Origin of the sequence: Streptomyces sp. NPDC060035, from assembly GCF_042736635.1 — a bacterium.
In the GTDB taxonomy this organism is placed as follows: domain Bacteria; phylum Actinomycetota; class Actinomycetes; order Streptomycetales; family Streptomycetaceae; genus Streptomyces.
In genome coordinates this window covers 1-56,137 of the sequence record NZ_JBHWVO010000005.1, presented here as the reverse complement: position 1 = coordinate 56,137, position 56,137 = coordinate 1, and the positions used below count along the sequence as shown (strand labels likewise).

At 69.3% G+C, this 56,137-nt stretch carries 53 protein-coding genes, 1 tRNA gene and 2 pseudogenes (1 of these 56 cut by a window edge); 28 read left to right on the top strand and 28 right to left on the bottom strand.

All coding sequences use genetic code 11. The features are described from left to right. Positions 1 to 375: the 5' portion of a pyruvate dehydrogenase (acetyl-transferring) E1 component subunit alpha gene (gene pdhA, locus ACFWBQ_RS09440; protein ID WP_385485867.1), read on the bottom strand. It extends 774 nt beyond the left edge of the window; 375 of the gene's 1,149 nt are visible here — the first part of the coding sequence; it begins with the start codon at positions 373 to 375; its stop codon lies beyond the left edge, outside the window. A 347-nt stretch (positions 376 to 722) separates the two neighbouring features. Here pdhA (ACFWBQ_RS09440) and ACFWBQ_RS09435 point away from each other — a divergent pair, with 347 nt between their 5' ends. The 3 genes from ACFWBQ_RS09435 to ACFWBQ_RS09425 all read left to right on the top strand — a co-directional run bounded on the left by ACFWBQ_RS09435 (position 723) and on the right by ACFWBQ_RS09425 (position 3,037). Beyond that, complete coding sequence (locus ACFWBQ_RS09435; protein ID WP_385485865.1) at positions 723 to 1,382, top strand: response regulator; 660 nt, start codon at positions 723 to 725, stop codon at positions 1,380 to 1,382. Positions 1,383 to 1,527: 145 nt separating this feature from the next. Then, positions 1,528 to 1,980 (top strand): pyridoxamine 5'-phosphate oxidase family protein, encoded by a 453-nt coding sequence (locus ACFWBQ_RS09430; RefSeq protein WP_385485863.1) that lies wholly within the window; start codon positions 1,528 to 1,530, stop codon positions 1,978 to 1,980. Between the two features lie 58 nt (positions 1,981 to 2,038). Further along, a complete protein-coding gene (locus ACFWBQ_RS09425; RefSeq protein ID WP_385486471.1) occupies positions 2,039 to 3,037 on the top strand; it encodes a phosphotransferase in 999 nt (332 codons plus the stop codon). Between the two features lie 14 nt (positions 3,038 to 3,051). Here ACFWBQ_RS09425 and ACFWBQ_RS09420 read toward each other — a convergent pair whose 3' ends face one another. Then, the gene (locus ACFWBQ_RS09420) at positions 3,052 to 4,623 is read right to left on the bottom strand and encodes a protein kinase (RefSeq protein WP_385485861.1); all 1,572 of its coding nucleotides are present in this window, start codon (positions 4,621 to 4,623) and stop codon (positions 3,052 to 3,054) included. 293 nt (positions 4,624 to 4,916) lie between these two features. On the opposite strand from ACFWBQ_RS09420, the gene ACFWBQ_RS09415 reads away from it, so the two are divergent. The 6 genes from ACFWBQ_RS09415 to ACFWBQ_RS09390 all read left to right on the top strand — a co-directional run bounded on the left by ACFWBQ_RS09415 (position 4,917) and on the right by ACFWBQ_RS09390 (position 12,346). Then, on the top strand, positions 4,917 to 6,554 hold the full coding sequence (locus tag ACFWBQ_RS09415; RefSeq protein ID WP_385485859.1) for a protein kinase: 1,638 nt from the start codon (positions 4,917 to 4,919) through the stop codon (positions 6,552 to 6,554). Positions 6,555 to 6,997: 443 nt separating this feature from the next. After that, positions 6,998 to 7,291: a hypothetical protein gene (locus tag ACFWBQ_RS09410; protein WP_385485857.1), complete on the top strand. Its 294-nt coding sequence runs from the start codon at positions 6,998 to 7,000 to the stop codon at positions 7,289 to 7,291. Between the two features lie 49 nt (positions 7,292 to 7,340). Then, a complete protein-coding gene (locus ACFWBQ_RS09405; protein WP_385485855.1) occupies positions 7,341 to 7,973 on the top strand; it encodes a PadR family transcriptional regulator in 633 nt (210 codons plus the stop codon). A gap of 103 nt (positions 7,974 to 8,076) precedes the next feature. Beyond that, the gene (locus tag ACFWBQ_RS09400; RefSeq protein ID WP_385485853.1) at positions 8,077 to 8,841 is read left to right on the top strand and encodes an ABC transporter ATP-binding protein; all 765 of its coding nucleotides are present in this window, start codon (positions 8,077 to 8,079) and stop codon (positions 8,839 to 8,841) included. Further along, positions 8,838 to 11,696: an FtsX-like permease family protein gene (locus ACFWBQ_RS09395; RefSeq protein WP_385485851.1), complete on the top strand. Its 2,859-nt coding sequence runs from the start codon at positions 8,838 to 8,840 to the stop codon at positions 11,694 to 11,696. Before ACFWBQ_RS09400 ends, ACFWBQ_RS09395 begins: the two co-directional genes overlap by 4 nt. 101 nt (positions 11,697 to 11,797) lie before the next feature. Continuing rightward, positions 11,798 to 12,346 (top strand): bacterial proteasome activator family protein, encoded by a 549-nt coding sequence (locus tag ACFWBQ_RS09390; protein WP_385485849.1) that lies wholly within the window; start codon positions 11,798 to 11,800, stop codon positions 12,344 to 12,346. A gap of 171 nt (positions 12,347 to 12,517) precedes the next feature. On the opposite strand, the gene ACFWBQ_RS09385 is transcribed toward ACFWBQ_RS09390, so the two are convergent. From ACFWBQ_RS09385 to pdhA (ACFWBQ_RS09355), 7 genes are all read right to left on the bottom strand, one after another. Continuing rightward, a complete protein-coding gene (locus ACFWBQ_RS09385) occupies positions 12,518 to 13,504 on the bottom strand; it encodes an NAD(P)H-quinone oxidoreductase (protein ID WP_385485847.1) in 987 nt (328 codons plus the stop codon). Positions 13,505 to 13,667: 163 nt separating this feature from the next. Then, the gene (locus ACFWBQ_RS09380; RefSeq protein ID WP_385485845.1) at positions 13,668 to 14,810 is read right to left on the bottom strand and encodes a potassium channel family protein; all 1,143 of its coding nucleotides are present in this window, start codon (positions 14,808 to 14,810) and stop codon (positions 13,668 to 13,670) included. Then, positions 14,768 to 16,291 carry a molybdopterin molybdotransferase MoeA gene (locus ACFWBQ_RS09375; RefSeq protein ID WP_385485843.1) on the bottom strand — a complete coding sequence of 508 codons (1,524 nt, stop codon included), beginning with the start codon at positions 16,289 to 16,291 and terminating at the stop codon, positions 14,768 to 14,770. The genes ACFWBQ_RS09380 and ACFWBQ_RS09375 overlap by 43 nt, the downstream gene beginning before the upstream one ends. A gap of 176 nt (positions 16,292 to 16,467) precedes the next feature. Then, positions 16,468 to 17,343, bottom strand: a complete 876-nt coding sequence (locus ACFWBQ_RS09370) for an NTP transferase domain-containing protein (protein ID WP_385485841.1) — start codon at positions 17,341 to 17,343, stop codon at positions 16,468 to 16,470. A gap of 58 nt (positions 17,344 to 17,401) precedes the next feature. Continuing rightward, positions 17,402 to 18,751: a dihydrolipoamide acetyltransferase family protein gene (locus ACFWBQ_RS09365; RefSeq protein WP_385485839.1), complete on the bottom strand. Its 1,350-nt coding sequence runs from the start codon at positions 18,749 to 18,751 to the stop codon at positions 17,402 to 17,404. After that, positions 18,751 to 19,782 (bottom strand): alpha-ketoacid dehydrogenase subunit beta, encoded by a 1,032-nt coding sequence (locus tag ACFWBQ_RS09360; protein WP_385485837.1) that lies wholly within the window; start codon positions 19,780 to 19,782, stop codon positions 18,751 to 18,753. The genes ACFWBQ_RS09365 and ACFWBQ_RS09360 overlap by 1 nt, the downstream gene beginning before the upstream one ends. Further along, positions 19,779 to 20,933: a pyruvate dehydrogenase (acetyl-transferring) E1 component subunit alpha gene (pdhA, locus tag ACFWBQ_RS09355; protein WP_385485835.1), complete on the bottom strand. Its 1,155-nt coding sequence runs from the start codon at positions 20,931 to 20,933 to the stop codon at positions 19,779 to 19,781. Before pdhA (ACFWBQ_RS09355) ends, ACFWBQ_RS09360 begins: the two co-directional genes overlap by 4 nt. Positions 20,934 to 21,144: 211 nt before the next feature. On the opposite strand from pdhA (ACFWBQ_RS09355), the gene ACFWBQ_RS09350 reads away from it, so the two are divergent. Beyond that, the gene (locus ACFWBQ_RS09350) at positions 21,145 to 21,666 is read left to right on the top strand and encodes an Lrp/AsnC family transcriptional regulator (protein WP_385485833.1); all 522 of its coding nucleotides are present in this window, start codon (positions 21,145 to 21,147) and stop codon (positions 21,664 to 21,666) included. Positions 21,667 to 21,718: 52 nt separating this feature from the next. Here the strand turns inward: ACFWBQ_RS09350 and ACFWBQ_RS09345 are convergent, their stop codons facing one another. Continuing rightward, positions 21,719 to 22,312, bottom strand: a complete 594-nt coding sequence (locus ACFWBQ_RS09345) for a TetR/AcrR family transcriptional regulator (RefSeq protein ID WP_385485831.1) — start codon at positions 22,310 to 22,312, stop codon at positions 21,719 to 21,721. A gap of 123 nt (positions 22,313 to 22,435) precedes the next feature. Between ACFWBQ_RS09345 and paaN the strand changes: the two genes are divergently transcribed. Beyond that, on the top strand, positions 22,436 to 24,136 hold the full coding sequence (gene paaN, locus ACFWBQ_RS09340) for a phenylacetic acid degradation protein PaaN (RefSeq protein ID WP_385485829.1): 1,701 nt from the start codon (positions 22,436 to 22,438) through the stop codon (positions 24,134 to 24,136). A gap of 131 nt (positions 24,137 to 24,267) precedes the next feature. On the opposite strand, the gene ACFWBQ_RS09335 is transcribed toward paaN, so the two are convergent. From ACFWBQ_RS09335 to ACFWBQ_RS09325, 3 genes are read right to left on the bottom strand one after another with little or no spacing between them, the layout of a single operon-like run. After that, positions 24,268 to 24,978 (bottom strand): TrmH family RNA methyltransferase, encoded by a 711-nt coding sequence (locus ACFWBQ_RS09335; protein ID WP_385485827.1) that lies wholly within the window; start codon positions 24,976 to 24,978, stop codon positions 24,268 to 24,270. Further along, positions 24,975 to 26,324, bottom strand: a complete 1,350-nt coding sequence (locus ACFWBQ_RS09330; RefSeq protein ID WP_385485825.1) for an HTTM domain-containing protein — start codon at positions 26,322 to 26,324, stop codon at positions 24,975 to 24,977. The genes ACFWBQ_RS09335 and ACFWBQ_RS09330 overlap by 4 nt, the downstream gene beginning before the upstream one ends. Next, the gene (locus ACFWBQ_RS09325) at positions 26,243 to 27,208 is read right to left on the bottom strand and encodes a DUF5819 family protein (RefSeq protein ID WP_385485823.1); all 966 of its coding nucleotides are present in this window, start codon (positions 27,206 to 27,208) and stop codon (positions 26,243 to 26,245) included. Before ACFWBQ_RS09325 ends, ACFWBQ_RS09330 begins: the two co-directional genes overlap by 82 nt. 115 nt (positions 27,209 to 27,323) lie before the next feature. Between ACFWBQ_RS09325 and paaA the strand changes: the two genes are divergently transcribed. Genes paaA through ACFWBQ_RS09300 form a run of 5 tightly spaced genes read left to right on the top strand, consistent with a single transcriptional unit; the run spans position 27,324 to position 30,890 of the window. After that, positions 27,324 to 28,352, top strand: a complete 1,029-nt coding sequence (gene paaA, locus ACFWBQ_RS09320; RefSeq protein WP_385485821.1) for a 1,2-phenylacetyl-CoA epoxidase subunit PaaA — start codon at positions 27,324 to 27,326, stop codon at positions 28,350 to 28,352. Further along, positions 28,349 to 28,639 (top strand): 1,2-phenylacetyl-CoA epoxidase subunit PaaB, encoded by a 291-nt coding sequence (paaB, locus tag ACFWBQ_RS09315; RefSeq protein WP_385485819.1) that lies wholly within the window; start codon positions 28,349 to 28,351, stop codon positions 28,637 to 28,639. The genes paaA and paaB overlap by 4 nt, the downstream gene beginning before the upstream one ends. Continuing rightward, a complete protein-coding gene (paaC, locus tag ACFWBQ_RS09310) occupies positions 28,636 to 29,337 on the top strand; it encodes a 1,2-phenylacetyl-CoA epoxidase subunit PaaC (protein WP_385485817.1) in 702 nt (233 codons plus the stop codon). The genes paaB and paaC overlap by 4 nt, the downstream gene beginning before the upstream one ends. Beyond that, positions 29,331 to 29,828: a 1,2-phenylacetyl-CoA epoxidase subunit PaaD gene (gene paaD, locus ACFWBQ_RS09305; protein WP_385485815.1), complete on the top strand. Its 498-nt coding sequence runs from the start codon at positions 29,331 to 29,333 to the stop codon at positions 29,826 to 29,828. The genes paaC and paaD overlap by 7 nt, the downstream gene beginning before the upstream one ends. Next, complete coding sequence (locus ACFWBQ_RS09300) at positions 29,829 to 30,890, top strand: 2Fe-2S iron-sulfur cluster-binding protein (protein ID WP_385485813.1); 1,062 nt, start codon at positions 29,829 to 29,831, stop codon at positions 30,888 to 30,890. Between the two features lie 187 nt (positions 30,891 to 31,077). On the opposite strand, the gene ACFWBQ_RS09295 is transcribed toward ACFWBQ_RS09300, so the two are convergent. The 4 genes from ACFWBQ_RS09295 to ACFWBQ_RS09280 all read right to left on the bottom strand — a co-directional run bounded on the left by ACFWBQ_RS09295 (position 31,078) and on the right by ACFWBQ_RS09280 (position 35,228). Continuing rightward, positions 31,078 to 31,422, bottom strand: coding sequence for a rhodanese-like domain-containing protein (locus ACFWBQ_RS09295; RefSeq protein WP_385485811.1), 345 nt, complete (start codon positions 31,420 to 31,422; stop codon positions 31,078 to 31,080). 46 nt (positions 31,423 to 31,468) lie between these two features. Beyond that, a complete protein-coding gene (locus ACFWBQ_RS09290; protein WP_385485809.1) occupies positions 31,469 to 32,494 on the bottom strand; it encodes a J domain-containing protein in 1,026 nt (341 codons plus the stop codon). Positions 32,495 to 32,552: 58 nt separating this feature from the next. Next, positions 32,553 to 34,013, bottom strand: coding sequence for a DUF2252 domain-containing protein (locus ACFWBQ_RS09285; RefSeq protein ID WP_385485807.1), 1,461 nt, complete (start codon positions 34,011 to 34,013; stop codon positions 32,553 to 32,555). Between the two features lie 144 nt (positions 34,014 to 34,157). Beyond that, entirely contained in the window at positions 34,158 to 35,228 is a 1,071-nt protein-coding gene (locus ACFWBQ_RS09280; protein WP_385485805.1) for a hypothetical protein, read from the bottom strand. Positions 35,229 to 35,306: 78 nt separating this feature from the next. On the opposite strand from ACFWBQ_RS09280, the gene ACFWBQ_RS09275 reads away from it, so the two are divergent. The 3 genes and pseudogenes from ACFWBQ_RS09275 (at position 35,307) to ACFWBQ_RS09265 (ending at position 36,919) form a co-directional block, all read left to right on the top strand. Beyond that, positions 35,307 to 35,756 carry a MarR family winged helix-turn-helix transcriptional regulator gene (locus ACFWBQ_RS09275; RefSeq protein ID WP_385485803.1) on the top strand — a complete coding sequence of 150 codons (450 nt, stop codon included), beginning with the start codon at positions 35,307 to 35,309 and terminating at the stop codon, positions 35,754 to 35,756. Positions 35,757 to 35,835: 79 nt separating this feature from the next. Then, positions 35,836 to 35,967 (top strand): annotated as a pseudogene (locus tag ACFWBQ_RS09270) (FMN-dependent NADH-azoreductase); the annotation flags it as partial. A 280-nt stretch (positions 35,968 to 36,247) separates the two neighbouring features. Beyond that, on the top strand, positions 36,248 to 36,919 hold the full coding sequence (locus tag ACFWBQ_RS09265; protein WP_385486469.1) for a response regulator: 672 nt from the start codon (positions 36,248 to 36,250) through the stop codon (positions 36,917 to 36,919). Between the two features lie 36 nt (positions 36,920 to 36,955). Here ACFWBQ_RS09265 and ACFWBQ_RS09260 read toward each other — a convergent pair whose 3' ends face one another. The 4 genes and pseudogenes from ACFWBQ_RS09260 to ACFWBQ_RS09245 form a co-directional block, all read right to left on the bottom strand. After that, positions 36,956 to 37,759: a phosphatase PAP2 family protein gene (locus tag ACFWBQ_RS09260; RefSeq protein WP_385486467.1), complete on the bottom strand. Its 804-nt coding sequence runs from the start codon at positions 37,757 to 37,759 to the stop codon at positions 36,956 to 36,958. Positions 37,760 to 37,977: 218 nt separating this feature from the next. Further along, positions 37,978 to 38,256 (bottom strand): hypothetical protein, encoded by a 279-nt coding sequence (locus ACFWBQ_RS09255; protein ID WP_385486506.1) that lies wholly within the window; start codon positions 38,254 to 38,256, stop codon positions 37,978 to 37,980. Positions 38,257 to 38,287: 31 nt separating this feature from the next. Further along, positions 38,288 to 38,512, bottom strand: a pseudogene (locus ACFWBQ_RS09250) (histidine kinase); the annotation flags it as partial. Positions 38,513 to 39,144: 632 nt separating this feature from the next. Beyond that, positions 39,145 to 39,227, bottom strand: a tRNA-Leu gene (locus ACFWBQ_RS09245). Between the two features lie 314 nt (positions 39,228 to 39,541). On the opposite strand from ACFWBQ_RS09245, the gene ACFWBQ_RS09240 reads away from it, so the two are divergent. The 7 genes from ACFWBQ_RS09240 (at position 39,542) to ACFWBQ_RS09210 (ending at position 48,819) form a co-directional block, all read left to right on the top strand. Next, a complete protein-coding gene (locus ACFWBQ_RS09240; protein ID WP_385485801.1) occupies positions 39,542 to 40,402 on the top strand; it encodes an FhaA domain-containing protein in 861 nt (286 codons plus the stop codon). A gap of 10 nt (positions 40,403 to 40,412) precedes the next feature. Next, positions 40,413 to 40,925: an FHA domain-containing protein gene (locus ACFWBQ_RS09235; RefSeq protein ID WP_385485799.1), complete on the top strand. Its 513-nt coding sequence runs from the start codon at positions 40,413 to 40,415 to the stop codon at positions 40,923 to 40,925. 129 nt (positions 40,926 to 41,054) lie between these two features. Beyond that, positions 41,055 to 42,551, top strand: a complete 1,497-nt coding sequence (locus ACFWBQ_RS09230; protein ID WP_385485797.1) for a Stp1/IreP family PP2C-type Ser/Thr phosphatase — start codon at positions 41,055 to 41,057, stop codon at positions 42,549 to 42,551. 23 nt (positions 42,552 to 42,574) lie between these two features. Next, positions 42,575 to 43,984 (top strand): FtsW/RodA/SpoVE family cell cycle protein, encoded by a 1,410-nt coding sequence (locus ACFWBQ_RS09225; protein WP_385485795.1) that lies wholly within the window; start codon positions 42,575 to 42,577, stop codon positions 43,982 to 43,984. Continuing rightward, positions 43,981 to 45,435: a peptidoglycan D,D-transpeptidase FtsI family protein gene (locus ACFWBQ_RS09220; RefSeq protein WP_385485793.1), complete on the top strand. Its 1,455-nt coding sequence runs from the start codon at positions 43,981 to 43,983 to the stop codon at positions 45,433 to 45,435. The genes ACFWBQ_RS09225 and ACFWBQ_RS09220 overlap by 4 nt, the downstream gene beginning before the upstream one ends. A gap of 170 nt (positions 45,436 to 45,605) precedes the next feature. After that, on the top strand, positions 45,606 to 47,579 hold the full coding sequence (pknB, locus tag ACFWBQ_RS09215; protein WP_385485791.1) for a Stk1 family PASTA domain-containing Ser/Thr kinase: 1,974 nt from the start codon (positions 45,606 to 45,608) through the stop codon (positions 47,577 to 47,579). A 199-nt stretch (positions 47,580 to 47,778) separates the two neighbouring features. Then, complete coding sequence (locus ACFWBQ_RS09210; RefSeq protein ID WP_385485789.1) at positions 47,779 to 48,819, top strand: restriction endonuclease; 1,041 nt, start codon at positions 47,779 to 47,781, stop codon at positions 48,817 to 48,819. 97 nt (positions 48,820 to 48,916) lie between these two features. On the opposite strand, the gene ACFWBQ_RS09205 is transcribed toward ACFWBQ_RS09210, so the two are convergent. The 5 genes from ACFWBQ_RS09205 to ACFWBQ_RS09185 form a co-directional block, all read right to left on the bottom strand. Beyond that, a complete protein-coding gene (locus ACFWBQ_RS09205) occupies positions 48,917 to 49,645 on the bottom strand; it encodes a class E sortase (RefSeq protein ID WP_385485787.1) in 729 nt (242 codons plus the stop codon). Positions 49,646 to 49,671: 26 nt separating this feature from the next. Continuing rightward, positions 49,672 to 50,985, bottom strand: coding sequence for a class E sortase (locus tag ACFWBQ_RS09200; protein ID WP_385485785.1), 1,314 nt, complete (start codon positions 50,983 to 50,985; stop codon positions 49,672 to 49,674). Continuing rightward, positions 50,982 to 51,620 (bottom strand): aminodeoxychorismate/anthranilate synthase component II, encoded by a 639-nt coding sequence (locus ACFWBQ_RS09195; protein ID WP_385485783.1) that lies wholly within the window; start codon positions 51,618 to 51,620, stop codon positions 50,982 to 50,984. The genes ACFWBQ_RS09200 and ACFWBQ_RS09195 overlap by 4 nt, the downstream gene beginning before the upstream one ends. After that, on the bottom strand, positions 51,617 to 51,805 hold the full coding sequence (locus ACFWBQ_RS09190; RefSeq protein WP_385485781.1) for a hypothetical protein: 189 nt from the start codon (positions 51,803 to 51,805) through the stop codon (positions 51,617 to 51,619). The genes ACFWBQ_RS09195 and ACFWBQ_RS09190 overlap by 4 nt, the downstream gene beginning before the upstream one ends. Before the next feature lie 143 nt (positions 51,806 to 51,948). Further along, complete coding sequence (locus ACFWBQ_RS09185) at positions 51,949 to 52,674, bottom strand: DUF881 domain-containing protein (RefSeq protein ID WP_385485779.1); 726 nt, start codon at positions 52,672 to 52,674, stop codon at positions 51,949 to 51,951. A gap of 178 nt (positions 52,675 to 52,852) precedes the next feature. Here ACFWBQ_RS09185 and crgA point away from each other — a divergent pair, with 178 nt between their 5' ends. Continuing rightward, a complete protein-coding gene (crgA, locus tag ACFWBQ_RS09180; protein WP_385485777.1) occupies positions 52,853 to 53,107 on the top strand; it encodes a cell division protein CrgA in 255 nt (84 codons plus the stop codon). A 243-nt stretch (positions 53,108 to 53,350) separates the two neighbouring features. Here the strand turns inward: crgA and ACFWBQ_RS09175 are convergent, their stop codons facing one another. After that, positions 53,351 to 54,259, bottom strand: coding sequence for a rhomboid family intramembrane serine protease (locus tag ACFWBQ_RS09175; protein ID WP_385485775.1), 909 nt, complete (start codon positions 54,257 to 54,259; stop codon positions 53,351 to 53,353). Positions 54,260 to 54,478: 219 nt separating this feature from the next. Next, positions 54,479 to 55,006, bottom strand: a complete 528-nt coding sequence (locus ACFWBQ_RS09170) for a peptidylprolyl isomerase (RefSeq protein ID WP_385485773.1) — start codon at positions 55,004 to 55,006, stop codon at positions 54,479 to 54,481. Between the two features lie 348 nt (positions 55,007 to 55,354). Between ACFWBQ_RS09170 and ACFWBQ_RS09165 the strand changes: the two genes are divergently transcribed. Continuing rightward, positions 55,355 to 56,080, top strand: coding sequence for a DUF5324 family protein (locus tag ACFWBQ_RS09165; RefSeq protein WP_385485771.1), 726 nt, complete (start codon positions 55,355 to 55,357; stop codon positions 56,078 to 56,080). Positions 56,081 to 56,137: the final 57 nt, after the last annotated feature.

Genomic DNA, 56,137 nt, shown 5'->3' with positions numbered 1-56,137 from the left:
CGGGTCGACCCCCCGGCACCAGGCGACACCGTGCTCCCGGTAGGTCGGGAAGACGTAGTCGTCGTCGCGCAGCGCCCGGCCGGAGCCGATCTGCGCGGCCTCCTGGCCCAGCAGCGAGGCCCACAGGCCCAGCTCGCCCTGGCGCTGCAGTGCGGTCGCCTCGGCGTCGAAGCGGCGGGTCAGAACCATGTCGCGGTACAGACCGCGCAGTTCCTCGGCGCTCAGGTCGATCTCGAAGTCCGGGTGCTCGACGCGCTCGCCCTCGGGCGTCAGCAGCTGTACCAGCTGGGGCTCGGAACTCTGTGGCGTCTTCGCGGCGCTGGTCCGCTTGCTGGCGCGTCGCGGTTTGCGCGCGGCAGTGCTTTCCACGGTCACGTGCGTGCTCCTCCGTCGGTCCGGCCCCCGGGATGGCCGGGAAGCCAGTGCGGCTCGCCTGTGTCCGGACCCGTGCACGGGGTGGGTGCCGCTCGGCCGGGAACAGGCGTGACAGGTGCCCCGGCGAGCGCCCTGTTGTAGGCACGTTACCCAGTGCACCGCATAACTGCGAAACACCTTGTGACCTGCGATTTTGCTTGGATTTCCAAGTAAATCGAAAAAATCGCGAAGTCTTGCTGGTCACAGCACTGGTAACAGCCTTGCAGGCCGCCGGAACAACGGCACGTTATCCCGGCCGACACCGCCAGGGAAGGGCAGACAGGAAAGGAATGTGTGAGACTTCGATTGTGCCTGAAGACGGAAAAATCACGGTATTTCTGCTCGATGATCACGAGGTGGTCCGGCGCGGAGTTCATGAGCTGCTCTCCGTCGAGGAGGACATCGAGGTCGTCGGAGAGGCGTCCACGGCCGCTGACGCACTCGTACGCATCCCGGCAACACGGCCGGATGTCGCCGTCCTGGACGTGCGGCTGCCGGACGGCAGCGGGGTGGAGGTCTGCCGCGAGGTCCGCTCGAAGGACGAGTCGATCAAATGCCTGATGCTCACCTCGTACGCCGACGACGAGGCCCTCTTCGACGCGATCATGGCCGGCGCCTCCGGATATGTGCTGAAGGCGATCCGCGGCAATGAACTGCTGAGTGCCGTACGGGACGTGGCGGCCGGAAAATCGCTGCTGGACCCGGCGGCCACCGCGCGGGTGCTGGAGCGGCTGCGCGAAGGGAAGAACGGCAAGGGCGACGACCGGCTCTCCGGCCTGACCGACCAGGAGCGCAGGATTCTCGACCTGATCGGCGAGGGGCTGACGAACCGGGTCATCGGCGAGCGGCTGCATCTGGCGGAGAAGACCATCAAGAACTACGTCTCCAGCCTGCTCGCCAAGCTGGGTATGGAGCGGCGCTCGCAGGCCGCGGCGTACGTGGCCCGGCTCCAGGCCGAGAAGCGCTGAGCGGCCCGGCTCCGGGCCGGGAAGCGCGTAGCGGCCCGGCTCCCAGGCCGGGAAGCGCGGAGCGGCCCGGCCGGGACTTTGGTCCCGGAATGCCTGGGGCGGCCGACTCTTACCCGGCCCCTACAGGTGCCGGACAGTGGGACGCATGCTCTCTTCCCGTCCCTCCGACGAACTCCGCGCCATCGCATTGCTCGGCAGCGTCCGCTACGGCCGGCTGGCCGCAAGTATGCGTGCCCTGCCCTTCCTGGCCGTGGCCCGTCACCTGGTGATCGAGGGCCGTATCGTCCTGCGGATGCACAGGGGGCTCGGCTATCACGAGTCCTGCGACGGGAGCGTCATCGCCTACGGGGCGGACAACTACAGCTCCCGCACGGACCTCACGTCCGACGAGGAGGACCTGTGGTCGGTACAGTTCACCGGCCCCGCCGAAATCGTGCACCCGGCCCCCGGCCAGCGGGAACTCTTCGGTGCCGGCCCCGCAGAGGTGAATGGCGAAACCTTTGATCCGGTGTACCTCCGGCTCGATCCGCACGTCGTGCGTATGCACACTGTGAGCATCGACGCAAGTCAGCGAAATCAGCCACTCAGCGTCACCTAACATGTGGCGAGTGCTGCGCTCATCTGTGACCCTCCCGCCTGTTCCGCCGGTCGGCGAGGTGCTGCGCCGCTATCCGGGCGCCGGTGAACCGCTCGCCTGCGAACCGCTCACCAAGGGCCTGCTCAACCACGGCTACCGCATCTCCACCACCCGCGGTGCGTACTTCCTCAAGCACCACCTCGACAAGCATCACCTCGACGACGCCAGCGGCGACCACGCCACCATCGTCCGGCAGCACCGCGCGACCCAGCAGCTCCACTCCCTGGGTGTACCGGTCGCCCCGCCCCTCGCGGACACGGAGGGTGACACCGTCACGGTGATCGACGGTCAGCACTATGCCCTGCACCCCTGGGTGGACGGTCTCCACCGGAACGGCGCCCAGCTGACGACCGCCCAGTCGCAACGGCTCGGGGCGCTCCTCGGAGCCGTACACACGCATCTGGAGCAGGTCATGGAGGCGGACCCGCCGCCTCCCCTACGGGGGCAGAGCCCCGATCCCGCCGACACGTTCGCGCTGATCGACGACCTGCTGGCGGCCGCGCGCGGCATGGGCCCCCGGGACGCCTTCGACGAACTCGCCGTGCACCGCCTCGTCGAACGCCGCGCTCTGCTGGAACAGCACGCGCACCGCCGCCCGCCCACCCCGACGGGGCCGGCCAGGGGATGGGTGCACGGCGACTTCCATCCGCTGAATCTGCTCTACCGGGGTGCCGACCCCGTCGCGATCGTGGACTGGGACCGGCTGGGCGTCCAGCCGCGCGCCGAGGAGGCCGTGCGGGCCGCGGCGATCTTCTTCGTCCGGCCGGACGGGGAGCTGGACCTGGAGAAGGTACGGGAGTACGCACGCGCCTACCGGCGGTCGGCCGGTGCCGGAGCGGCCGAGCTGGCGGCGGCGGTGCACCGCGTGTGGTGGGAGCGGCTGAACGACTTCTGGATACTGCGCTGGCGCTACCGCCTGCACGACCGCAGGGCCGACCCGCAGTTTCCTGCGGTGTCGGCCCTGGCGGTGTGGTGGACGCGGGAGTACGAGGCGGTGTGCGAGGCCTTCACGGGGTGAGGCCCCGCGGGTGGCTACGGGGTGGTGCCTGTGGTGGTCTCGCCCGCGGCGCCCTGGTCCGTGCCTCCGTCGTCACCGCCACCGCCCGGAGTGCCCGGATCCGTCGCGGGATCGGTCGGCTCGGTGGTCGCTCCGCCGTCCCCGCCCTCATTGGTGTTGCCGTCGGACGTGCCGGTGTTCGTGCCCGGCGACGACGTGGGCTCGGACGGCGTCTCCGTGGGCTTGGTCGGCTCCTGGGACGGGGTCCACGTCGGCTCTTTGGTGTTCCACGTCCGGCCGCCCGAGGAGTCGCTCGGTTCCTCGGTCTCCTCCGTCTGATCGTCCGTCGGGTCCGGGGATGCCTCCGACGCGGACGGGGAAACCGAGGTGGACGGGATGGTCGGTGTCTTCTTGTGATTCGCGTCGTTCGCCGCGTTGACGGCGAACGCGACACCCGCGCCGATCGCGATCAGAGCCAGCAGCACGAACAGCCACATCTTGCCGCGACCGCCACCTGCGGGATGGCCGCCGGCGTACGCCCCGTCATCGGGGTTCCTGGGCGGCAGGATCGGGCCCTGCGAGGTGTCCCCGTGCATCGGGTGCCCCATCGCCGCCGTACCGCCGCCGATGTTCATCGCCGCGGTGTGGCCGCTGTCGTGCGTCACGACCGGGCCGGTGTTCCACGTGCCCGTGTGACCACCCTGGACCTGGAGCATCTGCAGGCTGTACTGGACCAGGCCGCGCATCTCCTCCGCACTCTGGAACCGGTCGTCCGGGTCCTTCGCGAGCGAGCGCATGACCAGGCCGTCCAGCTCCGGCGGCACGGCGTTCGAGACCTCGGAGGGCGGCACCGGAATGTCCTGGACATGCTGGTACACGACGGAGAGAGGAGTCTCACCGGTGAACGGCGGTCGCAGGGCGAGGAGTTCGTAGAGCAGGCAACCGGTGGCGTAGAGATCGGACCGGTGGTCGACCGCCTTGCCGAGCGCCTGTTCGGGGGAAAGGTACTGAGGCGTACCCATGACCATGCCCGTCTGGGTCATCGTCGACTGGGCGCCGTGCAGCGCGCGGGCGATGCCGAAGTCCATCACCTTGACCGCACCGGAATGCGTGATGATCACGTTCGCGGGCTTGATGTCACGGTGCACGATGCCGTGCTGATGCGAGTACGCAAGCGCTTCCAGCACACCCGAGACGATGATCAGCGCCTGCTCGGGCGGCGGGGCCTCGGCGTTGAGCAGCAGATCGCGGATGGTGCGGCCCTCGACCAGCTCCATGACGATGTACGGGACGGTCGCACCGCCCACGACGTCCTCGCCGGAGTCGTACACGGCCACGATCGCATGGTGGTTGAGGCCCGCCACCGACTGCGCCTCGCGCGTGAAGCGGGCCTTGGAGACCGGGTCCTCGGCGAGATCGGAACGGAGCAGCTTCACCGCGACCGTACGTCCCAGACGGACGTCCTCCGCGGCCAGGACCTCTGCCATACCGCCGCGGCCCAGCCGGTGGGTCATGCGGTAACGGCCGTCCCCGACCACACCGCCGACGATCCCGGAGTCGGTGCCATCCGAGAATCCGCCGCCGTTTGCTTCGGGTTCGGGTGCCATCAGTCCTCGCCGTCGTATCTGTCCGCGCTTCCGCGCGTTCTCACGGTGCCTTGCTGCATTGCCACGTCACGCTACAGCCTCTGCCGGACCCACCGTTTCCGAGAGGGACGGGTCATCCAATCGGCTCGCGTGCCGCACACGCAAATTCCATGCGGTTCCTGTAACGCTTCCGAGACGCTTCTTGTGCGTAGGGTCACGGAACGGGCACCTGGCTTGACGTGTCGGACCCCTCGGGCAGACTTGGCCCGTAATAGGGATGATCGCGTCCGTGGGCGCCGAGGGGGATGCAAGTCATGAGCCAGGACGGCGCACACGGCGCACAGGGTCGCTACGCGGGCGGTTCCGTGGCCGGCGGCCGCTACCAGCTGCGCGACCTGCTCGGCGAAGGCGGGATGGCGTCCGTCTACCTCGCCTACGACTCCGCCCTCGACCGCCAGGTCGCCATCAAGACGCTGCACACGGAGCTGGGGCGCGAGCAGTCCTTCCGCGAGCGCTTCCGCCGCGAGGCACAGGCCGTCGCCAAGCTGCAGCACACCAACATCGTCTCGGTGTTCGACACGGGCGAGGACGAGCTCGGCGGCGCGCTGATGCCGTACATCGTCATGGAGTACGTCGAGGGGCAGCCGCTCGGCTCCGTCCTGTCGGCGGACATCCAGAACTACGGCGCGATGCCCGCCGACAAGGCGCTCAAGGTGACGGCCGACGTGCTCGCCGCGCTGGAGACCAGCCACGAGATGGGCCTGGTCCACCGCGACATCAAGCCCGGCAACGTGATGATGACCAAGCGCGGTGTCGTGAAGGTCATGGACTTCGGCATCGCCCGCGCCATGCAGTCGGGCGTCACGTCGATGACCCAGACCGGCATGGTCGTCGGCACCCCGCAGTACCTTTCCCCCGAGCAGGCCCTCGGCCGCGGCGTGGACGCGCGGTCCGACCTCTACTCGGTCGGCATCATGCTCTTCCAGTTGCTCACGGGACGGATCCCGTTCGAAGCGGACTCGCCGCTCGCCATCGCCTACGCGCATGTGCAGGAGGAGCCGGTCGCTCCGTCCAGCATCAACCGGTCGGTCACCCCCGCGATGGACGCGCTGGTCGCCCGCGCGCTGAAGAAGAACCCGAACGAGCGCTTCCCCAGTGCTGCCGCGATGCAGGACGAGGTCGTCCGCGTGCTGAGCGCGGGCGGCCACACGGGCGCTCCGGTGATCATCGGTGGAGGTATGCCGGCGAACAGCGGTTCGGGTGTCGGCTCGGCAGTCTTCCCGCCGGTCGACCAGACCACACCCGCACCGCACGGTGTGCAGACCCCGTACCAGCCGCAGCCCCACCAGCAGCACCTGCCCGGCCCGTACGGCCCGGCGACCCCGGCGCCCACTCCGGGTTACGGCTACCCGCAGGCGGCTCAGCCGTACGGCACCCAGGCACCCCTGGCCCACCAGACGCCGCCCCCGTACACGGTGTCCCCGCATTCCTCCAGCGCTGTCACCGGCGGTGGCTCCAAGCGCAACATGCCGGTCGTCGTGGGCTCGATCGTGGTCGCCCTGCTCGCGATCGGCGGCCTGGTCGCCTTCCTGAACATGAAGGGCGACGCGGACACGGGCAAGGGCGGCGATCCGAGCTCCAGCGACACCTCCGTGGCGGGCGAGCACAAGCCGCCGGAGCGGAACCGCACGATGGACACCGAGGACTGCACCGACGCCACGGAGGACTCGGACGACCCGGCGAAGGTCCAGGCCCCGAACTTCGTCTACAAGGACATCATCTCGGCGAGGTCCTGCGCCGACGCTGCAGGCTGGACGGTCAAGGTCATCGAGGTGAAGGGCAACACCTACGCCGAGGACCAGGTCATCGACCAGTTCCCGACCTCGGGAACGGCGGTTTCCGAGCGGGGCGCCCACTTCGAACTGCGCATCGCGACAGGCGACCCGGCCTGACCTTCCGCCTGCGCGGCTGACTCCTGGCCGGCCCCGGCGGTCCCTGGTCTGTCCCGGCGGGTTTTTGATCGGTCCCGGGGGTCCCTGGCCGGCCCCGGCGGTCCCTGGTCTGTCCCGGCGGGCCCGTGGTCGGCCCCGGCAGCCCCCTGGGGCCGCATCCGGTCCCAGGGGGCTGCGGCTCGTTCCGGGGCCGCAGCCGGGATGCCGGACATATCAGGGCGTGTGACGCTGATCTCATGCCTCCGGGACTCCTGGTTTCACGGTCGTCGCGATACGTGGCCTGTCTGGTGATGGCGGCCGGGGCGGTGCTCGGGCCGATCGCCGCGGCGCACGGGGACGGGCGGGGGGCGCCGGCCGCCCCTGAGCGCGTACTTTTCACGGGCCCCCCGGGGGGTCGCGCTTCACCGTCCTCCTCCGCGAGCCCCTCCGCGAAGGAGTCCGCCATGGCCGGGAGGCAGGCCGGTGAGGGCCGTGCGCGGCCCGGACGGTCGCTTTCACCGATGGAGCTCGCGGACGCCTCGGCCTCCGCCGACGAGGTCCCGCCGGAGGCCGATCCCGGCGAGGTACCTGCGGCCACACCCCCGCCCGACGCGTTCCCGGAGCCCGGCCGGGCCACGCGGCAGGCACTGGACGAGCCCGTCGTACGGCAGGTGCAGCAGGTGTCACTGGGGGCGGGAATCGCGCTGGTCGGCCTGGGTCTGGGGTTCCTGGCGTTCCGGTTGCGCCGCGCGAACTGACCGACCGAGGGGCTTGCACTCGACAACATACTCGGTATACATACTCAGTATGTCGATCCGCCACGGGCTGCTGGCCCTCCTGGAGCGAGGGCCTCGGTACGGCTCTCAGCTCCGTACCGAATTCGAGTCCCGCACCGGCTCCACCTGGCCGCTGAACGTCGGCCAGGTCTACACGACCCTCAGCCGGCTGGAACGCGACGGCATGGTCGCCCAGGACGGTGAGGACGACGCGGGCCACGCGCTGTACTCGATCACCGATGACGGCCGCACCGAGCTGCGGAGCTGGTTCGAGACCCCGGTCGACCGCAGCAACCCGCCCCGGGACGAGCTGGCGATCAAGCTCGCGATGGCGGTCGGGGCACCCGGCGTCGACATCCGGGCCGTCATCCAGTCCCAGCGCAGCCACACCGTGAAGGCCATGCAGGACTACACCCGGCTGAAGGCGCAGGCCCTCGCAGACGTCCCCGCCGACCGCGACGAGGTCGCCTGGCTCCTCGTGGTGGAGCAGTTGATCTTCCAGGCCGAAGCCGAGGCCCGGTGGCTGGACCACTGCGAGTCCCGCCTCGTCCGCCTCGCCGAAGCCGCCGCCACCGAGCCCGGTTCCGGGCCGGGGTCCGCTGCGGCCACCGGCGGCGGACGTGCGCGCACCGCGTCTTCCCGGCTGCGCAGCATCCGGCGCTGACGGCGGACCGCCGCCGACAGACCGGTGGCGCCAAGCCGCTGACCACGGGCCGATCCGGCCCGCCCGACCTTCTGCACGTCATTTCCAGGGGGAACAAACCGCCATGTCCTCGTCCGCCCGATTCCCGTCCTCCGGTCTGCCCGTGGACGCGCCCGTCCTCGAACTGAGGGCGCTGACCCGTACCCACGGCTCCGGCATCGCACAGGTGCACGCCCTGCGCGGCATCAACCTCTCCGTGCACGCGGGGGAGCTCGTCGCCGTGATGGGCCCCTCCGGCTCCGGCAAGTCCACCCTGCTGACCCTGGCCGGCGGTCTCGACACCGCGAGCAGCGGCCAGGTCGTCATCGAGGGCCAGGACATCTCCGCGCTCGGCCGCAAGGGCGTCGCCGCCCTTCGCCGGCGCAGCGTCGGCTACGTGTTCCAGGACTACAACCTGATCCCCGCCCTCACCGCCGCGGAGAACATCGCCCTGCCACGTGAGCTCGACGGCATATCCGTCCGCAAGGCGCGCAAGGAGGCCCTCGCCTCCCTGGAGGAGATGCACCTCACCGAGATCGCCGACCGCTTCCCGGACGAGATGTCCGGCGGCCAGCAGCAGCGTGTCGCCATCGCCCGCGCACTCGTGGGGGACCGCCGCCTCGTGCTCGCCGACGAACCGACCGGGGCCCTCGACTCCGAGACCGGCGAAGCCGTCCTCGCCCTGCTGCGCAACCGCTGCGACCAGGGAGCTGCCGGCGTGATGGTGACACACGAGCCGCGGTACGCGGCCTGGGCCGACCGCGTCGTCTTCCTCAGGGACGGATCGATCGTCGACCAGACCCTGTCGTCCGGCGCCGACTCGCTGCTCACCGCAGAGGGTGCCAAGTGAGTGTCTTCACGGGGTGGCGCGCCGCCCTCCGCATCGCCCGGCGCGACGCCCTGCGGTCCAAGGGCCGCAGCGCGCTCGTCGTCGCCATGATCGCCCTGCCGGTCCTCGGTGTGACCGCCGCGGATGTCGCGTACCGCAGCTCCACGCCGACCGCCGCCGAGAAGCTGACGGCCGCGATGGGGTCGGCGGACGCCGTGTTCAGTTCGGCCGGCGTGGGGCCGGTCCCTGTCGAGCAGCTGCCCGACCTCAGGACCTACGGCACTCCGCCCGGCGCGCCGCCTCTGCCGGACGGCGAGCCCAAGCCCGTCGACGTGACGGCCACGTTCCCCAAGGGCTCGCGGTACCTCACCGAACAGTCCGTTCCCGCCACGGTCAGCACCCGGTACGGCATCAGCCCCACCGACGTCGTCGAGCTGCGCACCTCCGACCCGGCGGTCCGCGGCATGGTCGACCTGGTCGACGGGGCGTACCCGGCCCGCAAGGACGAGGTCGTCGCGACCGAACGCTTCCTCGAGGTCACCGGGCTGCGCATCGGCTCCCGCACGACGCTCAGCGGCCCCGAACAGACGTACACGATCACCGGTAGCGTCGAGATGCCCCACGAGCTCGGCCAACAGGCGCTGTACGCCGAGCCCGGCGCGGTCATCGCCCCGTGGAAGGCTGCGGCCGACCGCGACGAGAAGATCGCGCCGCCCAACCCCCGCGAGATGGAGTGGCTGGTCTCGGCCGCGGACGGCGTCGGTATCGACTGGTCCGACGTGCTCGCGGCCAACACGAAGGGGGTCCTGGTGCTGTCGCGCCAGGTCGCCCTCGACCCGCCGCCGGACTCCGAGGTCCCGTTGGCCGCACGCGCCGGCAGCGGCCTCCCCGACGGCTCCGCGGAGCTGAGCGCGGCCGTCGTGACGGTGGTCGCCATGGCGGTCCTGGAGATCGTCCTGCTGGCCGGTCCCGCGTTCGCCGTCGGTGCACGCCGCTCCCGCAGGCAGCTCGGCCTCCTCGGCACCTGCGGCGGCGACCGGAGCCAGGTACGGGCCGTCGTGCTGGGCGGTGGGGTGGTACTCGGCGGAGTCGCCGCCGTGACCGGTGTCGCCGCCGGTCTCGGCCTGACCGTGCTCTTCCGCCCGCTGATCGAGGGCTGGACCGAGAACCGTTTCGGCGCACTCGAGATCCGTCCCTGGGAGCTGCTGGCGATCGCCGCTATCGGTCTCGTCACCGGAATCCTGGCAGCTCTGGCCCCCGCGATCGTGGCCGGCCGTCAATCCGTGCTGGAATCCCTCACCGGCCGCCGCGGAACACGCCGGAGCTCCCGCGTCCTGCCCGTCGTGGGATGCGTGGCACTGGCGGGCGGCGTGGCTGTCGCCGTCATCGGCGGCACCACGGGAGACACGAACCTGGTCGCCGGCGGCTCGATCGTCGCCGAACTCGGCGTACTCGCCTGCATCCCGGTGATCGTCGGCTTCCTCGGCCGGCTCGGCTCCCGGCTCCCGCTCTCCCCGCGCATGGCGCTCCGCGACGCAGCCCGCAACCGTGGACGTACGGCACCTGCGGTGGCCGCCGTGATGGCGGCGGTCGCGGGCACCGTGGCCATCGCCACCTACACGACCAGCGTGACGGCCGAGCACGCGTACGACCACATCCCCACGCTCACGCCCGGCACGGTGGCGCTCGTGGTCTCGCTTTCGTCGGCCGACGATCAGCTGCCCCGGGCCAGGGCCGCGGCGGAACAGTATCTGTCCGTCCGTGGCGACCGCGCCGACTTCGCACGCGTCTGGGCCGGCTCCGACTGCTCCGTCTACTACGAGGAGGAGAACGGCTGCGGCACGCTCGAGCTGGTCAAGCCGACCGGCAAGGGCCACAGCTGCCCGCTCCAGGGCGCAGGAGCCCGGAAGCTCGCCGAGAGCCTGTCCGCCGACGCGCACAAGAGGCTGATGAACTCGCCCCCCTGCGCCGACGAGTACATCAGCACCGCCACGTTCTCCACGGACGAGAGCAACATCGTCGTGGGGGACACCGCGCTGCTCACCTCCTACGCAAAGCTCGACGACCCCGCGGCGGCCGAAGCACTGGCAGCCGGTACACCCGTGCTGCTCAACGCGGCATACGCGAAGAACGGACAGGCCACCCTCAAGGCCGTCCACACGTACAACGCCCGCGACAAGGAGAACCGGAAGCTGCACCCGGGCAAGGCCGAGGTCACCACGGACCGGCTGAAGGTGTACGTCGCGCCCGCGAAGTACGCCGCCACCCCCGGGATCCGGATGATCCTGCCGCAGAAGACCGCGGACCGGCTCGGACTGCACACGCAGCCCCACGGCAGCCTCTACACCGTCGCGCACGAGCCGACGGACGCCGAGCAGCAGGCCACGTCCGCCGCATTCGCACAGGCCGGGAACGGCGTCTACCTCCAGGCGGCACACGGGCCCAGCTCCCGGGACGAGGACGTGGTCCTGTGGATCCTCGCCCTGTTCGCCGGCGTGGTGACCCTGGGCGCAGCCGCCATCACGACCGGCCTCGCCAAGGCCGACGCGGAGGCCGACCTCACCACGCTCAGCGCGGTGGGCGCGCCCCCGGGCGTGCGGCGCACCCTCTCCGGCTTCCAGTGCCTGGTGGTCGCGCTCACGGGTGTCCTGCTCGGCACGGTGGCCGGTGTCGTGCCCGCGGTGTCGCTGCGCCTGATCGACCTGCGCAAGGCGATGGAATACATGCACAAGGAGCCCATGGACTCCGCGTACACGCCGATCGTGATGCCCTGGGAGACCATCGGGCTGCTGGCCCTGGTCGTACCGGTCCTGGCCGGGCTCCTCGCCGCCGCGTTCGCCGGGTCGCGGCTGAAACTGGCCCGCCGCGCGGGGTGAATGACTGCCGACCGGCTGTTCCCGTGCCCCTGGAAAGGGTGGATCATCCCTTTCCGGGGGCACCACCGTGATGTGCAGCAGGTGTACGAGACAATGGCGGCATGGAGATGCCGAGGAATGACCGGTCGCAGGAGCACCCCCAAGTCCTTGTGGTGGGACAGGACGGAATGGCTATCGGCGGCGGTGGCAGTGACGACGAGTCGCGGGAGGTCCCGGTGACGGAGATGGTCGAACAGCCCGCGAAGGTCATGCGCATCGGCAGCATGATCAAGCAGCTTCTCGAGGAGGTCAGGGCGGCTCCTCTCGACGAGGCGAGCCGGGTCAGGCTGAAGGAGATCCACCAGAGCTCGGTGAAGGAGCTCGAGGACGGGCTGGCGCCGGAGCTGGTGGAGGAGCTGGAACGGCTCTCGCTGCCGTTCACCGAGGATTCGGTCCCGTCCGAGGCCGAGCTGAGGATTGCCCAGGCCCAGTTGGTCGGCTGGCTGGAGGGGCTGTTCCACGGCATCCAGACGGCCCTGTTCGCCCAGCAGATGGCGGCCCGCGCACAGCTGGAGCAGATGCGTCGCGCCCTTCCTCCGGGCGTGGGCCACGAGGGCGAGGAAGGCGACACGGACCCGCACGGGCCTGCCCGTTCCGGCCCGTATCTGTAGGCCCTGCTTTCGTCTCTGTAGGCCCTGCTTTCGTCATCCCGATTTCACGCCGTCGAGCGCGGTACGCGCCGGGGCCCGGTACACATGGCGTGTACCGGGCCCCGACGCGTATGCGGTGCCTCAGGTGCTCCGCTCAGCCGCTGTACCGCCGGCGCTGTACCGCCGGCGGCGTCAGGCTCCCGGTGCGCGCAGAAGAACCTTGCCGATGTGCGCGCTCGACTCCAGCACCCGGTGGGCCTCCGCAGCGTCCGCCATCGGCACCGTGCGGTCCACGACCGGCCGGACAATGCCTTCGCCGATCAGCGGCCAGACATGTTCCCGTACGGCTGCGACGATCGCCGCCTTCTCGGCGAGCGGGCGACCGCGCAGAGAGGTGGCCGTGACGGCAGCACGCTTGCTCAGCAGGGCGCCCAGGTTCAGCTCGCCCTTGACGCCGCCCTGGAGTCCGATGATCGCGAGCCTGCCGTTGACGGCCAGGGCCCGCACGTTCCGGTCCAGGTATGCGGCCCCGACGATGTCGAGAATGACGTCGGCACCCGTACCGTCCGTGGCCTTGCGCAGCTCCTCGACGAAATCCTGCTCGCGGTAGTCGATGAGGATGTCGGCGCCGAGGTCCTGACAGCGTGCCAGCTTCTCCGCCCCGCCCGCGGTCACCACGACACGCGCACCGACGGCCTTCGCGAGCTGGATCGCCATCGTGCCGATCCCGCTGGACCCTCCGTGGACCAGCAGGGTCTCGCCGGGGCGCAGATGGGCCACCATGAACACGTTGGACCAGACCGTCGCGGTCACCTCGGGCAGAGCGGCGGCCGTCGCCAGATCCACACCCTCGGGAACGGGCAGCAACTGCCCGGTCGGCACGGCAACCTTCTCCGCGTAGCCGCCGCCCGCCAGCAGCCCGCACACTTCGTCGCCCACCGACCAGCCGGTCGCGCCCGGACCGAGGGCGGCGACACGGCCCGCGCACTCCAGGCCGGGGTAGGGGGAGGCACCGGGCGGAGGGTTGTAGAAGCCCTGCCGCTGCAGAACGTCGGCCCGGTTGACGGCGCTGGACACGACCTCGACGAGGACCTCGCCCTCGCCTGGTACGGGATCGGGGACCTCGGCCCATACGAGCGCCTCGGGGCCACCGGGTTCGGGGATCGTGATCGCATGCATGGCCGCGAGGCTACTCCGCTCGGTCCGGGACAGCGGCAAGACCTGCCCGCACCCGACCTCGGCCTGTCCACGCCCGTCCTCGGCCCCACCACGCCCGTCGCCGGTCCGCCGGCCGCCCGGGGGCCCATCCCTTTGGGTCGCCTGATCAAGGGGAGAAGAGGCTCTAGGGACGGTGACTGGACTGCGGCGGATGGTTCGTCTGCGGGATGTGGAGCGGCGAGGCGCGCACGATCGTGATCACCCGGTCCGTCAACTGCAGGGGACTGGCCGCCGGATCGTCGTAACCGAGCAGTCGGTGACCACGCAGCACACTCACCACGAGGTCGTCGGTCTCCCGGACGCTCTTGCCCACCTCGGCCTTTATCACCGGCCGTTCGACGAGATCGAGACCGCTGCCCTGCTGAATCAGGTCCTCCATCACCGTGCCCGCACTGGGGCTGAGCACCGAGAGTCCCAGCAAGCGGCCCGCCGCACTCGCGCTGGTGATCACGGCGTCGGCGCCGGACTGACGCAGCAGAGGCGCGTTCTCCTCCTCGCGCACGGCGGCGACGATCTTCGCGCCCCGGTTGAGCTGACGTGCGGTCAGCGCGACGAGTACGGCCGTGTCGTCGCGCTGGGTGGCGATGATGATCTGACGTGCTTTCTGGACCTCTGCCCGCAGCAGTACATCGCTGCGTGTCGCATCGCCCAGCACACCCACGAAGCCTTCGGCGTTAGCCGCTTCGATCACCTTGCCGGCCGGATCGACGATGACGATCTGGTCCTTCTTCAGACCGGTGGCGCAGAGCGTCTGGATTGCCGAACGGCCCTTGGTGCCGAAACCGACGACAACTGTGTGTTCACGCAAGTTGGTTCTCCAACGGTTCAGCCGGAAGTCCTCCCGGGTCCGTTCCGTCAGGACCTCGAGGGTGGTGCCGACCAGGATGATGAGGAAGAGCACGCGCAACGGCGTCACCAGCATCACGTTGACCAGCCGGGCCGGGTCGCTGTAGGGGACGATGTCGCCGTATCCGGTCGTCGACAGCGTCACCGTCGCGTAGTAGATCGAGTCGAGGAAATCGACTTTCCCGTCGGCGTTGTCGTGGTATCCGCCTCGGTCGGCCCAGACGATGAAGACGGTGGTGGCCAGCACTGTCAACGCCATCGCCAGTCGCTTGGCAACCTGGCGCAGCGGCCTGTCGACGACCCGTCGGGGCAGGAGCACCCGGGTGGGGACGACATACTCGTCGGCGCGCCTGGCCATCGCATCGTGGCCGGGAAGTTTCACGTGAAACACCCTTCCGTCCAGGGCGTTGCCGAGGCCCACGGTAGATCGAGGATCTCCACCTCGGTGCCGGACCGTACCCCGCCGGGTGGCACAACGGCCAGTCCGTCAGCGGCGGCGATCCCACGCAGCATTGCAGGTCCGTTGTAATGCAGGGGAACAACATGGTCCGGGCCGCCCGCACTGTCCGCACGGTGGACCACGGGCACGAGCCGGGTGTCGTGCGGATGCCCGTGCACCTCGTCACGCACAATCGCCCGGTACGGATCCTGAGCGGCTCGCCCGGCGATCCCCCGGAGCAGCGGCTCGGCCAGGGTGAGCAGTCCGGACACGGCGGCGAGCGGATTGCCGGGCAACCCGACCACATAGGGGCCGCCGTCGGCCGGCCGGGCCAGAAGCATGGGATGCCCCGGGCGCACGGCCACCCCGTCGACCAGCAGCTCGGCCCCCGTCTCGGCCAGGACCGGATGGACGTGATCGACCGGCCCGGCTGCGGTGCCACCCGTGGTGAGGATCAGATCGGCGTCCGAGGTGGTCAGGGCGTGCCGGAGCGCGTTCGCGTCATCGCCCAGGCGTCGGGGGGCAGTCACATCGGCACCCAGGGCACGGAGCCAGGGCGCAAGCATGGGGCCGAGCGCGTCCCGGATCAGCCCGTCGTGCGGAAGCCCGGCTGTGAGGAGTTCGTCGCCGAGAACGAACACGTCCACGCGGGGCCGGGGTACGGCAACGAGGGCGTCGTAACCCGCAGCGGCCGCCAGCCCGAGCACGGGAGGGGTTACCAGGGTGCCGACGGGCAGGAGCCGGTCGCCGGAGCGGCACTCCTGACCGCGGGGCCTGATGTCCTGCCCAGGGACGACCTCCCGCGTCGCGTGGAGCAGCCCCTTGGCCTCGTCGGTGCGGGCGTGTTCGCTACGGATGACTGCGGTGGCGTCCACCGGAATGCGGGCGCCGGTGGCAATCCGCACGGCTTCACCGTCGGGAAGCGGTACGGGCGCGCTGCGTCCGGCGAGCAGCCCTTCACCCGTGCGCACGGTCCAGGGGCCGGGTCCGGCAACGACCCAGCCATCCATTGCGGAGGTGTCGAAGGACGGCAGATCAGTGAGCGCCACAACCGCCTCGGCCAGAACGTGCCCGAGCGCCCTGTCCAGGGGGAGACGGTGGGCGGCGAGGGGTGCGGCGCGGCCGAGCCGCTCGGCCAGAGCACGCGCGTCGGCCCAGGGAGTGCTGTGGGCGCGTGTCCGGCCCGCTTGCGCGGAGGGGGAGAAGCGCGTGGTGGACGAGGCTCGGGGACGACTCGGGGAGCCCGAGGGCTGGTCGCTCAGGGCCGGGTCGCCGGGGGGCCGGTCGCCCGGGGGCCGGGAGGCGGAGGACTCCGCCTCGCCCGGCTCCGGCGGGGAGGTTGCGCCCGCCGGATGGGCCCGGTCCGGTGTGGGGTGCGCGGCCTGTGCCTGCCGCCGGACGAGAGCCAGGGCCTGCTCGACTGCGCGCTCCTCGTCGGCGGCCCGCTCCTCCTCCACCGTCATCGACGAGACCCCGCCATTTCGGCCACCGGTCAGCCCGTGCCCGGTGCCCCTGCTCCCGCCGGGAGCCCGGCGTGGGTCAGCTCCAGGGGACCGGTCCGGGTTCGGGGCCGGAGTTCCGGACCGGTCGTCCGTCCGGCCGGAGGGCAAGGGGCCCCCGTCCTCGCCTCCGAGTGCCGTCATGGCGTGCCGGCCCCGTTACCGCTCCCCGCCTCTTCCTCCCACCGCAGGGCGAGCGCGGTGGTCTTCCTGGTGGCCTCGGCAACCGCTTCGGCCGCGGCTTCCGGGCCGGAACCGCTGCTCGCCTTCGCCGCCGCGTACCCCACCAGGAAGGTGGTCAGAGGTGCGGCAGGTCTGGCGACGCCATGGGCGGCGTCACGGGCGAGGTCGAGCAGAACGCCGGTGTCGACGTCGAGTTCGATGCCCAGTTCGTCCTTGACTGCGTTGATCCATTCATCCAGCACGGTTCCATGCTCCCTGATGCGCGCCCTGGCAGCAGCAATGTCTTCCCAGGTGTCGCAGTCGAACGAGGCCAGAGGACCGGCCTCGACCCGTGCCAGGTCCAGTTCGCCCGTCAACAGCCGCAGCGGCAGCCCGGCAAGGCTGCCGTGCTCGGTGGCGAGAAGTGCGAGCTCACGGCGCAGAGGCTCGGCTCGGTAGACGGCGACCAGCGGTTGGTCCCGCCCGTCCGGGTCGGTACACAGGGCGCCTTCGTGGGCTCCCGTCGCGGCGGCGGCCAGCAGCGAGCTGACGGTCGGCTCCCCCAGGAACGGCAGATCCGCGGAGAGCACGAGCACGCTCTCCGCGGACGTGTGCCGCATCCCCGCGCCGAGCGCGGCCAACGGCCCGCCACCGGACGGCACTTCGCGCGTCCAGGTAACCGGACGCGCGGTGGGCCTTCGCCCTCCCACCACCACGGTGGCCCCGGCGTCGGCGCAGACGCCGAGCACCCGGTCGAGCAACGCCCGGCCGCCCACCCGGACCCCTGGCTTGTCGGCTCCCCCGAGCCGTTTCGCGGCCCCTCCGGCAAGAACGATGGCGTCATACACGGTCATGCTCCGAGTATGCGGGCCACCCGCCCCCACCGATCCCGCGGGGGGAACCCGTGTCCGGCTACAGCGTGCGCAACAGAACCGCCGGCTGCTCCACGCAATCAGCCACATACCGCAGGAAACCGCCCGCCGTGCCGCCGTCGCAGACCCTGTGGTCGAACGTGAGCGAGAGCTGGACGACCTGGCGGACCGCCAGCTCGCCCTGGTGCACCCACGGCTTGGGCACGATCCGGCCGACCCCGAGCATCGCCGCCTCGGGGTGGTTGATGATCGGTGTCGACCCGTCCACGCCGAACACCCCGTAGTTGTTCAGCGTGAACGTCCCGCCGGTCAGATCCGCCGGGGTCAGCTTCCCTGTCCGGGCCACCTCGGTCAGCCGGGCGATCTCCGCGCCGACCGACTCCACATTCCGGGAGTGTGCGTCCCGGACAACCGGGACGACGAGACCCCGTTCGGTCTGGGCCGCGAAGCCCAGATGGACCTCGGACAGCCGAACGATCTCCCGGGCCTCGGTGTCCACCGTCGAGTTGAGCTCGGGGAACCGGGCCAGAGCCGCCGTGCAGATACGGGCCAGCAGGGCGAGCACCGACACCTTGGGCGCCGCGGCGGAACCACCGGCTCTGTTCATCGCGGCCCTCGCCGCCATCAACTCGGTGGCATCGGCGTCGACCCAGCACGTGGCATCGGGAATCTCGCGCCGACTGCGCGCCAGCTTGTCGGCAACAGCGCCCCGCACCCCACGCAGCGCAATCCGCTCACCCGCCGGACGGGCCGCCGGAGCAGCAGCAGCCCTCTCCTCCTCCACGACCCTGATCGCGGATTCGACATCGGTACGCAGGATCAGCCCGTCCCGCCCGGAACCCGCCACCAGCCGGAGATCGAGACCATGCTGCCGCGCCAGCTTCCGAACGAGAGGAGAGACGACCGCCACGGGCCCCCTCGCCTCCTCCGCGGCAGGAACCGGAGAAAGAACCGGAACCGGAACCGGAGCCGAGAACGACGCAGGCCGGACCCGGCGGCGGCGCGCGGCGGGTGCGCCCGTGCCGTAACCCACGAGCACATTGCCGGACGCCGACTCATTGCCGGGCGCCGACCCGGTCTTCGCCGCAGCACCGGATCCGGATGAGGAACCGGAAGCCGGCGCCTGCCCCGCCAGGGGCTCCTGCGACCCGACGGCCACCGTCAGCAGCGGTGCACCGACCGGAAGTTCGGCACCCTCCTCGCCGAACCTCGCCGTCACCACACCCCCGTAGGGGCACGGCACCTCCACCATCGCCTTGGCCGTCTCGACCTCGACGACCGGCTGGTCGATGGCGACAACATCGCCGACCTCCACCAGCCAGCGCACGATCTCCGCCTCGGTCAGCCCCTCACCGAGGTCGGGCAGCTTGAATTCGAGCACCTGCGGCATCAGTTCTCCGCCTCCCACTGAAGACGGGCCACCGCGTCGAGCACCCGGTCCACGCCCGGCAGATGGTGGCGCTCCTGCATCGGGGGCGGATACGGGATGTCGAACCCGGCCACCCGCAGCACCGGCGCTTCCAGATGGTGGAAGCACCGCTCGGTGACCCGGGCCGCGATCTCGCCACCCGGACCGCCGAAACCGGAGGACTCGTGGACGACCACCGCACGCCCTGTACGCCGTACCGACGCGGCGACGGTCTCGTCGTCGAACGGCACCAGCGACCGCAGGTCCACGACCTCGAGATCCCAGCCCTCGGCCATGGCGGCCTCCGCGGCTTCCATGCACACCGGCAGCGACGGCCCGTAGGTGATCAACGTCGCGCTACGCCCGGAGCGGCGAACCACGGCCCGCCCGATCGGCTCGACCGCAGCAGGCGCGTCCGGCGACCAGGCAGCCTTCGACCAGTAGAGCCGCTTCGGCTCCAGGAAGACCACCGGGTCGTCGGAGGCGATCGATTCCCTCAGCAGTCCGTACGCGTCCTCGACCGTGGCCGGCATGACGACATGCAGACCGGGCGTCGCCATGTAGTACGCCTCGGAGGAGTCGCTGTGGTGCTCGACCCCGCCGATCCCGCCGCCGTACGGTACCCGGACCGTGATCGGCAGCGGCATGGCTCCCCGGGTCCGGTTCCTCATCTTGGCGACGTGACTGATCAGCTGCTCGAACGCCGGGTAGGCGAACGCGTCGAACTGCATCTCCACCACGGGCCGCAGCCCGTACATCGCCATCCCGACCGCCGCGCCGAGAATTCCTGCCTCGGCCAGCGGCGTATCCGTACAGCGGTCGTCGCCGAACTCCTTCGCCAGACCGTCCGTGACGCGGAAGACCCCGCCGAGCGTGCCGACATCCTCACCGAGCACGTGCACGGTCGGGTCCTCGGCCATCGAATCGCGCAGCGCACGGCCGAGCGCCTGCGCCATGGTGGCCGGCTTGGCCGTGCCCGTCCGCCCACCGGCCATCGCCGCCACAGTGGTCATCGGCCTTCCTCCGCGCCGCTCTCGCCCTGCGCGGCATCCAGCTCGACCCGCAGCCGGGCAGCCTGCTCACGCAACTGCTCGGTCTGTTCCTCGTAGACATGGGCGAACAGATCCATCGGATCCAGCACCGGATCGGCGTTCATCTGCTCGCGCAACCCCGCTGCCATGCGTTCCGCCGCCTCCCGCACCGTTCCGATACCGTCCTCGTCCAGCAGCCCGCGCCCGGTCAGCTCCCGCTCCAGCAGCCGGATCGGATCGTGCGCACGCCACGCCTCCACTTCGCTGTCCCCGCGGTACCGGGTGGCGTCGTCGGCGTTCGTATGAGCGTCCATGCGGTACGTGACGGCCTCGACCAGCGTCGGCCCTTCACCACGCCTGGCCCGTGCCACTGCCTCGCCGAGCACCTGGTGCACGGCGACCGCGTCGTTTCCGTCGACCAAGCGGCCCGGCATGCCGTACCCCACGGCCTTGTGGGCCAGGGACGGCGCCGCGGTCTGCTTGGCCAGCGGCACGGAGATCGCAAAGCCGTTGTTCTGCACGAGGAAGACGACCGGTGCCCGCCAGACGGCCGCGAAATTGAGGGCCTCGTGGAAATCGCCCTCGCTCGTCCCGCCGTCACCGACCATGGCGAGCGCCACTACGTCGTCACCCTTGAGCCGCGCCGCGTGGGCCAGACCCACGGCATGCGGCAGCTGGGTGGCCAGCGGGGTGCACAACGGGGCGATGCGATGCTCACGCGGGTCGTATCCGGTGTGCCGGTCTCCCCGCAGCAGCGTCAGCGCCTGGACCGGGTCGAGACCGCGCGCCACGGCGGCGAGCGTGTCCCGGTAGCTGGGAAACAGCCAGTCACGCTCCTCCAGCACGAGCGCCGCCGCGATCTCGCACGCCTCCTGCCCGGTGCTCGACGGATACACCGCGAGCCTGCCCTGCTTGGTCAGAGCCGTGGCCTGCGCGTTGTACCGGCGACCCCGCACCAGCTCCCCGTAGAGCCGCAACAGCAGCTCGGGGTCGGCGTCGGCCGCGGCGTCCGTGCCGAGCACGCGGTACGGCTCGGGGTCCGGGAGCAGCGGCGCGGGATCGGTGAGCGGCTTCCAGGCCGGGGGCGGCGTGGGCCGGTAGGCAGCTGCGCCGGGCAGCTCTTGGACCGTCATGACAAGCACCTCCTGGCATCGAGATATATCGAGGGGTGTCGAAATCTGCAGGAATGTCGAGGGATGGGCGGGGCACCGGTGTGGTGTGCCTCACCTACCGATTGTTCGGTCGTGGGCGCATTTTGGCTACAGGCACCGTCAGCCTGTGGACAAACGGTTCTCCACAGCCTGGGATAGAGACAGGTCGTCCACAACAGGGAGGCACGGGGAGATGGCAGCTGAACAAATGGCCGACAGGGGCGAGGACCCCGGCCAGGTTCCGCCCGCGCGGCCGCTGGACGCCATCGACCGCGACATCCTCCGCATCCTGCAGACGGACGGCCGCGCGTCCATACGGGCTGTCGCCGAACGAGTCCACGTATCGCGGGCCAACGCCTACGCGCGAATCAACCGCCTCGTCGAGGACGGCGTCATCCGCGGCTTCAGCGCGCGGGTGAACCACGAGCGGGCGGGGCAGGGCGCCTCCGCATACATCACGCTCAAGATCGTCCAGAACTCCTGGCGCACCGTGCGCGAACAGCTCCAGGCGCTGCCGGGAGCCACCCACATCGCCCTGGTGAGCGGCGACTTCGATGTCCTACTCCTGGTCCACACGCCCGACAACCGGGCACTGCGTGAACTGGTCCTGACCAGGATCCAGGCCATTCCCGAGGTGCTTTCCACCCGCACGCTGCTGGTATTCGAGGAGACCGATCTGGGCCCGCGCCCGGACCGCACGGCGGAGCTCGCCTGAGGTCCTTCGTCTGCATGATGCCGGGCTCGCCACCCCGGCCCCTCCGGCCGGCTCAGCGGCTGGCCCGCATCCCCTCGAAGGCCAGCTGGACAACGGTGTCGGCCAGCTGCTCCCGCTCGGCCGAGCCACCCGGCTGCGGGCGGTACCACTCGACCAGGGAGTTCACCATCCCGAAGAGCAGCCGTGTGGCCATGCGTATGTCCACGTCGGCACGGAGGTCGCCGTCCGCCACCGCCGCCTTGAGCAGTTCGGACACCCGATGGTCGAACTCGCGACGCCGCTCCAGGGCCCAGCGCTCGGTCGTGGTGTTGCCGCGCACCCGCAGCAACAGCGTGACGTACGGCAATTCGTCCATCAGCACCTCGACGGTGCGGCGCGTGACGTACTCGACCCGCTCGATCGCCCGCCCCCGCGTCGCACCCGGCTCCTCGAGAATCCCGAACAGCCCGTCGAGCGCCCGGCTCACCGCGCGCCGCAGCAGCTCTTCCTTGCCGGTCACATGGTGATAGATCGACGACTTGGAGATGCCCGCCGCTTTGGAGAGATGCTCCATGGACGTGCCGTCGTAACCGCGCTCGTTGAAGACACGGACGGCAACGGTGAGGAGGGTCTCCGGGGTGTACGTGTCCCGCTTGGCCGTGGTCATGACCGCGATCCTCCCCCATGAGTTGTCCACAGGTTTCTTGGGGCCCCTTGTCCCGACCGATCGTTCGGTTACTCTAACTCCGTCCGCACATCCCTGCCCAGCTCGACGAGGAGTTGGTCCGTCATGGCCGCCGAGCTTTCCACCGAAAAGCTGTCCGAGACCCACCGCCCGACGCTCGACCAGGCCCTCGACGCGATCCGCACGCGCGCCTACTGGTCCCCCCACCCCGAGCACCCGAAGGCCTACGGCGAGGGCGGCCTCCCCGGCAGCCTGGGCGCGGCCGAGGGCAAGGCCGCGTTCGACGCCGTGCTGCGCACCAGGCTCGATCTCGGCCAGCCCGGCACCGACGGCTGGACCGGCGGGGAGGTCTCGCCGTACGGGCCGGAGCTCGGCGTCGAGTATCCGCACGCCGATCCGGACGTCCTGCTCCCGGCGATGACCGCCGCGTCGGGTGCCTGGCGTGCGGCCGGACCGGAGGCCCGGGCCCTGGTCTGCCTGGAGATCCTCGCCCGGATCAGCGCCCGCACCCACGAGCTCGCCCACGCCGTGATGCACACGAGCGGACAAGCCTTCGTGATGGCGTTCCAGGCAGGCGGCCCGCACGCTCAGGACCGCGGCCTGGAAGCGGTGGCATACGCGTACGCGGAGCAGATCCGCACGCCGCGGACCGCCGACTGGTCCAAGCCCCAGGGCAAGCGCGACCCGATCCAGCTGCACAAGTCGTACACGGCGGTCGGCCGCGGCATCTCCCTGCTGATCGGCTGCAACACGTTCCCCACGTGGAACGGCTATCCGGGCCTTTTCGCCTCACTGGCGACCGGCAATCCGGTCCTGGTCAAGCCGCACCCCAGGGCGGTGCTGCCGCTCGCACTGACCGTTCAGCTGGCGCGCGAGGTGCTGTCCGAAGCCGGCTTCGACCCGAATCTGATCGCGCTGGCGGCCGAGCGCCCCGGCGAGGGCATCGCCAAGACCCTGGCGCTCCGCCCCGAGATCAAGATCATCGACTACACGGGTTCCACCGCTTTCGGCGACTGGCTGGAGGCCAACGCCAGGCAGGCCCAGGTCTACACGGAGAAGGCCGGCGTCAACACGATCGTCGTCGACTCCACCGACAACTACCGGGGCATGCTTGCCAACCTGGCCTTCTCGCTCTCCCTCTACAGCGGCCAGATGTGCACCACCCCGCAGAACCTGCTCATCCCGCGGGACGGCATCACGACAGACGCGGGCGCCAAGTCGTACGAGGACGTGGTCGCGGACATCGCGGAAGCCGTCAACGGCCTCCTCGGTGACGACGCCCGGGCCAACGGGCTGCTCGGCGCCCTGGTGAACCCGGACGTCAAGGCACGCCTGGAGGCGGCGGCGGGACTGGGTGACGTCGCCCTCGCCTCGCGCACAGTGGCCAATCCCGACTTCCCCGACGCGGTCGTCCGTACGCCGGTCATCGTCAAACTCGACGGCACCAAGTCCGATGAGGGGGCGGCCTACCTCTCGGAGTGCTTCGGCCCCGTGTCGTTCGCGGTCGCCGTCGACTCGACCGCCGACGCGCTGGAGCTTCTGCGCCGCACCATTCGGGAGAAGGGCGCGATGACGGTCGGCGCGTACACGACGTCCCCGGACGTGGAGCGCGCGGTGGAGGACGTCTGCTTCGACGAGTCCGCCCAGCTCTCGCTGAATCTGACCGGCGGGGTGTACGTCAACCAGACCGCGGCGTTCTCCGACTTCCACGGTTCGGGCGGCAACCCGGCTGCCAACGCGGCGCTGTGCGACGGGGCCTTCGTCTCCAACCGTTTCCGGGTGGTGGAGGTCCGCCGCCAGGCGTAGGGAATCACCGGCCCTCGATGCCAGATGCCCGATGTCCTGCGGCATCCGGTGGAGCAAGGCGAGCAAAGCCCGGGCCCCGCTCCACCGGCTGCCGGAGGAGCGGGGCCTGGGCATGGGCCCCGCTCCACCGGCTATCGGACCTGCGGATCCGGGATGTCCGCGTACCGCTGCACCCACGCGTGCATCGCGATGGCCGCAGCCGCACCGGCGTTGATCGACCGCGTCGAGCCGAACTGGGCGATCGAGCACACCATCGACGCGTGCTTTCGCGCGTCCTCCGTCAGCCCGGGCCCTTCCTGCCCGAACAACAGCACACACCGCCGCGGCAGCTCCGTGCGCTCCAACGGCACGGCCCCGGGGAGATTGTCGATCCCGATGATCGGCAGCCCCTCGGCCGCCGCCCAGGCGGTCAGGTCTGCGGTGTCGGGGTGATGCCTCACATGCTGGTAGCGGTCGGTGACCATCGCCCCCCGCCGGTTCCAGCGCCGCCGGCCCACAATGTGGATCTCCTTGGCGAGGAAGGCGTTGGCGGTGCGCACCACCGAGCCGATGTTGAAGTCGTGACCCCAGTTCTCCACTGCGACATGAAAGTCGTGCCGACGCAGATCGAGATCGGCGACGATCGCCTCCCGCGTCCAGTACCGGTAGGAGTCGCCCACGTTGCGCCTGTCCCCCTGGGCAAGCAGCTCGGGGTCGTAGCGCTCCCCCTCGGGCCAGGGCAGCGGATGGGGCCCGACGCCGATCTCCGTGCCGTAGCCGTCGTCGTACTGGATCGGTTCGGCGGACGGGTCGGGCGCCGTGGTCGCCTGGGGCTCTTGTGTACTACCGGGCTCGCTGCTCACCCGACGAGCGTATGGCCACCGCCGCCGCTGTGCTGCGGTGCCTCCTGCTCCTCACCGCCCGGCTGCCGCTGCCCCGGCAGCGTGACCGTGCCCGCCGGGCGGGAGAACAGCCGCTGCCGGCCGCGCGTCACCTTGGCTCCCAGCCACACCAGGAAGACGGTCGGCAGGAAGACGGCGTCCGCGGCGATCATCGCCATCGAGAAGAACGGCAGCCCCAGCAGGACGGCAATACCGGCATGCTCACCGATCATGACGACCAGCAGGACGTTCTTGACCCGGCGGTTGAACAGCGTGAAGGGGAAGGCGACCTGAACCACGACCGTGGCGTACGTCAGCACCATCACCGCCAGGGCGCTGGACGCGAGAAGACCGGAGAGTCCGGGCCACGGCGTGAAGTAGTCGAGCCGGAGCGGGTAGTAGAGCGCGGTGCCGTCCTGCCAGCGCGAGCCCTGGATCTTGTACCAGCCGGCGGTCGCGTAGATCAGGCAGACCTCGGCCATGATCACGACGAGGGCGGCGCTGTGGGCAAGGTTGGCCAGGACGTCGAGCAGCGTGCGCAGCTCACGGTCCGGTGCGTAGCGGTTCACCAGCCACCAGCCGGCGTTGCCCAGCCACAGCACCCACAGGAGGGACTGCAGCCACCACGTGCCACCGAGACCGCCCATCAGCGTGGCCAGGAGCAGGACGGGGCCGACGACGGCCCAGAGGACCGGACCCGCCACGTCCCGGACCGGAGGGAGGCCCTCCGCGGCCCGGGCAGCGTTGCGTCCCGTACGGCGTGCATCCAGGGACCAGACGCGCGCGCAGCGCGTCAGCACCAGATAGACCGCCATCAGGTGGATGACGTTGTCGCCGCCGTCGCCCATGAAGATGCTGCGGTTCTGCAGGGAGAGGACCCCTGCCATGAAAAGGACGGACGTGACACGCGTACGCCACCCGATCATCAGGAGCGCGGCCGATACCAGCGTGAGCGCGTACACGATCTCGAACCAGATCGCGCTGTCGGACCACATGAGGACGGTGAAGGATTCGTTGTTACTGATGAGCTGCTGCGCCATGTCCCAGCGCCAGGGACCGTCGGGGCCGTACAGCTCGTGGCGGTGCGGCAGCTCACGCAGGAGGAACAGCAGATATGTGGCGGAGACCCCGATCCGGACGACGGCGCTCTGGTACGCGCCGAGGGGCGACGCAGTGATGCGCTGGATGCCACGTGCGAGAACGTCGGCATTCCGGACGTGCTTCCGGACCCGAGGGGTGGATGCGCTCACTTCGCCGCCTCCCCACTCTGTGATGCCCGGTCCGCTCGGGCCGTCTCGGAAAGATCGTCCGAGGTGACTGTCCACCATGGGAGTACCCGGTAATTCGGCTTGGTGCTGATCTTCTCGTCGCTCCACGGCGGCGCCCCGACAGAGCGCACCGCGGACCGCACCTGGATGCGTTCGACCGTGCCGCCGTAGTTGTGCTCGACGAGGCGCAGCATCACGATCCGGCGGATATAGCGCTCGGAGAGCTCGCCGCGCAGACCGTTGGGGCGGTTCTCGTTGTCGTGGGAACCCGTGTAGAAGTCCCAGGCACGACGGAGCTCGTTCTGGTGGACGTGACTGGGGAGGGGGTTACCGCGTATCGCCTCGCCGTCCTCGTGGGAGAGGCTCATCCAGCGCGTCGTACTGCGGCCGTCCGCGCCTGCGATCTCGGCCCGTACATGCACGGAGACATTCTGCTGAAGGGGATTGGGGGCGAACAGCTTCCAGTTCTGCTCGAACTCCGGGTAGATCCAGTCGTCGACCGATTCGCCGTGCTGCTTCGTCAGTGTGTTGGACGGCGCGACGTGCAGGAACACCATGGCCAGATGCCCGCAGGCCAGCAGCCCGATGACGGACAACGCCAGCGCTGCGGTGATCTGATACGGAAGCGAGAGAGCGGCTATTCCGCCGCTCGGACGACGAGGCTGCCCGGGATCCGTGCCCGGTGCGGGGGCTGTGCCGAGCGCAGGGGCCGTGCCGGGCACGGAAACCGTGCCGGGTGCGACATCCGCTGCCGGGTCCGGCGGACGGCCGGCCCCGGTGTCGGATATCCCTGCCGGCCCGGTTGCCGCATCTTTGTCCCCGCTGTCAGGGGACGGGGCGGCAGCGGACGGATCTCCGCCCGGGACGGCGTCCCTGTGACTCACCACCTCCGGCCAGGCGAGCTTTTTCTCGCTTCCGGCGTGCTCACCGTGGTCCGAATCCATCTCGCCCCGATCACCATCGATCACCACTCAGTTATCCACAGGGTTGACACCCTACGGGCCTCCGACTCACCATTGAAGTCAATGAACCGAACGATCGGTCGGTAGGGAGCGCGGGATGGCGGCAGTGACTGCGGACCAGAGGACGCAGGGGACGGCAGGCACGACGGACGCGGCGGACGCGGCCCGCATCGCGGCATTCGACGCCGCAGTAGCGGCCGACGACCGGATCGAGCCGCGGGACTGGATGCCCGACGCCTACCGGGCCTCGCTGGTCCGCCAGATGGCCCAGCACGCGCACTCCGAAATCATCGGTATGCAGCCCGAAGCCAACTGGATCACCCGCGCACCCTCGCTGCGCCGCAAGGCGATCCTGATGGCAAAGGTGCAGGACGAAGCGGGCCACGGGCTGTACCTGTACAGCGCCGCCGAGACGCTCGGCACCAGCCGCGAGGAGCTGCTCGACAAGCTCCACGCGGGCCGCCAGCGCTATTCGTCGATCTTCAACTACCCGACGCTGACCTGGGCGGACGTCGGTGCGATCGGCTGGCTGGTCGACGGCGCCGCGATCACCAACCAGGTGCCGCTCTGCCGCTGCTCCTACGGCCCGTACGCGCGGGCGATGGTCCGGATCTGCAAGGAGGAGTCCTTCCACCAGCGCCAGGGGTACGAGCTGCTCCTCGCCCTCAGCCGAGGCACCGCCGCCCAGCACGAGATGGCCCAGGACGCGGTGAATCGCTGGTGGTGGCCGTCGTTGATGATGTTCGGCCCGCCCGATGACGCATCGGCGCACTCGGCACAGTCGATGGCCTGGAAGATCAAGCGGCACTCCAACGACGAGCTGCGCCGGCGCTTCGTCGACATCTGCGTCCCGCAGGCACAAGCGTTGGGCCTCGCCCTCCCGGACCCCGACATCCGGTGGAACGAGGAGCTCGGACAGCACGACTACGGAGCGATCGACTGGACGGAGTTCCAGGAGGTCCTCAAGGGCAACGGCCCCTGCAACGAGGAACGGCTCGCCCAGCGGCGCACGGCCCATGAAGAGGGCGCCTGGGTCCGGGACGCTGCAGCGGCATACGCAGACAAGCACGCGGCAATGCCCGGGGCATCCGGAGCAAGCACAAAGCCCGGGGAGGCGACGGCATGAGCAGCTCGACCGACTGGCCGCTGTGGGAGGTGTTCGTGCGCTCACGGCGCGGACTTTCCCACACCCATGCAGGCAGCCTTCACGCGCCGGACGCGGCGATGGCCCTGCGCAACGCACGCGATCTGTACACGCGCCGCTCGGAGGGCGTCTCCGTCTGGGTCGTTCCCTCGACGGAGATCACCGCTTCCTCTCCGGACGAGAAGGACTCGTTCTTCGAACCCGCCGGTGACAAGCCCTACCGCCACCCCACGTTCTACGAGATCCCCGAGGGAGTGAAGCACCTGTGACCGCGGCCCTCGCCCTCGGCGACGACGCGCTGGTGCTTTCGCACCGGCTGGGGGAGTGGGCGGGTCATGCCCCCGTACTGGAAGAGGAAGTGGCTCTGGCCAACATCGCCCTGGACCTGTTGGGGCAGGCCAGGATGCTGCTCTCGTTCGTCGGCGACGAGGACGAGCTGGCCTTTCTCCGCGAGGAGCGCTCCTTCCGCAACCTCCAGCTGGTCGAGCAGCCGAACGGCGACTTCGCCCACACCATCGCCCGCCAGCTCTACTTCTCCGTCTACCAGCACCTGCTCCACGGACAGCTGGCCGCCGGCGGGGGCGAGTTCGCGGACCTCGCGGCGAAGACGGTCAAGGAGGTCGCCTACCACCGCGACCACGCGGAACAGTGGGTCCTGCGGCTCGGCGACGGCACCGCGGAGAGCCATGAGCGCATGCAGCGCGGCCTGGACACGCTGTGGCGGTTCACCGGCGAGCTGTTCCAGCCCGTCGAGGGCGTCGATGCCGACTGGGAGTCCTTGCAGAACAGCTGGCTGTCTGCCATCACCTCCGTGGTGGAGCGGGCCACGCTGACGCTCCCGTCCGGTCCGCAGGCCGGAGCATGGACGGCAGGAGCGGGTCGGCAGGGTCTGCACACCGAGCCGTTCGGGCGGATGCTCGCCGAGATGCAGCACCTTCACCGCAGCCACCCGGGGGCGTCATGGTGACCGAAACCCTGCTGGAAGCGGAGCTCCACCGGCTCGCAGGCTCCGTGCCCGACCCCGAACTGCCAGTGCTCACCCTGGACGATCTCGGTGTGGTCCGCGGTGTGGAGATGCACGGTCCGGGCAGCGTCACCGTGCGGCTCACTCCGACCTATACCGGCTGTCCGGCCATCGAGGCCATGTCCGCCGATATCGAGCGAGTGCTTCACGAACACGGCGTGGCCGAGGTGTCCGTGGTGACCGTCCTCGCCCCGGCCTGGTCGACGGACGACATCAGCGACGAGGGTCGGCGCAAGCTCGCCGAGTTCGGCATAGCGCCGCCCCGACCCGGGGGCGGGGCGGGCGGACCGGTACCGCTGACCCTCGCGGTGCGCTGCCCGCACTGCGGTTCCACCGACACGGAGCTGCTGAGCCGCTTCTCCTCCACGGCGTGCAAGGCGCTGCGCCGCTGCGTCGACTGCCGCGAACCGTTCGACCACTTCAAGGAGTTGTAGATGTTCCATCCGCTCCGGGTCAGCGCCATCGAACGGATCACGGACGATGCGGTGGCCGTCACCTTCGCCGTGCCGCCCGAGCTGCGCGAGACCTTCCGCCACAGTCCCGGCCAGCACCTCAACGTGCGCTACAGCGCCGGCGGCGAGGAGATCCGCCGCTCGTACTCGATCTGCGCACCGGCCGTCCAGGAGCCCGGTGACCCCGTGCTCCGGGTGGGCATCCGCATGGTCGACGGCGGGGCGTTCTCCACATACGCGCTCAAGGAGCTGGCCGTCGGGGACCGGGTGGAGGCAATGGCCCCGATGGGCCGCTTCGTGCTCGACCCGCGCCCCGGCCACTTCGCGGCGATCGTCGGCGGCAGCGGCATCACACCGGTGCTGTCGATCGCGGCAACCCTGCTGGCGAGGGAACCCGCGGCCCGCTTCTGTCTCATCCGCAGTGACCGGACGGCTGCCTCGACGATGTTCCTGGACGAGGTGGCCGACCTCAAGGACCGCTATCCGGACCGCTTCCACCTCGTGACGGCGCTGTCCCGGGAGGAGCAGGCGGCCGGGCTCCCCTCCGGCCGTCTGGACAGCGAGCGGCTCACCGGGCTGCTGCCGGCACTCCTGTCGGTGCCTGAAGTGGACGGCTGGTTCCTGTGCGGGCCGTTCGGCCTGGTCCGTGGGGCGGAAGGCGCGCTGCGTACGCTCGGCGTCGACCGGGCCCGTATCCACCAGGAGATCTTCCACGTCGCCGACGAGGGAACGGCATCACCGTCCGTCGCCCGGGCCACCGCACCGGCGGACAGCACGCTCACGGCGACCCTCGACGGCCGCTCGGGCAGCTGGCCGGTGCAGGACGGCGAATCACTGCTGGAGACGGTCCTGCGGAGCCGCTCGGACGCCCCGTACGCCTGCAAGGGCGGAGTGTGCGGAACCTGCCGGGCCTTTCTGGTCTCGGGCGACGTGCGGATGGACCGCAATTTCGCGCTGGAGCCGGAGGAGACCGGGGCGGGGTTCGTGCTGGCCTGCCAGTCGCACCCTCTCACCCCGGAGGTCGAGCTCGACTTCGACCGCTGACCCGCTGCCCCGCTGAACCTCCACCCGGCTGAACTGCTGCCGCCCGAACCGCAGCAGCCGGCTGCGGGCGCCCTGCACGTTCACCCGCCCTCACACGGCGCAGGGGCGCGACCGGGGCCGGAACCGGAACGAGGACCGAGCGGCCCACCGGCCGCCCGGTCCTCGTTCACGAACGGCGGGAGAACGGTCAGAGAACGAAGGCCGGATTGCCGTTGTCGGTGACCATCGGGCGCCCCGCGCCGTCCCAGGCGAGCATTCCGCCGTCGATGTTCACCGCGTCGATCCCCTGCTGCACCAGATACTGGGTGACCTGTGCGGACCGGCCGCCGACCCGGCACATCACATGCACACGCCGCCCGTCGTCGGCCGCTTCGGTGAGCTCACCGAAGCGGCCAACGAAGTCACTCATGGGAATGTGCAGTGCACCCTCGGCATGCCCGGCCGACCACTCGTCGTCTTCCCGGACGTCCAGCACGAAGCCGTCCGACGGCACTGCCGAGACATCCACCGAGGGCAGCGGAGCGAAATTCATGGGTCATGCCTTCTCTCGTACATACGCGCCAGGGTCACCAGAAACGCTACTGCACCAGCCCCGCCAGCTCGGCCTCCCGCTGGGACACCTCGCCCAGCAGCTTCTCGCCGATGTCGTCGAGAAGCCGGTCGGGGTCCTCGGGAGCCATCCGCAGCATCGAACCGATCGCGCCGTCCTCCAGCTCCTTGGCAAGAACCGTGAGCAGCTCCTTGCGCCTGCTCAGCCACTCCAGCCGGGCGTAGAGCTCCTCGCTCTCACTGAGCCGGAGCTCCGGTGCCACCGGTCCCGCCGCCCATTCCCCGGCCAGCTCCTTCAGCAGCACCACATCGCCGCGGCCGTAGGCGGCGTTGACACGGGCGATGAATTCATCGCGGCGTGCCCGCTCCTTCTCGTCCGGTGCCAGGTCCGGGTGCGCCTTGCGGGCCAGCTCGCGGTAGAGCTTGCGCGCCTCCTCGCTGGGCCTGACCCGCTTCGGAGGCCGGACCGGCTGCTCCGTGAGCATGGCCGCGGCCTCGGGTGAAAGGCCGTCGGAGTCCATCCAGTCGTGGAACAGCTCGTCGACCCCCGGCATCGGCATGACGATCGCCCGGGCCTCCTGCGCCTTGCGCAGATCCTCCGGATCACCGGACTTCGCGGCCCGCGCCTCCGCGATCTGCGCGTCGAGCTCATCCAGGCGCGCATACATCGGGCCGAGCTTCTGGTGATGCAGCCGGGAGAAGTTCTCGACCTCCACCCGGAAGGTCTCCACCGCGATCTCGAACTCGATCAGCGCCTGCTCGGCCACCCGGACGGCCTTCGCGAGCCGCTCCTCGGGCCGGGGCGCACCGGCTGCGTCCGCCGCCGCGTCACCGGCCGCACCACCACCGGTCGCGTCACCGGACGCGCCGGAGTCAGCCGCACCGGAGTCCGCCGCACCGGCATCGTGCTGATCGGCCTGCGGTGCCTCGCGCGAATCACCCTGCAAGCCCCCCTGCGACCCGTCGGGCGCGGGATGCGGCTCGTCCTGCCGGTCGTGGTTCTGCCGGTCTTCGTCGTTCCGGGTGGTCGGCACCCCGGCGGCTTCGTCGGTCACCCGTCCAGCGTATGGCCACGGCCCGCACACCGAGGACCCGCGGTGGCCCGGACGCCCCTCATACGCCGAGCTCGGCGGCTATCCGGCCGGCCCCGACAGCCCGTACCAGCTCGGCGTGGTCCGCCTCCGTCCTGTCCGCGTACGTCACCGCGAAATCGGCTACCGCCTCGTCCAGCTCGGCATTCTTCCCGCAGTAGCCCGCAAGCAGCCGGGGGTCGGCACTGTGCGCGTGGGCCCTGGCCAGCAGTGCACCGGTCATCCGCCCGTAGTCGTCGACCTGGTCCGCCGCGAGAGCGGCCGGATCCACACTGCCCTTGCGGTTTCTGAACTGCCGCACCTGGAACGGCCTGCCGTCGACCTCGGCCCAGCCGAGCAGTATGTCGCTGACGACCTGCATCCGCTTCTGCCCGAGCACCACCCGGCGCCCCTCGTGCACCACGTCCGGCACATCGAAACCGGCCTGTGGGAGATAGGGCGCCAATGCGGAGGGGCGGGCCTCCTTCACCTGCAGAACCAGCGGCTCACCCCGGTGATCGAGCAGCAGCACCACATACGACCGGGTACCCACGCTGCCCGTACCCACCACCCGGAAGGCCACATCGTGGATCGCATACCGGGCCAGCAGCGGAACCCGGTCCTCCGAAATCGTGCCGAGGTAACCGCGCAGACCCGCCGCGACCCCCGCCGCCTCCGCGTCCGGCACCCGGCGCAGTACAGGTGGTGCGTCGACGAAGCGCCGTCCGCCGTCCTCGGAGTCCTCCGTGGACTTGGCGGCGAAGCGGGCACTCGTGTTGTTACGGGCCTTCGCCGAGACCCGCTCCAGGGTCCCGAGCAGGTCCCGGGCGTCGGTGTGCGAGACGAGCTCCTCGTCCGCGATGGCGTTCCAGGCGTCGAGTGCGGGCAGGGCGGCCAGCAGGCGCATCGTGCGACGGTAGGCACCCACCGTGTCGTACGCACCCTGACGGCAGGTGTCCTCGTCCGCGCCGGCTTCTCGGCCCGCGAGCACCAACGAGGTGGCGAGCCGCTTGAGGTCCCACTCCCACGGGCCGAAGACCGTCTCGTCGAAGTCGTTCAGATCGATGACGAGGCTGCCGCGGGCATCGCCGTACAGACCGAAGTTCGCCGCATGCGCGTCGCCGCAGAGCTGTGCACCCACGCCCGTGACCGGCGTACCCATCAGGTCGTGGGCCATCAGCCCGGCCGAGCCGCGCATGAAGGCGAACGGCGTAGCGGCCATCCGCCCCACCCGGATCGGCGTGAGGCCGGGCACCCTGCCGCGGTTCGACTCCTCGACCGCCTGCACCGCGTCGGGCCGGCCGGCAGGAAGGACCAGGGAACTGTGCGAGGCCCGCGGCACCGCGACCCGCAGCGCCTTGCCGGCCGCCTTCGGAGATCCCCCGTCGGCCGCTGCCCACGACGCTTCTCCGACCACGCGCTGCGCAAACCCGGGCACGACCGGAATACGCGCATTTACGGCTGCCGCCCGCTGTACCGGCACCGTCGCATCGACTTCACTCATGGAGCGCCGCCTCCCCGTCTCGTCGAGCCGCTCTGTCCAACATCAACTGCGGACGACGGTACAGCTGCCCCGTGACGGCCGTCTGCCCCTGTGGACAACTCCGGGAACCGGCCTGTGGACAACTCCAGGACGGCCGCGACCGGCTCAGACTCCGACCGCCTCTTCCATCTCCTCCTCGGCTCCCGACCCCGCCGTGCCGAGGGCGGCCGCTCGCTGCTCGGCGGCCGCGCGACGCCCCTTCGCCTCGGCCGCACCGGCCACCCCCATGACGGCCAGTCCAGCCACGAACCACAGTGCGAGCACCAGCACATGGCCGCCCAGCGCGTGGCCACCGAAGTAGACATGGCTGCGTACGCCTTCGACAAAGCCCGCGCCGTTCCAGAAGGCATGGAGGGAGCCGAAGAAACCGGGCTGGAGCTCGGGCCTGAAGATGCCGCCCGAACTGGTGAAGTTGAGCATGACGAAAAGCACCATCACGCCGAGCGTGGTCCACCGCTTGAGGAAGGTGTGCAGCCCGACGCCGATCAGCAGTATCCCTGCCGAGTAGAGCCACGCCATGGTCCAGAGCCCGCCGAGCCCATGGCCCACGAGGCCGAACAGCGGGCCCGCGAACACCGCACCGATGGCGCTCACCACGAGCGAGGCGCCGACGGCGAGCGCGGCCCTGATCCGCAGGGCCAGCACCGCGCCCGCGCCGCCGATCACCGCGACCGACGCGTACGACCCGATACTGACGGCCACCAGCAGGAAGAAGATCCCCTGACCGGTCGGATCGCCATCCGCGGTCGGCGCGGCATTCGTCACCTTGAGTGGCGCCCCCTGTCCGGCGGCGACGTCGGTGAACACCTTCTGCACCACCGTGGCACTGGTGTCCGACGAGGCGGTGGCCACGATCAGTTCGGGGCTCTTTCCCGGCAGGTAGGCACCGTAGCTCTGCTGTGTCCGCAGGTGGTTCACCGCAGTGTCGCGGTCGGCTACCGTACGCACACTCAATGCACCGTCGCCCCTGTCCTGCAAGGTCTGCGCGAGCACGTGGGCGCTTGCTCCCGAGCCGACGACGTCCACCCTCAGGTCGTGCGGTTCCGGAGCATGAAAGGCACCCAGGTAAGCGAGCCCCATGCCGATGCACATCAGCAGCGGCGTAACGAGATGGCTGAGTACATGACGCAGCGCACCGGCAGTGGAGCCGGACGGCGCACTCGGACCTGCGGACATTCGGACAGTCCAATCGTTGGCTTTTACAACCTTCTAACTTGTTGTAGCATACAACTAGATTTCGAGAAAGGTGATTCCGTGGCAGGCGCCCCCCGGAAACGCGAAGATTCACTGGATGTCATCCAGCGCGAACTGACCGCCTTCGCACGCCGCGCGCGCGCAGCCGCGGCACGCCTCCACCCGGAGTTGCCCCTGGTCTCGTACACACTGCTCGCCCACATCGACCACCGGCACGGCTGCCGGGCAACCGACCTGGCGGCGCACTACATGCTGGACAAGTCGACGGTCAGCCGGCAGGTCGCGGCCCTGGAGAAACTCGGCCTGGTCGAGCGCCATCCGGATCCGGACGATCACCGCATCCAGGTGCTGCACCCCACCGCCACCGGCACTCAGGCACTCGCCTCGACCCAGGCCAGCCGCCGCGCGGCCTACCGGGAGCGCCTTTCCGAGTGGACAGCGGACGATCTGGCGCGGTTCGCGGAGTACCTGCTGCGCTACAACGGGGCCGGCGACGACGTCCCGCGGTAGACGATCACTCGCACCGTCGCCGGTCCACCCGGTGGCCGGTCGTCAGGTGCCCGGATCAATCGGATAGGTGGCACTGACAGGCACGGTCGGCCCCGAAGTCAATTTCATCGTCCCGGAGTTGACGCCTGCAGTCTCGAACCCCGAGACGACCGAACTCATTTCGCTTGCCGAGGCTTCCCGCGCCCAGGCATTCACCGACGCCAGAAGGAAAAGGCCCTCGCGGCGCGTCTCGCCGCCTGAGCGATCGGAAGCATCCGGGGCAACCAGGCAGCACGGCCGGGGACGCCGAGCAGGCAGACACTTCGTGGACCCGATTCCTCCTCCACGCAGCTCCTGTACGGGAGGCCGACACAACTCCCGTGCGACTCCCATACAGTGCGGATCCGCCGTTTCACGTGAAACAACGGCCCGCATCCAGCCGCCATCCCCGTTACGGCCATCCGCTGTCCCCTGTTCATCACCGAGCGGAAAGCGGAGACAGCCATCCCACCATCCGAATCGTTCTGGCCGACGACGAGGCGATGATCCGCGCCGGAATCCGCCATCCTCTCCGGAGATCCAGAGATCCAGAGATCGACGTCGTGGCCGAGGCCTCCGACGGCCGTGAAGCTGTCGCGCTGGCACGTGAACACCGTCCGGATGTCGTCCTCATGGACATCCGGATGCCGGTCATGGACGGACTCACGGCAACAGAGGAGATCAAGCGTGCCCCCACCGGAATTTCTGTCCTCGTCCTGACCACATTCTCCGAGGACGAATACGTCACCAGGGCGCTCGGCGGCGCCAGCGGCTTCATGCTCAAGTCGGGAGACCCACGCGAGTTGCTGGCAGGTGTACACACCGCTGCAGCCGGCGCCTCTCATCTCTCCGCGAAGGTGGCACAGCACGTCATCGCGGAATTGAACCGAGGCGCCGACGCACACGCCACCACGCGCAGCACGGCACTGCGCGCGAGGGTGGACGCACTGACCGGGCGGGAGCGGCAGGTGCTCGTCCTGCTCGGCAGCGGGCTGTCCAACGCGGAGATCGGGCAGCGGCTCCATGTCGTGGAGGGCACGGTCAGAGCTATGGAAGGGTCGGCTTTCTCCGCACTGGGTGTACGCAACCGCGTCCAGGCAGCGATCGTCGCGTACGAGACCGGGCTGATCGAAGACGGAACCTGAACCGGGTCGAGCCCTCCGAAGCCGCCAGAAGGCCGCTCAGCGCCCCAGGGCGGGCGCCATCCCCCTCTGTCCCCGGAGCCGGTCCACGGCCCAGCTTCCGGGCGCCGCCAGAACTGCCGGCAGCAGCGGCGCAACCAGCGCCCCGAGCAGCAGACCGGCCGCCACGTCGTGCAGATAGTGGACTCCCACGTAGACGCGGGACAGGGCGACCAGCACCGCCAAGGGCAAGGTCAGCAGACCGGCCGAGCGCCAGGTGAACAGAAGCTTCATTGCCGACGCGGCAGCGATGACGGCGTGGTTGCTGGGAAAGGACCAGTCGCGCGGCGCCGGGCACGGGGCGATCGATCTGACGCCGGGGATGTCCCGGCAGGGGCGCTCCTCGTGCAGCCATACGTTGACGATCTCGCTGACCACGTTCACCACGGCGACAACGAACGGGGCGAGCAGAGCGTGGGCCATGGATCTGTTTTCGCCTGTGCGGGCCCTCCACCACTGGACCACGAAGAGAACGACGAACACGAGAATTCCGCCCTCGGTGACCGATTCACTAGTGGCTCCCGGCGGCTCGGGCCGGTGCTCGGAGGGGGCATCGCTCATTTCCCTGGACGGAAGCAGCGGGCCGGCCACATCCGCGGGTGCACCGATCTCCAATTGTGCGTACGCGGACGGAGGAAGTACCGATGAGGCCGCCCCGTACGCGTAATAGCCCAGCATCGCGGCGGCAAGGCAGGCGAACAGACCGAGTGGAAGGGCGACCGCAACGACGAAACGCCGCCTCGGACCCGCCGTGGCCCGCATGAGCCCGCCGAAGGCGGCCGCCTGACCCGATCCGACCGGCAAGGCTCCCGCCGGCTCCGCTCCTCCAGGCTCTGCTCCTCCAGGCCCTGCTCCGGCAGGAATTGCCCCTGCGGCACCGCCCGCCGCCCCGCTCGTCCCTGCCCCGTCACCTGCCCGGCGCGGCATACGCGGGAGCCTCGCAGTCACCTCGAACCCGCCGCCGGTCAACACGCCCGCCCGGAATTCACCGCCCGCCGGCCTGGTCCGCTCCTGCAGCCCTATCAACCCGCGACCGCCCTGCGCGCGGTTCGCCGGCGGGTCCCGACCGGCGGGCTGTTCCGAACGGCCACGGTGACATCGAGCGGGGTGTGATCCAGCTGCACGGTCACCGCCGCCCCGGGAACGTGCTTCATCACATTGGTCAATGACTCCTGCACCACCCGGTACACAGCCTTGTCCGTCATACCCGGCAGCTCGCCGGTGCGCCGGTGCGCCACATGTGCGCCGGAGGCACGCGCGCGGTCCACCAGCACCCCCACACCGGCACGCGAAGGCTCCAACGGCGCCGGTGCACCCTTCCTCACGCGGGACTCCGATGATGTCCCGCAGCCGCTCCATCGCCTCGGCCGCACCCGCGCGGAATCCGGCCGCCGTCTCCCGGTGGCGGTCCCCCAGGTCCGGAGCGATCTGCAGAGCCCCGGCTCGCAGAGCGATCAGATTCAGCTCATGCCCGAGGGAATCCTGCATGTCCTCCGCGATACGGGCCCGCTCCCGCAGCCGTGCCTGCTCGACCCTGCTGCGCTGATGGAGCTCCAACTGCCTGGCATTCCCAGCCGGCCACCTGCAGCTCGTATCGCTGGCGTGTGTACCGGCCCAGCAGCCAGGGGAGCAGCCCGGTGAAAATCAGCGCCCGTCGCCAGCACCGCCCACATGGGCACCGTCAGCCCCGAGCACACGCCGCCGACCACAGCCGCGATACCCACCGGCCCCCGCACCGGGAGAGCCTCCCGCCGGTCCACCTGCAGGCGTCCCACGGCGTAACTCACGACATACACGGCAGGAAGGCAGGCCATGACGGCGACGGAGTCGACATCGTCGTGCAGCAACGCGAGAACCCACCACAGCACCGCACACAGGGCCAGGGGACACCAGCGGCCGCGTATGCCGCACGGCGACAGCAATTCCGACGACGACGGCACCGAAGAGGATCTCCCACCGCCGACTCTCGTCGAGTCCGGATCCGGGGAGGAGGACGACGGCCGGAACGTTGAGACCCGCCCGCAGCAGGACCGAACCGATGAGGGTGGATTTCACGCGGCCACGCCGACCGGGCGGGAGGATCCACAAACCGGCCAGTGGATCCGCCCAACGAAAAACCCCCGCTCCGGATCTCTCCTGAGCGGGGGTTCTGTCGAACCAACCCGGCAGCTGCAAGCAACTGCCCGTTGTGCGCGAGGGGGGATTTGAACCCCCACGTCCCGAAGGACACTGGCACCTGAAGCCAGCGCGTCTGCCGTTCCGCCACTCGCGCATAAGTGGTGTTTCAGACTCTCCCACCGTGTGGTGCGAGCGCCTGGCGACATTCGGAAGATTAGCACGCTGGACAGGGTGGATTCACATCCGTTGTTTCGCCGGACGCACGGAGGGAACCGGGAACGCGGGGCCGGTGCCCCCACTCCTCCTGAGTGCACCCGGAGTGCGGGACACTGTCAGGAGGCCACCTCTACGATCCGTGTGAGAGGTGACACTCATCCACTGTGCAGACAAGGGGAACCAGCCGATTTCCCGACGCGTGGATACGATCAGTAAGCAGTACAGGGACGACGACACCGGAGGAGGTGCCCCATGGGAGTCATGAAGCGTTTCGAGCAGCGTCTCGAAGGTCTGGTCAATGGCACCTTCGCCAAGGTCTTCAAGTCCGAGGTGCAGCCGGTCGAGATCGCGGGAGCCCTCCAGCGCGAGTGCGACAACAACGCACAGATCTGGAACCGCGAGCGGACCGTCGTGCCCAACGACTTCATCGTCGAGCTCAGCACCCCGGACTACGAGCGGCTCAGCCCGTACTCGGGTCAGCTCGGCGACGAGCTGTCCGGCCTGGTCCGGGACTACGCCAAGCAGCAGCGGTACACCTTCATGGGACCCATCAAGGTCCATCTGGAGAAGGCGGACGACCTCGACACGGGGCTCTACCGCGTGCGCAGCCGGACCTTGGCGTCGAGTTCGTCACAGCAGGGCCAGCAGAGCGGGCCCGCACCCCACGCCCGGCCGAACCGGCCCGCCGCCCCACAGGCGCCGGGCGGTTACGGCTACCCTCCGGCCTCCCCGCCGCCCATGCCCGCGGCCCCGCCGCCGGGCTCCGGGCGCCAGGGCGGCCCCTCCAGCGACTGGCGCCCGCCGGCCGCGTCCGGCCCCGTGCCCGACGCGCAGGTGCGGCGCTGGATCGAGATCAACGGCAACCGCCATCAGATCTCCCGCCCGACGTTGGTGATGGGACGAAGCACCGACGCCGACGTGCGGATCGACGACCCCGGCGTATCGCGCCGGCACTGTGAGATCCGGACCGGAACGCCCTCGACGATCCAGGATCTGGGGTCTACCAACGGCATCGTGGTAGACGGGCAGCACACAACCCGCGCTACGCTCCGCGACGGCTCGCGGATCGTCGTGGGCAGCACCACCATCGTTTACCGGCAAGCCGAAGGGTGAAGCGGGGGCAATGTCAGAGCTGACCCTGACGGTCATGCGGCTAGGTTTCCTGGCTGTTCTGTGGCTATTCGTAATCGTGGCCGTCCAGGTCATTCGCAGCGACCTGTTCGGAACGCGCGTCACGCAGCGCGGCTCACGCCGCACTGCAGCCGACGCGCGCCCGCAACAGGCCCGCCAACAACAGGCGCCGCCTCAGCAGCGCCAGCAGCCCGGGCGCCAGCGGCGCGGGGCACCCACCAAGCTGGTCGTCTCCGAAGGGACGCTCACCGGCACCACGGTCGCGCTCCAGGGCCAGACCATCAGCCTGGGCCGGGCGCACGACTCAACGATCGTGCTGGACGACGACTACGCGTCCAGCAGGCATGCCAGGATCTACCCGGACCGTGACGGCCAGTGGATCGTCGAGGATCTAGGGTCCACCAACGGCACCTATCTCGACCGGACCCGGCTCACCACCCCGACACCTGTTCCGCTGGGCGCGCCGATCCGTATCGGCAAGACCGTCATCGAGCTGCGGAAGTAGTACGACAATGAGCGAGCGGAGCGAGCGAGCCGCGGCGGTCCTGACAACGGACCCGGCCCGGCTCCCGACCGGAGGGTGGGCAGTGTGGCTCGAGACCGGCTGTACCCCGAGCCGACGGGCGAGGTGCGCATGAGCTTGTCGCTGCGCTTCGCCGCCGGATCGCACAAGGGCATGATCCGGGAAGGAAACGAGGACTCCGGTTACGCCGGTCCCCGCCTTCTCGCCATCGCCGACGGCATGGGCGGCCAGGCGGCCGGTGAGGTCGCCAGCTCAGAGGTGATCTCCACGCTCGTCCAGCTCGACGACGACGTACCGGGCTCCGACATCCTCACCTCGCTCGGTACGGCGGTCCAGCGGGCCAACGACCAGCTGCGTGTCATGGTCGAGGAGGACCCCCAGCTGGAGGGCATGGGCACGACGCTCACCGCCCTGCTCTGGACCGGCCGGCGCCTGGGTCTCGTCCACGTCGGCGACTCCCGCGCGTACCTGCTGCGCGACGGCGTCCTGACGCAGATCACCCAGGACCACACCTGGGTGCAGCGTCTCGTCGACGAGGGCAGGATCACCGAGGAAGAGGCCACCACTCACCCGCAGCGCTCGTTGCTGATGCGGGCCCTGGGCAGCGGCGACCATGTCGAGCCCGACCTCTCCATCCGTGAGGTCCGCGCCGGTGACCGCTATCTGATCTGTTCGGACGGGCTCTCCGGCGTCGTCTCGCACCAGACGATGGAGGAGACCCTGGCCAGCTACCAGGGCCCTCAGGAGACCATCCAGGAGCTCATCCAGCTCGCCCTGCGCGGCGGTGGCCCCGACAACATCACCTGCATCGTCGCCGACGTCCTGGACGTCGACAGCAACGACACCCTGGCCGGGCAGCTCAACGACACCCCGGTCATCGTCGGCGCGGTCGCCGAGAACCAGGCCGCCCAGCAGAGCGACAGCCGGGCCATGGAAACGCCCGCAGGACGCGCGGCCGGCCTCGGCCGTCCCGTCCCGCCGCCCTCCGGGGGCTTCGGCCCGCCCGGCAGCGGCGACGACATGGGCTACGGCTCCGGTCCGGACGGCGCCTTCAACTCGTACAGCGACGACGACTTCGTCAAACCCCGCGGCGGCCGCAGGTGGCTGAAGCGGTCCTTCTACATCGTCCTCGCGCTGGCTGTCATCGGCGGCGGCGTGTACGGCGGCTACCGCTGGACCCAGACCCAGTTCTACGTGGGGGCCAAGGACGAGAACGTCGCACTGTTCCGCGGCATCAGCCAGGACCTCGCCTGGGTCTCGCTCTCGAAGGTCGAAGAAGACACCAAGATCGAACTGAAGTACCTCCCGCCCTACCAGCGCAAGCAGGTCGAGGCGACCATCGCCGAGGGCAACCTCGCCGATGCCCGCAAGAAGGTCAGTGAGCTCGAAACGCAGGCTTCCGCCTGCAAGAAGGATGCGCAGCGCCGCGCGGCCGAGGCGGACAGCAATGCTGCCACGGGCCAGGGCGAGGCAGGCGGCACCGCCGGTGCCCCCGCCGCCAGGACCACGTCCTCCGCAAAGGGGACCAAGACGACCGCGACTCCCACTCCCGGCCCCAGCCTCTCGGAGGAAGAGAAGAAGCTGGTCCCGCAGTGCGGTAAGCAGTAAAGCCGTAGGGGGCCTTCAGCACCATGAGCGTTGTCACCAACACCACCACCATCGGCGCGATCGATGCGCCGAGCCGCCGCAACACCGAGCTGGCGCTGGTTGTCTTCGCCATCGCCATCTCGGTGTTCGCGTACGCCAACGTGGGGCTTGCCATGGACGGCACGCTGCCCTCCGGCATGCTCGGATACGGACTCGGGCTGATTCTGCTCGGTGGCGTCGCCCACTTCGTGGTCCGCAAATTCGCTCCGTATTCGGATCCGCTTCTGCTGCCCCTGGCCATTCTGCTCAACGGGCTCGGCCTGGTGTTGATCTGGCGCCTCGACCAGTCGCCGCGGCTGATCCAGCGGGCCGAGACCCTGTTCGGATCCTTCAGCCCGGACGCCCCCAAGCAGCTGATGTACTCGGCTATAGGGGTTGTCCTGTTCGTCGCTGTACTGCTCGTGCTGAAGGACCACCGGATTCTTCAGCGTTACACCTACATCTCCATGGTCGTAGCGCTGGTGCTACTGATCCTGCCGATGTTCTTTCCCGCCGTGAACGGTGCCAAGATCTGGGTCAGTCTCGGCCCCTTCTCCATCCAGCCCGGCGAGTTCGTAAAGATCATCATCGCGGTCTTCTTCTCCGGCTACCTGATGGTGAAGCGTGATGCCCTGGCCCTGGCCAGTCGGCGCTTCATGGGGATGTACCTGCCGCGCGGCCGCGACCTCGGACCGATCCTCGTCATCTGGGGACTGTCCATCCTGATCCTGGTCTTCGAGACCGACCTCGGTACATCGCTGCTGTTCTTCGGTCTCTTTGTGATCATGCTGTACGTGGCAACGGAACGGACCAGCTGGATCGTTTTCGGTCTGCTGATGTCCGCTGTCGGAGCCGTTGGCGTCGCTACCTTCGAACCCCACGTCCAGCAGCGCGTCAACGCATGGCTCGACCCGTTCTCCGACAAGACCCTGCAGCAGAGTGACCAGATCGCCCAGTCCCTCATGTCCTTCGGTTCCGGCGGAACCCTCGGCACTGGCTGGGGGCAGGGAAACTCCGACCTGATCGGCTTCGCCGCGAACGCGGACTTCATCCTTTCCACGGTCGGCGAAGAGCTGGGCCTGGCAGGAATGATGGCCGTCCTGCTCCTCTACGGCCTGATCGTCGAACGAGGCGTCCGCACGGCGCTCGCCGCCCGCGACCCCTTCGGCAAGCTCTTGGCAATCGGCCTCTCCGGTGCTTTCGCCATCCAGGTCTTCGTCGTCTCCGGCGGTGTCATGGGTCTCATCCCGCTGACCGGTATGACCATGCCGTTCCTCGCAGCCGGCGGTTCGTCCGTCATCGCCAACTGGGCCCTGATCGGCATTCTGATCAGAATCAGCGACACCGCACGCCGCCCCGCGCCGGCCCCCGCACCCTCCCCGGACGCAGAGATGACCCAGGTGGTCCGACCGTGAACAAGCCCCTCCGCCGGATCGCGATCTTCTGCGGCATCCTCGTCCTGGCCCTGCTGATCCGCACCAACTACCTCCAGTACGTCCGCGCCGACGAGCTGAACTCCAACGAACACAACCGCCGCGTCCAGATCGAGCGCTACGCCCACGAGCGCGGCAACATCATCGTCGACGGAGAGCCCGTCACCGGCTCCGTCGAGACCACCGGAAGCGACTTCAAGTACAAGCGCGTCTGGAAGAACGGCCCGATGTGGGCGCCCGTCACCGGCTACTCCTCGCAGGCGTTCGACGCCTCCCAGCTGGAGAGCCTCGAGGACGGCATCCTCACCGGCAACGACGACCAGCTGTTCTTCGACCGGACGCTCTCGATGTTCACCGGCGAGAAGAAGACCGGCGGGAACATCGTCACCACCCTGAACGGCGCCGCTCAGAAGGCCGCCTTCGAAGGGCTCGGCAACAAGAAGGGCGCCGTCGCCGCGCTCGACCCGCAGACCGGCGCCATCCTGGCCCTGGCCAGCACCCCCTCGTACGACCCCTCGGTCTTCGCAGGCAACACCCTCAAGGACTCGGACGCCCGGCAGAAGCTCCTGAAGGACAAGGACAAGCCGATGCTGAACCGGGCCCTGCGGGAGACCTACCCGCCCGGCTCGACGTTCAAGGTCGTCACAGCCGCCGCGGCGCTGGAGAACGGCCTCTACACCGACATCGACGCGAAGACAAACTCCCCCCTGCCCTGGCGGCTCCCGCAGTCGACCAACCTGCTGCAGAACGAGGGGAACATCCCGTGCAAGAACGCCTCGCTCCGGGAGGCACTGCGCTGGTCCTGCAACACCGTCTTCGGCAAGATGAGCGACGATCTCGGCAACGACAAGATGATCGAGCAGTCCAGTAAGTTCGGCTTCAACGAGGAAGTTTTCACTCCCGTCCGCGCCGACGCCAGCATCTACCCGAAGGACAACCAGCCGCAGAACGCCATGGCGGGCATCGGCCAGGCGTCCAACCGCGCCACACCGCTCCAGATGGCGATGGTGGCGTCCGCGATCGCCAATGACGGCAAGCTCATGCAGCCGTACATGGTCGCCCAGCGGCAGGCACCCAATCTGGACCCCGTCTACACCCACGAGAAGGAGCAGCTCAGCCAGCCGCTCTCGGGTGAGAACGCCCAGAAGCTGCAGCAGATGATGGAGACCGTGGTCAAGAACGGCACGGGAACCAACGCGCAGATCGACGGCGTCACTGTCGGTGGCAAGACCGGAACCGCCCAGCACGGCCTCAACAACAGTGAGAAGCCTTACGCCTGGTTCATCTCGTACGCCCGGACCGACAGCGGCTCACCCGTTGCTGTCGCCGTGGTCGTCGAGGACGGTAATGCCAACCGGGACGACATCTCCGGCGGCGGCCTGGCCGCACCGATCGCCAAGAGTGTGATGAAGGCAGTTCTTGACGGAAAGTAGCGACACCGTCACCACATCCGTCAACACCAGCACATTGGGATACCGGTCGGATATCAGGTGACGGGTGCGGGCTGATCACGCCGGGAGTGCCCGGTAGCGTATGCGCGAACAGCGCACCGCCGGACCACACACGGGTGCGGTCGGGACTGACGGAGAGGGCTGGATCAGTTATGGAAGAGCCGCGTCGCCTCGGCGGCCGGTACGAGCTGGGCTCGGTGCTCGGTCGTGGTGGCATGGCCGAGGTCTACCTCGCGCACGACACCCGGCTCGGCCGCACCGTCGCTGTGAAGACGCTGCGGGCGGATCTCGCCCGCGACCCGTCCTTCCAGGCCCGGTTCCGCCGTGAGGCCCAGTCGGCCGCCTCGCTCAACCACCCCGCGATCGTCGCCGTCTACGACACCGGCGAGGACTACGTCGACGGGGTCTCCATCCCGTACATCGTGATGGAGTACGTCGACGGGTCGACGCTCAGAGAGCTTCTGCACTCCGGCCGCAAGCTGCTGCCCGAGCGCACTCTCGAGATGACGGTCGGCATCCTCCAGGCGCTGGAGTACTCGCACCGCGCCCAGATCGTGCACCGCGACATCAAGCCGGCGAACGTCATGCTGACGCGCACCGGCCAGGTCAAGGTCATGGACTTCGGCATCGCCCGCGCCATGGGCGACTCCGGCATGACGATGACCCAGACCGCGGCCGTCATCGGCACCGCCCAGTACCTCTCCCCGGAGCAGGCCAAGGGCGAACAGGTCGACGCACGCTCCGACCTGTACTCCACCGGTTGCCTGCTCTACGAACTCCTGGCAGTGCGGCCCCCGTTCGTCGGGGACTCGCCCGTCGCGGTGGCCTACCAGCACGTACGGGAAGAGCCGCAGCCGCCGAGCAACTTCGACCCCGAGATCACGCCCGAGATGGACGCGATCGTGTTGAAGGCCCTGACCAAGGATCCCGACTACCGCTACCAGTCGGCCGACGAGATGCGCGCCGACATCGAGGCCTGCCTCGACGGCCAGCCGGTCGCGGCCACGGCGGCGATGGGTGCGGCGGGCTACGGCGGCTACGACGCCTACGGCAACGACCAGCCCACCACGGCCCTGCGCCCGACGGACCCGGGCGGCGCCCAGACGTCCATGCTGCCTCCGGTCAACCCGGACGACGGTGGCTACGGCTACGACGACCGCCCGGACCGCCGACGCCAGAAGAAGAGCAACACCTCGACGATCCTGCTGGTCATCGCAGGCATCCTGGTGCTGATCGGGGCGATCCTCATCGGCCGCTCGGTCTTCAGTTCCGACGAGGGCAGCAGTGAGGCCGACGTACCGAACATGGTCGGCTTGACGCTTCAGGACGCGAACAAACGCGCGGAGAATTCCGAGCTCCTCCTCAAGGTCGGAGCCCGGCAGCCCTGCGAGGAGCAGGTCAAGGGCAACATCTGCAGCCAGACCCCGGCGGACGGCAAGCTGGAGCTCGGCGGCACCATCACCGTCGTCGTTTCCACCGGTGCGCCGAAGGTCGAAGTCCCCAGCGTCGTGGAGAAGACCGAGGACACCGCCCGCAAGGAGCTGGAGGACAAGGGCTTCACGGTAGTGGTCACCTCCGTCGAGTCCGATGCGACCCCGGGCACGGTCACCAAGCAGAAGCCCGAGGGCGGCACGAAGGCCGAGAAGGAGTCCGAGGTCACGATCACGGTGGCCAAGGAGGCCACGCAGACCGTGCCGCCTGTGGTCGGCAGGTCGTTCACGGACGCGGAGGCGCAGCTGAGGGGCGTGGGCTTCGAAAACGTCTCCAGGACCGACGTCGACTCCGAGCAGCCACTGGGCACCGTGGTCGAGCAGACCCCGGAAGCGAACAGCGAGCAGGCCAAGGACGTCCAGATCGTCCTCAAGGTCTCCAAGGGCCCGGCCCAGCCCGAACAGGTCGCAGTCCCCGACCTGACGGGCAGGACGCTCGGCGAAGCCAAGGCCGCCCTGGCCCAGGCCGGTCTGCAGATCAACGTGCAGGGCCCGAACGATGACGCGGCGAAGGTCGTCGGCTTCCAGCCCCAAGCAGGTCAGATGGTCGCCAAGAACAGCGCGGTCAACGTACAGACCCTGCCGGGCGGCGGAGACGGCAACATCTTCGGCGGCCCATCCGGCTTGACGGGCTGACCCGCAGAACCCGGCACCTCCATCGGGCCCCGTTCACCTCAAGGGTGAGCGGGGCCCTTTGCTGTGCGCTGCCGTCATACCGGCATACCGCACATGCAGCCGCAAACCGATCGTGTCTTCATATGTACCGACTCGTTGATCTGTTGGGGCGGGGTATCAAATGCTGCCCCTCGTAGCCCGGACGCGAAAGGTCAGGAACGTGATCAACGAAGCTGCTCTTCTGGAGTCGAGGACACTGCGTGAGGGTGTCAGCGACAGGACGGATGTGCTCGACAGGGTCAAGGCCCTGTCGCTGCTTCCCGACGGCATGCATGTGACGACAGCGATGGTGGCCACGTACTTCCAGGTTGGAGTCAAGGCCATCGAATCTCTTGTGCTTGACCACAGAGAGGAACTGGAAGCCAGCGGCTACCGCGTTTTGGCAGGTACGGAACTGACCTCCTTCAAGGAGGTCAGTGGTATCCAGTCGCACGCCCGCGCGCTCGCGCTGTACGCACGGCGCACAGTCCTCAACGTCGCCATGCTGCTCCGCGACAGCAAAGTCGCACGTCAGGTGCGTACGTACCTCCTCGACACGGAGTACGCCGCACGGACTCATCCTGTGGATAACTTTGTCCACACCCCTTCTCCCGACCTGTTCGCCGACCTCGACGAGCACATCGACGGGCGTATTGCCCACGTCCTCGGCAAGACGGTCGTGCCCGTGCTGAACGCCTTGATCGAAAGCGCGGGCGAACAACGCCGGGACCTCGTCTCGGCCCGCGAGGACATCCGCCGCGCACAACGCAAGCTCGCTCAGCACGAGCAGCGGCTGCACCGTCTCGACCGTGTTCAGGCGCAGCGGCCGCTCGCCGGCGTCATGGCGTCGATGGACGCGATGACCTGGCGGGAGTTCGAGCACCACATCGCCGGGCTGCTGCGCCGCGACGGCTGCACCGACGTCCAGGTCCACGGCGGCAGCGGCGACCGCGGGGCCGACATCACCGCGTACACCGCTGACGGGCGCCGTCTCGTCGTCCAGTGCAAGAACTTCGCTCCGTACCGCTCGGTGTGGAGCGGTGAGATGCAGAAGTTCGTCGGCACGAAGACGCTGCACCGGGCCGACGTAGCGGTCTACGTGGCGACCTGCCCGTTCTCCCGCGAGGCCCTCGACATCGCCGTGCAGGTCGGTGTCACCGCTGTCCACCGCGGGCTGCTGGAGGCCTGGAGTGCGGGCGCGGTACTGCAGGTTCTGCGCTGAGGGCAGGGATGCAAAAGGCCCGAAGTCGCAAGGTTTGGTTGCGGCTTCGGGCCCAGCCCATCCTAGGCGACCGAGGCCCTCAAGGACCTCGGTCTCCTCAGCTCAGCTCCGCCGGCTTCGTCCTGTCCCGGTCGACCTTCTCCGTACGTACCAGCTCGCCCCACACGATGTAGCGGTACTTCGACGTGTAGACGGGCGTGCACGTGGTCAGCGTGATGTAGCGGCCGGGCTTCTTCACGCCCGACTCCTTCGGCACCGGTGCGATCACGTCGACGTTGAACTTCGATGTCTCCGGGAGCTCCGCATAGACCTTGTAGACGTACCAGGTGTCCTTGGTCTCGAAGACGACCGCGTCGCCCGCCTTCACCTTGTCGATGTTGTGGAACTTGGCGCCGTGCCCGTCCCGGTGCGCGGCCAGCGTGAAGTTGCCCTGTTCGTCCGAGGGCAGGGCCGACTTCACCGGGTCCGTGTAGTAGCCGGCGATGCCGTTGTTGAGGGTCTTGGGGTCGGTGCCCTTCTTGACCAGCACCTCGCCGTTCTTCATCGCGGGCACATGCAGGAAGCCGATGCCGCCCCCGGTGTCCAGGGCGCCCGGTCCGCCCGCCCAGCGGTCGCGGATCGTGTTGCCCTGTTTGTCGGCCTCGCGGTCGGCGAGCACATTGGTCCACCACAGCGAATAGACGACGAAGAGCCCCAGCACCAGGCCCGCGGTGATCAGCAGCTCGCCGAAGACACTGACGGCCGCCGCGACGGGATGACGGGTGCCGCGTCGCACCGGGGGCGCCGACTCGTCGACGCGCTCTTCGTGCTCGGTCCTCGCTGCCACCGCACCCGTCCCTGTCGTGATGATGTTCAGCCGACGAGCGCGTCGGGCTTGCCCTTGCTGCGCGGTCGTTCGTCGACCATCTTGCCCCACACGATCATTCGGTACGTACTCGTGAATTCCGGCGTACACGTCGTCAGCGTGATGTACCTGCCCGGGCCGGTGAAGCCGGAACCCGGCGGCACCGTGCCGATCACCGAGACGTTGGACGGAGACGTCTGGGGAAGGATGCTGGTCATCTCGTACGTGTAGTACGCGTCCTGCGTCTCGACCACGATCGGGTCGCCCGGCTTCAGCTTGTTGATGTAGCGGAACGGTTCACCGTGGGTGTTGCGGTGACCCGCCACCGCGAAGTTCCCCTGTTTCGCCGACGGCATCGCGGTCTTCAGCTTGCCCTCGCCGTAGTGACCGACCATGCCGCGGTCGAGAACCTTGTCCTTGCTGATGCCCTCGGCGATCGGGGCGACCACGTCCAGCTTGGGGATGTGCATGATGGCAAAGCCCTGGCCGGGCTCGAACGCGCCCGGTGTGCGCTCGCCGTTCGCCCATTCGTCCTGGATCTTGTTCGTCTCCCGGCCGGCGATCTGATCGGCCCTGATGTTGGTCCACCACAGCTGGTACGTGACGAACAGCAGCATCAGCACACCGAAGGTGATGAACACTTCGCCGACGACCCTGCTGGCGACGACAGCCGGGCTGTCCTTGGCGGCACGGGCCGCGCGCCTGGCCTCCAGCCGCGACATCGGGACCGCCGGCTCCGGCCGGCCCGCTTCCGCCGCCCGCCCGACTTCTCCGCGCCGTCTTCCGCGCCCCTTGGCCGCCCGCCGGCGCTCGGCCCGCCCGCCCGTCGCGGGAGGCTCGGCCACGGCCACCGGCTCATCGCCTTCGTCCGTCCGCTGCGTGCGCCGCGTATCGGCTGTCCGCAGGGCGACGGTCTCATCGTTCAGAACCGGCGGAGCGGGGGCGTGCACCTGCGCCGGAGGCCCCGGATCGGGGATCACGGCCTCCCGAGCCGCAGGAACCGGCCGAGGAGCCGGTTCCTGCGGCTCCTGCTGCCCGTACCAGTCCCGTTGATACCCCTCGGGGTCGTACCACTCGCTCGGGGGCTGCTGGGGCTGCTGAGACGCCTGCTGAGCCTCTGCCGGGGGCTCCTGCCGGGCGGGGCCGGGCGCCGGAACGTCCTCCGCCCGGAACCAGGGCGACGCATGCTGCCCCGGAAGCGGATCGTTCAACGGGTCGGCGAGCTTGTCCACCGCCGCCTCGAACATGCCGTCGCCCTCGTACGCTCCCTGCGCGTACGGGCCTTCCTGCCCGGCATCGGGTTCGGGGCGGAGTGGGGTCACGCGGCGGCCTTGCCCACCACCGGGGCAAGCCCCGCCGACCTCGCGACGGCCCCCGCATCGCCGCACTGCTCCAGCCAGTTGGCGAGCATCAGATGACCGTGTTCCGTGAGCACCGACTCCGGGTGGAACTGCACACCTTCCACCGCGAGTTCACGATGACGCAGCCCCATGATGATGCCGTCGGCGGTACGCGCTGTGACCTCGAGCTCGGACGGAACGGTCTCCGGTTCCGCGGCGAGCGAGTGGTAGCGCGTCGCGGTGAAGGGCGACGGCAGCCCGGCGAAGACACCCTTGCCCTCGTGGATCACGGGGGAGGTCTTGCCGTGCAGCAACTCCGGCGCACGGTCCACCACACCGCCGTACGCGACCGCCATGGACTGCATTCCCAGGCAGACGCCGAAGACCGGAACGCCACTCCCCGCGCAGTGACGCACCATGTCGATACAGATACCCGCCTGCTCCGGCGTGCCGGGGCCGGGAGACAGCAGGACACCGTCGAAGCCGTCCTGGGCGTGCCCCGTGGTCACCTCGTCGTTGCGCACGACCTCGCACTCGGCACCGAGCTGGTAGAGGTACTGGACGAGGTTGAAGACGAAGCTGTCGTAGTTGTCGACGACGAGAATGCGTGCGCTCACTGGCCGGTCCCCGCTCCGCCGGTGCTTTCGCCGTCCACCGTCACATCACCGAACGGGAGCAGAGGCTCCGCCCAGGGGAAGACGTACTGGAAGAGCGCGTAGACAACGGCCAGGGCCAGCACGAGCGAGATGAAGCCCCGCACCCATGTGTTGCCCGGCAGATGCCGCCAGATCCAGCCGTACATGCTGTCGCCTCCATTCGGTACGGCACCAGACTAAAGGGCCGGAGCACAGGCGGGGGTCAGCTGTGGAAAGCTTTCGGCTCACTGTCCGTCACAGGCTGTGCGGCGCCGCATCCGGATGGACCCGGGACCGATGGGGCCGGCAGTCACTCCACGGGCTGTGCGTAGTGGAGATCGACCGTGCCCGAGTAACCGGGGAGGGTCGTCCTGTCGTGCTCGTCGACCTTCCAGCCCAGCCCGTACGCCTTCACATACAGCTGGTAGTTCTGGATCGCCGCGGAGTCGTTGAGCGCCTGCTTGAGCTTCTCCTGGTCGCCCACCGCTGTGACCTTGTACGGCGGCGAGTAGACCCTGCCCTGCAGGATCAGCGTGTTGCCGACGCAGCGGACCGCGCTCGTGGAGATCAGCCGCTGGTCCATCACCTGGATGCCGCGGGCTCCGCCCTGCCAGAGCGCGTTGACGACAGCCTGCAGATCCTGCTGGTGAATGACCAGGTCATTGGGTTGCGGCTCGGGGTAGCCGGGGTTGGCCGTGGCGTTCGGCGGGGCATCGTTCAGCGTGACGCCGACGGCCGCGCCGGTGAGCTTCTTGGTGCCCGCGGCTCGCTCCAGGGCGGCGAGCTCGGCGTCCTGTGCCCTGGTGCTCCCGTCGTCCCGCTGGGCGAGCGCGTCGATGTCCGCGCGCACGGACGCGGTCGATTCGTCGAGCTCGGCGTTCTTCTCGCTGCGCTGCTGGATGAGGTCGGAGAGCTTCAGCAGGGAGGAGTCCGTACGGATATCGGTGCCTTTGGCCGTGTTGGCGCTGGTGACGAAGATCAGTCCGGCCAGCGCGAAAACGGCAGCGGTGAGTCCCCGGACCGGCCATCGGGGCATGCGCCGGACCGGCCCTTGAGGAGAGTCGGCAGAATTGCTCAACGTACCCTTATCTCCTTAGGCGCCACGGAAGCACTACGCTAACGGACGCCCCGGGGAGGCAGCATTCCCCCTTGCGCCCCGGCGCCAGCCACAGATCCCTGCGCGGTCACGCAGCGCATCGACAGGAGAGCCCCTCGTGCCGAAGTCACGTATCCGCAAGAAGGCCGACTTCTCGCCTACCCCGGCGAAGCAGTCAACCAACATAAAGCTGACCAACCGCAGTTGGGTGGCGCCGGTCATGCTGGCGCTCTTCCTGATCGGTCTGGCCTGGATCGTGGTCTTCTACGTCACCGAGGGTGACCTGCCGATCAGCGCGCTGGGCAACTGGAACATCGTGGTCGGTTTCGGCTTCATCGCCGGCGGCTTCGGCGTCTCCACCCAGTGGAAGTAGCCCTGCCCTGAAGTTACCCACAGAGTTATCCACAATCAGGGGAAAAGGTCAGACGATCTGTGGATAACTTCCGTCGAAGTTGACGCCGGTGTGACTGCACACTCCCGCATCGCGGGAGGGTACGCCCCTTGTCCTGACTGGAAAAACCCAGTTCAGCGACAAGGGGCACACCTGTTCCCCACGTCATGCACAAGATCCGGCACACACTGTGGACAACTCTGACCCCTGAGCAACGCATTCCGCTCAGGTGAGCACTGCGGTCCTGGCGAGGACAATCCCGACGACCGCCGCCAGCACCAGCGCACAGGCTCCGAACTGCACGAGATTCCGGCGTTCGCGCGGTGCGTGCACCATGGCGATCGCCAGCAGGGTGCCCGTAACCAGTCCGCCGACGTGCGCCTGCCAGGCGATGCCGCCCCACGGGTTGAAGGTGAAGATCAGGTTCACCACGAGGAGCGCGATCACCGGCCGCATGTCGTAGTTCATCCGGCGCATCAGCACGGCAGTGGCGCCCAGCAGGCCGAAGACGGCACCGGAAGCTCCGAGCGAACCCTGCGCGGGGTCGGCGATCCAGTAGGTGAGCGCGCTGCCCGCAAGGCCGGAGAGCAGGTAGAGCGCGAGGTAGCGGGCACGGCCCAGCTCCGCTTCCAGCGGCCCGCCGAGCCACCACAGGCCCAGCATGTTGAAGGCGATGTGCCACACCTCCTGGTGCAGGAACATCGACGTCACCAGGCGGTACCACTGCCCCTCGGCGACCCCCTCGACACCGACCCCCGGGTCGCCCGAATAGGCACGGCCGAACAGCAGAAGATCATCGACCAGCCAGGACCTGCCGGTGACCCAGACGGCGACGAACACCGCGAGATTGATCCCGAGCAGGATCTTGGTGATCAGCCGGGGGTCCGCCGCGACAGTGCCGCCCGCCAGGGTGCGCGGCCGGTTCGCCGCCGGGTGATGCCCCGTACCGGAGCCTTTACGGACGCACTCCGGGCACTGGAATCCGACCGAGGCGTTGATCATGCACTCGGTACAGATCGGCCGATCGCACCGAGCGCAGCGGATCCCCGTCTCCCTGCCCGGGTGCCGGTAGCACGTGAGCGGACCGTCCGTGGCCGCGGACCGGTCCTGGCCTTCTGGCGGCTGCTGCTCCATCGGTCACGGCCCCTTCGGTCCTCGTCCGTGGAGGCGGCGCACATGCCACCGCCCCGCTCGCCCGTTATGTAACAGTACGGACGAGCAGGGCGGTTGGTTCCCGGTTGGTTCCCCTACGGGTTCCCCACGGGATCCCAAGAGTTTCCACAGGATGCCGGGACGCCGAACCGGTCCCGGCACGGGTCCCCTCGCGTGGCAGCGGACGACGGCCGGCCGTGATCAGCGGGTCTCTACGACGACCGACTCGATCACCACGTCCTGCAGCGGACGGTCCGTGCGCGGGTTGGTCGGAGCAGTCGCGATGGCGTCCACAACCTTCTTGCCGGCCTCGCCCGCGACCTCACCGAAGATGGTGTGCTTGCCGGTCAGCCACGCGGTGGGCGACACCGTCAGGAAGAACTGCGAGCCGTTGGTGCCCGGGCCCGCGTTGGCCATCGCCAGCAGGTAGGGCTTGTTGAAGCCGAGGTCCGGGTGGAACTCGTCACCGAACTCGTACCCCGGGCCGCCCGTGCCGTTGCCCAGCGGGTCGCCGCCCTGAATCATGAAACCGCTGATGACACGGTGGAAGACGGTGCCGTCGTACAGCCTGTCCGTCGACCTCTGACCGGTCGACGGGTTCGTCCACTCGCGCTCGCCCGTGGCGAGCTCGACGAAGTTCTTGACCGTCTTGGGCGCGTGGTTCGGCAGGAGCCGGATCTCGATGTCGCCTTGGTTGGTCTTCAAGGTGGCGTAAAGCTGCTCGGCCACGATCTGCCTTCCGTAAGTCTTCGCTGACGACCACCGATCCTCGCACGGAGCACCCCCTTCGCCGCCCGGTCACGCCCCGGGAGACGCCCCCCTCACCTTGTTGCCTGCATTCGGGCACCCTTTGGACACCTCCTGCGGGATAAGTGCGGCCAAGTGCGCGACGACGCGGCGCGCACCGGCTCGAACCGTGGCATTGTCGTCGGCACGCTCCCCTTGCACCGCATTGCCCCGAGAGTGCCGCTCTTGACCCGGATGCCCGTCCCACATGGCGCTGATGGCCCCAGCAGGCATGATTTCGAATTGGGTGGATAGGCGGAGTACCTACCCGCCACCAAGGAGGAGGATCCCGTGACCCGCATCGACAGCGTGCGCGCCGCAACCTACTCGGCGAAGGACAGCGCGCAGCACGCCGCGGAAGTGGTGGCGCCCTACGCCGACACGGCCAAGGAACAGGCCGCGCACTACGCGCAGGAGGCTCGCGCACTGCTCGCGCCCAAGGTGTCGAAGGCAGCCGCGCAAGCCCGTGTCCAGTACGACGCGTATCTCGCACCACGTATCGAACAGGCGCTGACCCATGTACCCCCCAAGGTCGACGATGCCGCACACCGCGCCGCCGTCCGCACCCGCAGGGCGGCCCGCAGCGCAGCCGACTACACCGTCCCACGCGTCGAGCACGCGGTCGCCGCGGCCCAGCCCGTGGCGGAGGAGGCCACTGCCCGCAGCGCCGCCGCGCTGGCTGCGCTGCGCGGCCAGGTGACAGCCAAGGAGATCCAGAAGCTCATCAAGAAGCACGAGCGACGGGCCAAGGCGGGCCGGCTGGCCAAGGGGCTCATTGTGCTGGGCGCCCTGGCGGGCGGGGCTTTCGCCGCCTGGAAGTGGTGGGACAAGCAGGCCAACCCCGATTGGCTGGTCGAGCCGCCGGCCCCCACCGAGGTTCCCGACGACCGCACCCCGCTGACCTCGGTCGACGGCAGCGGCGGGACCGTACTCGACCCGGAGGTCCGGGCCAAGCAGAACGACGCCGAGACCGACTCGGGCACAGCGGACGGCACCGACCGCGACGACCGTCGCTGAGCAACTGAGAAGTACGCAGCACGGGAGGGGCGCCGGAAGACCGCGAGGTCTTCCGGG

Coding starts and splice junctions, on each gene's coding strand:
- ACFWBQ_RS09430 (WP_385485863.1), top strand. CDS start 1,528: ATGCTCTCTTCCCGTCCCTCCGACGAACTCCGCGCCATCGCATTGCTC.
- ACFWBQ_RS09420 (WP_385485861.1), bottom strand. CDS start 4,623: ATGGCACCCGAACCCGAAGCAAACGGCGGCGGATTCTCGGATGGCACC.
- ACFWBQ_RS09415 (WP_385485859.1), top strand. CDS start 4,917: ATGAGCCAGGACGGCGCACACGGCGCACAGGGTCGCTACGCGGGCGGT.
- ACFWBQ_RS09410 (WP_385485857.1), top strand. CDS start 6,998: ATGGCCGGGAGGCAGGCCGGTGAGGGCCGTGCGCGGCCCGGACGGTCG.
- ACFWBQ_RS09405 (WP_385485855.1), top strand. CDS start 7,341: ATGTCGATCCGCCACGGGCTGCTGGCCCTCCTGGAGCGAGGGCCTCGG.
- ACFWBQ_RS09400 (WP_385485853.1), top strand. CDS start 8,077: ATGTCCTCGTCCGCCCGATTCCCGTCCTCCGGTCTGCCCGTGGACGCG.
- ACFWBQ_RS09390 (WP_385485849.1), top strand. CDS start 11,798: ATGGAGATGCCGAGGAATGACCGGTCGCAGGAGCACCCCCAAGTCCTT.
- ACFWBQ_RS09385 (WP_385485847.1), bottom strand. CDS start 13,504: ATGCATGCGATCACGATCCCCGAACCCGGTGGCCCCGAGGCGCTCGTA.
- ACFWBQ_RS09375 (WP_385485843.1), bottom strand. CDS start 16,291: ATGACGGTGGAGGAGGAGCGGGCCGCCGACGAGGAGCGCGCAGTCGAG.
- ACFWBQ_RS09370 (WP_385485841.1), bottom strand. CDS start 17,343: ATGACCGTGTATGACGCCATCGTTCTTGCCGGAGGGGCCGCGAAACGG.
- ACFWBQ_RS09365 (WP_385485839.1), bottom strand. CDS start 18,751: ATGCCGCAGGTGCTCGAATTCAAGCTGCCCGACCTCGGTGAGGGGCTG.
- ACFWBQ_RS09360 (WP_385485837.1), bottom strand. CDS start 19,782: ATGACCACTGTGGCGGCGATGGCCGGTGGGCGGACGGGCACGGCCAAG.
- pdhA (WP_385485835.1), bottom strand. CDS start 20,933: ATGACGGTCCAAGAGCTGCCCGGCGCAGCTGCCTACCGGCCCACGCCG.
- ACFWBQ_RS09350 (WP_385485833.1), top strand. CDS start 21,145: ATGGCAGCTGAACAAATGGCCGACAGGGGCGAGGACCCCGGCCAGGTT.
- ACFWBQ_RS09345 (WP_385485831.1), bottom strand. CDS start 22,312: ATGACCACGGCCAAGCGGGACACGTACACCCCGGAGACCCTCCTCACC.
- paaN (WP_385485829.1), top strand. CDS start 22,436: ATGGCCGCCGAGCTTTCCACCGAAAAGCTGTCCGAGACCCACCGCCCG.
- ACFWBQ_RS09330 (WP_385485825.1), bottom strand. CDS start 26,324: ATGGTGGACAGTCACCTCGGACGATCTTTCCGAGACGGCCCGAGCGGA.
- ACFWBQ_RS09325 (WP_385485823.1), bottom strand. CDS start 27,208: ATGGATTCGGACCACGGTGAGCACGCCGGAAGCGAGAAAAAGCTCGCC.
- paaA (WP_385485821.1), top strand. CDS start 27,324: ATGGCGGCAGTGACTGCGGACCAGAGGACGCAGGGGACGGCAGGCACG.
- paaB (WP_385485819.1), top strand. CDS start 28,349: ATGAGCAGCTCGACCGACTGGCCGCTGTGGGAGGTGTTCGTGCGCTCA.
- paaD (WP_385485815.1), top strand. CDS start 29,331: ATGGTGACCGAAACCCTGCTGGAAGCGGAGCTCCACCGGCTCGCAGGC.
- ACFWBQ_RS09300 (WP_385485813.1), top strand. CDS start 29,829: ATGTTCCATCCGCTCCGGGTCAGCGCCATCGAACGGATCACGGACGAT.
- ACFWBQ_RS09295 (WP_385485811.1), bottom strand. CDS start 31,422: ATGAATTTCGCTCCGCTGCCCTCGGTGGATGTCTCGGCAGTGCCGTCG.
- ACFWBQ_RS09285 (WP_385485807.1), bottom strand. CDS start 34,013: ATGAGTGAAGTCGATGCGACGGTGCCGGTACAGCGGGCGGCAGCCGTA.
- ACFWBQ_RS09280 (WP_385485805.1), bottom strand. CDS start 35,228: ATGTCCGCAGGTCCGAGTGCGCCGTCCGGCTCCACTGCCGGTGCGCTG.
- ACFWBQ_RS09240 (WP_385485801.1), top strand. CDS start 39,542: ATGGGAGTCATGAAGCGTTTCGAGCAGCGTCTCGAAGGTCTGGTCAAT.
- ACFWBQ_RS09235 (WP_385485799.1), top strand. CDS start 40,413: ATGTCAGAGCTGACCCTGACGGTCATGCGGCTAGGTTTCCTGGCTGTT.
- ACFWBQ_RS09230 (WP_385485797.1), top strand. CDS start 41,055: ATGAGCTTGTCGCTGCGCTTCGCCGCCGGATCGCACAAGGGCATGATC.
- ACFWBQ_RS09225 (WP_385485795.1), top strand. CDS start 42,575: ATGAGCGTTGTCACCAACACCACCACCATCGGCGCGATCGATGCGCCG.
- pknB (WP_385485791.1), top strand. CDS start 45,606: ATGGAAGAGCCGCGTCGCCTCGGCGGCCGGTACGAGCTGGGCTCGGTG.
- ACFWBQ_RS09190 (WP_385485781.1), bottom strand. CDS start 51,805: ATGTACGGCTGGATCTGGCGGCATCTGCCGGGCAACACATGGGTGCGG.
- ACFWBQ_RS09185 (WP_385485779.1), bottom strand. CDS start 52,674: ATGCCCCGATGGCCGGTCCGGGGACTCACCGCTGCCGTTTTCGCGCTG.
- ACFWBQ_RS09175 (WP_385485775.1), bottom strand. CDS start 54,259: ATGGAGCAGCAGCCGCCAGAAGGCCAGGACCGGTCCGCGGCCACGGAC.